Consider the following 57,671-nt stretch of genomic DNA (forward strand, 5'->3'; position numbering starts at 1 on the left):
ACATTGTACCATACAGAGGTTGGAGTCCTCAATTTTCATTTAAGTTTACAAAACGAACTTTATATAAAGGAGCTAAAATTATGAACTTGGTCTATAAAGGAAAAACTAAAGATGTTTATGAATTAGAAAATGGAAACTATTTATTAAAATTTAAGGATGATGTGACAGGAACAGATGGAGTATTTGATCCAGGAGCTAATACTGTAGGATTAAGTATAGAAGGAGCAGGTAAAGCAGGGCTTAGATTAACTAAATTCTTCTTCGAGAAATTAAATAATATGGGCATACCAACTCATTACGTAGATGCAGATATAGAAAATGCTACTATGACAGTATTACCTGCAAAGATGTTTGGTAAAGGAGTGGAAGTAATCTGTAGATATAGAGCAGTAGGTAGCTTTATGAGAAGATATGGAATGTACGCAACAGAGGGACAGCCACTGGACGCCTATGTAGAGGTTACTTTAAAGGATGATGATAGAAATGACCCTTTAATAACTGACGAGGGATTAGATATGTTAGGTATAATGACTAAAGAGGAGTATAAAATCTTAGCTGATTTAACTAAGAAGATTAGTCAGGTAGTCAAAGATGAGTTGGCTAAAAAGAACATGGAGTTATATGATATCAAATTTGAATTTGGTAGAGTTGGAGATGATAATCATATAGCCCTAATAGATGAAATATCTGGTGGAAATATGAGGGCTTATAAAGATGGAGAGTATATTGAACCATTAAAGCTAGAAGAATTAATGTTAAAATAATAAAATCCCTAGACAATTTTAATTGTCTAGGGATTTTATTATAGTTCATAGAAAAGTTCTCATAAATCATTCTTTTCAAATACGATTTAGACCTTCAAAAAAACTACCTTAATAATATTTTGATAGACTATTTTAAATCTAAAAACTATTATAATACGGTAAAGTGATATCGTTAACATAAAATTAAAAAATTTAGCATTATTACATATGATGTCTTAAAAGTAGTGTAAAACAAAAATAAAATTAGGGAAATATGTAAATTCGTCCGTATTAAAAAAAATAATTCTAGAATAATATTAGAGGAAGAGGTCGAATGCCATTTTTTGTTACTTTAAGATATATTATATTAGTTCATTTTAAGTTCATATATCTGATTTAATATTGATATATAAAATACCATGGAGGTGTGATATTAGAATGAAACAAAAAAACAAAGGAATTAAGTGGGTTTTAGGAATTGCAGTAATCGCAGCAATTGCAATACTTGTCTTATCAAAGATAAGAGCACCTAAACAGATTGCAGGAGATGAAGTAGAAGTAAAAGCAGGAGATATAAGGACATACTATAGCTTCTCAGGCAGCATAGAAGCGAAAAATAGACAAACCATATTTTCAGATCAAGCTATGCGGATAAAGGAGTTTAAAGTTAAAAAAGGAGATATAGTCAAAAAAGATGATGTGCTATATAGGACTAGTAACGGAGTAAATATAAAATCTGAGATAGATGGGGAAGTTCTTGATATTTTTGTTGAAGAAGATGAACAGCTGATGCCAGGAACTAAGATTGCTGAAATTGTGGACTACAAAGACTTACAGCTAAAAGTAAAGGTAGATGAGTATGACTTAAATGCTATAAAAAAAGACACAAAAGCAAATATAACTATTCATGCTCTAAATAAAGATTTCGAAGGAACTGTTACAGATGTGGCTAAGGAAGGCGTGTATATGAATGGAGTTACTTTCTTTAATACAACTATTTCAATTAAAAATGATGGAGATATTCGAGTAGGTATGAGTGCAGAAGCTAAAGTATTAAATGAAAGTGTAAATAATGCAGCTATACTTCCTATGACTGCAATAAGATTTAGAGATGATAATAGCTCATATGTAAGTATGAAAAAAGATGAAACTATGGAGAATGTAGATATTCAGCTAGGAATCACTGATGGAGTCAATGTAGAGGTCAAATCAGGTATAAATATTGGAGATAAAGTATTTATAGCTAAGAAAGTAACAAATGAATTTGGACCTCCGGGGGGAATTAGAGCAATGCGCTCAGGGGGCGATAATTAATGAATGAAATATTAAAAATAACAGATTTAGATAAGGCCTATTATTTAGGTGATGAGAAATTTTTAGCTCTTAACAAAGTAAGTTTCACGATAAAGAAAGGTGAATTTGTATCTGTTCTTGGTCCATCGGGATCTGGAAAATCAACGCTAATGAATATAATAGGCTGCTTAGATACACCTACTTCTGGCAGCTATATTTTAGCTGGACAGAAAGTCGCAAATTTAAGTGAAAAAGAATTAGCAAGGGTTAGAAATAAAGAAATAGGATTTATATTTCAGTCTTTTCAATTGCTTCCAAGATTGTCTACTCTCCAAAATGTAGAATTGCCTCTAATCTATGCTGGTGTTCCATCTGATGAGAGACGAAAAAGAGCAAAGAAAATCTTAGAAAGGGTAGGGCTGGGGGATAAGTTACCAAATCTGCCAACTCAACTTTCAGGAGGACAGCAACAGAGAGTTGCAATAGCTAGATCAGTTGTAACAGAGCCATCAATATTATTAGCTGATGAGCCTACTGGAGCATTAGATCAAAAAACAGGAGCACAGATAATGGAACTATTCAAAGAATTAAATGAAGAGGGAAGGACAATTGTAATGATTACTCATGATAAGCATATCGCCAGCTATGGCAATAGAATATTAAACATTATCGATGGAAGAATATCTGAAGGTGGTGAAAACAATGCTTAAAGACAGCATAAAGATGTCCTGGAGCAACATCATAAATAACAAAATGCGTTCCTTTTTAACTATTCTTGGGATAATAATTGGGGTTGCTTCCATCATAGCATTGATAACCATAGTTCAAGGAGCTACAAATGAGGTGACTAAACAAGTATCATCTTTAGTGCTGATAAAATAACTATACAAGCTATGGGGACACCTTTAAAGCAAGGACTTAATGAAAGAGATCTAGAATCATTAACAAAAATAGAAAATATTAAAGGGCTATCCCCTACAATAACAGGGAAAACTTCTATTGCAGGAAATGGTATTACAAAAACAGATATTACCGTGGAAGGAAAAAATGAGGTTCATTTCAAAACGAATAAAAAGCTTGTGAAAAATGGTAGAGAATTAAATATATTAGACATAGAGAATAGCAGCCAAGTTGCTATAATAGGAAGTGACATAAATAAGGAACTATTCCTAGGAAAAGAGCCAATAGGTGAAAGTATACTTATAAATGGTTTAACTTTTACTATAGTTGGAGTATTAGATACAGGTAGTGAGTTTGCTTTTTCTTCAACTAATGATGCGATTATCATTCCTTATACTACAGCTATGAAAACATTAGGTAATAGAAATATAACTAATGTAGACGTATATATGGCTGATAGTAATAAATCTGATATTATTATGAAGGATTTAAAACAAGTTTTAAATCAATCATTTAATTATAAAGATAACTCTTACTTTATATTCAATATGGAGGATATAATATCTACTATAGGAGATATTACTGGCATGATGTCACTTCTTCTTGCGGGCATTGCTTCAATATCTTTAGTTGTAGGAGGCATTGGAATAATGAATATGATGTTAGTATCTGTTACGGAGCGTACCTCCGAAATAGGTTTAAGAAAGGCTTTAGGTGCAGAGCCTAATAGTATCCAACTACAATTCATTATTGAAGCAATTTTCCTATCAGTTTTTGGTGGAATAATTGGTCTTATAGTGGGAATGTCTATAGCATATATTGCTTCTATTTATATAGGGTTTAGTTTAACAATTACGATGTCGACAGTAATACTAGCAGTGGGTTTCTCGGCAATAGTAGGTATAATATTTGGATTTATGCCGGCTAAACGTGCAAGTAAATTGAATCCTATAGATGCTTTAAGGAGCTTATAGATTATAAGGTGGTGTAACTATGACTAATATTCTTTTAGTCGACGATAATGAAAAGATAAGAAAACTAATAGAAATATATCTAAAGAAAGAAGGATTTCAAGTTTTCCATGGAGAGAATGGTGAAGAAGCTTTAGATATTCTTGATAATGTAAAAATAGATTTAATCATAGCTGATATAATGATGCCCAAAATGGACGGATATGAGTTAGTGAAAGAACTTAGGGAAGCTGAGTATGATCTGCCAATACTAATGGTAACTGCAAAGGATACTTATCCAGATAAAAAGATGGGATTTGAGTTAGGGGCAGATGATTATATGACAAAGCCAATAAATATGGATGAATTGGTATTAAGAGTCAAAGCTCTACTTCGTCGATCAAAAATTTCTGCAGATAAATATATAAGCATAGGAGATATTGTAATTGACTATGAAAGTCTAGAGGTAAGGACTCCAACAAAAACTATGATTCTACCAAAGAAGGAATTCTATCTGTTATATAAATTATTATCATATCCAAAGAAAATATTTACACGGCAAGAATTAATGGATGATATATGGGGATTTGATAGTGAAGCAGATGAAAGGACCGTAGATGTCCATATAAAAAGAATTAGAGAAAGGTTTAAGGATATTGAAGAATTTGAGATAGTAACCATTAGAGGATTAGGATACAAAGGGGTCCATAAATAATGAAAAAATCAATATATGTTCAATTGGTACTAATCTTTATAGGTGTTTTTATTATAAGCAATATAGTGTCCTCAATATTTATATCTCTAAGTATGGAACAGAATCTGAAGGCACAAGTAGAATCACAGCTTGTTCATACTGTGGAAAAAATAAAGGAAGTATATGAAAATGAAAAAATCTCGATTGAAGATTTAGAAAAACTTTTTCATGACATATATATTAATATAAAATTCATTGATGATGTAGAAAGATATGATTTGAATGAAGAAATGAAATCTGAATTAGAAAAGGAAAAGATCTTAGTATTTAATGGATATGGGCATAAAAAATTCTCTTTTTCTTTGCCAGTAGTCATAGCTAAAGCAGGGGACCATTATATAGTGGCTAAACCTAAGTTAAAAGATATAGGTTTTAATGCGAGAAGTTTCATAATGACTACAAATATAGTCTCTATTGCTATAGGGAGTATTATATTTTTATTTGTAGGAAAGATGATAGTAAAGCCCATTAGAAGATTGACTAAGGCAACAGAAAAGGTTGCAGCAGGTGATTTTAATATAAGCCTTGAGAGCCACAGAAAGGATGAAATAGACACCCTTATATCTAGCTTTAACACTATGGCAAAGAAGTTGAAATCCATAGAAATCCTTAGAAGTGATTTTATATCAAATATTTCTCACGAATTTAAGACCCCTTTAACATCTATACAGGGCTACACAAAACTTCTAAAGGATTGCAATGAGGTAGATAAAAACGAATATATAGATATAATCATTGAAGAAACTAAGAGGCTTTCTATGTTGGCTACAAATATATTGATGTTAAATAAGATTGAAGGTGAGAATGTATCTATTTACATGGAACAATTTTCAATGGACGAGCAAATAAGAAAGGCAATTCTTTTATTAGAGAATAAATGGTCTGATAAAGATATTCAGTTAGAAATAGATTTAGAGAGCGTTGAATATAAGGGAAATCAAAATTTAATGTATCAAGTTTGGATAAATTTAATTGATAATGCTATTAAATTTTCTCCCAATGGTGAAAACATTGAAATTAAATTATATAAGAAACATGGAAAAATTATATTTTCTATCATGGATAATGGAACAGGAATATCTAAAGAAGACCAGGATAGAGTTTTTGAAAAATTTTACAAGGCTGATAAATCAAGGAATACAGAAGGGAATGGTCTTGGTCTTTCTATTGTTAAAAGAATACTCGATATTCATCAAGGAGAAATATCACTAGATAATAGCTTGAAAAAGGGAACAAAGATAATAGTAAAGTTATAGATATAGAGAAGAATAGAGGTAGAAGATTAAGAACTGAGTTATTAATAACTCAGTTTTCAATTGTATTTCGAGTGCCTAAATATTATAATAGAATAAAGACTAATTGGGGAGTGACAATAGAGATGAATATAAGTTATTTAGGAAAGTATATAAAAAAATATAAAAAGCAATTTCTAATAGCTCTTACATTTATAATCCTTGAAACCACAGGAGACTTAATTCAACCTACTATTATGTCAAAGATAATCGATAATGGCGTAAAAAGAGGAGATATGAACTATGTTTTTAAATTAGGAGGATTGATGTTTTTCATGACTGCCTTAGGAGCTACTTTTGCGGTCATTAGAAATATTGTTTCCTCCAAGGTAAGTCAAAGTTTCGGAGCCGATCTTCGAGAGGACTTATATATTAAAATACAAGGATTTTCCTTTGATAATATAGATGGTTTTCAAGATGCTTCTTTAATTACTAGACTTACTAATGATGTAAATCAGATACAAAACTTTTCCCATGGTATGATGAGAATATTCGTAAAGGCTCCAGTTCTTGGAATAGGTTCTGTGATAATGGCATTTTTATTGAATCCTAAAATGGCTCTTATATTATTGGGAGTTGTTCCAATTGTTGTTACTATTATTTCATTAAATTTAAAGGTATCCTACCCAATATTTACCAAAATCCAAAAATCCTTGGATAGAGTCAATGGAGTGATGAGAGAATATCTAGCTGGGATTAGAGTCGTGAAGGCATTTAATAGATTTGAATATGAAAAAATTCGTTTTAGAAAGGTAAATGATGATTTGAAAGATATTACTCTCAAAGGTATGAGAGTAGTTGCAGTATTTAATCCTGTTGTGACTTTAGTGGTTAATATAGGAATTGTTCTAGTTCTATGGTTTGGAGGTCTGAGGGTAAATAGTGGACAAATGGAAGTTGGAAAGATAATGGCCTTTGTAAATTATATGACTCAAGTCCTATTTTCCCTTATAATGATGACAAGGATATTGAATATATTTATCAGGGCTAGAGCTTCTGCTGAGAGAATAGGAGAGGTATTTGAAGCAGAGAATACTATAACTGTTAAAGAAAATCCCATTATATTTAATAATGTAAAGGGAAGATTGGAATTTGAAAATGTATATTTTAAATATTATAGCTCTAGTAGATATGTATTAGAGGACATAAACTTTTTTATAAATCCAGGAGAAACTTTGGCAATTATTGGTTCAACTGGTTCAGGTAAATCTACTTTAATTAACTTGATACCAAGATTTTATGATGTAGATAAAGGAAAGATAAAAATTGATGGTATGGACGTAAAGGATATAGATATCTCCGATTTACGAGAGAAAGTTGGCATAGTTCCCCAAAAAGTTCTATTATTTACAGGTACCATAAAAGATAATATTAGATGGGGAGATGAAAATGCAACAATTGAAGATATAGAAAAGGTTGCAAAAATAGCTAATGCTCATGATTTTATTCTCTCCTTCAATGAAGGATATAATACTTACTTAGGGCAAGGTGGAGTAAATCTATCAGGAGGACAAAAGCAGAGAATATCAATAGCCAGAGCTCTTATAAAAAAGCCAAGTATATTGATTTTAGATGATAGTACATCAGCAGTAGATTTAATTACTGAGAGGAAGATAAGGCAAGGATTGAAGGAGTATCTAAAGGATACTACTACCATATTAATTGCTCAGAGAATAACATCTGTAATGGATGCAGATAAAATTCTTGTACTGGATAGAGGAAAGATAGTTGGTCAAGGAGCACATCAAGAACTTATGAGAAATTGTGAAGTATATAAAGATATTTATTATTCTCAATTAGGAAAGGGGGCAGAAGATTTTGGATCCTAGACAGAGAAGAACAGGCCCCGCAGGCATTGCAGGCCCTGCTAGAGTGTCTGCAGAAAAGGCAAAAGATATAAGTCATACCTTGAGTAGATTATGGAGTTTTTTCAAAGTGGAAAAGAAGGAGCTTTTTATAACTTTTTTATTAATACTTGCTTCTGGACTATTAGGTATATCTGTTCCTTTCTTAATAGGGAAGGCTATAGATGCTATATTTCCGGGAAAGTCCTTAGTAGAATTTGAAAACTTAAGATTTATTATATTGATATTATTATCTGTATATATACTGGATAATGTCCTTACATTCTTGCAAGAATATATTGTTGCAGGGATAGCCCAAAGAATTGTATATAATTTAAGGGAAAAATTATTTGAAAAGCTTCAGTCCTTGCCCATTATGTTCTTCGATATCCATACTCATGGGGAGATTATGAGCAGATTAACTAATGATATTGACAATGTAAGTACTACTATATCTCAAACAACGGTGCAGCTTATGGTATCAGTAGTGAATATAATAGGTTCTTTAGTCATGATGATCTATTTAAGTCCCCTTATGACTATGGCTAGCTTAATAACTGTACCCATGGTATATTTTATGACTAAAGTGATTGCTAGTAAAACAAAGCTATTATTTAGAGAGCAACAAAAAACATTGGGTAGATTAAATGGGCATATTGAAGAATCAATAGCAGGGATTCACGTAGTAAAAGCCTTCAACAATGAAGAGAAAGTAATAGATGAATTTAAAGAACAAAATGATATTTTAAGAGATGTAGGAGTAAAGGCACAGATTTGGTCGGGATATATTATGCCCCTTATGAATGTAATAAATAATTTTGGATTTGGAGTTATAGCTATATTTGGAGGAGCATTAGCTGTAAAAGGAACTATTTCTGTAGGGGTTATAGCTAGTTTTATTTCTTATTCAAAGCAATTTACAAGACCATTAAATGAATTAGCAAATACATTTAATACATTACAATCAGGTATAGCAGGAGCTGAAAGAGTTTTTGAAATACTAGATGAAGAGGAAGAAAGGGAAGATTCTCCTAATGCAATAGTGGGAAAAGAAATAAGAGGAGAAGTAGAATTTAAAAATGTTACATTTGAATATGAAAAGAACGAACCAGTTTTAAAAAATATATCTTTCCAAGTAGAGCCTGGAACCAATATCGCATTAGTGGGACCTACCGGTGCAGGAAAGACTACCATAGTCAATCTTTTAACTGGATTTTACGATATAGATAAAGGTGAGATATTAATAGATGGAGTGAATATTAAAGATTATCAAAAGGATACTTTAAGAAGAATATTCGGTATGGTGCTGCAAGATACTTATCTATTCTCGGGAACTATAAAGGAAAATATAAAATACGGGAAATTAGATGCTACAGATGAGGAGATAGAAAAGGCAGCGATACTCGCAAGAATTGATGATTTTATAAATAAACTGCCAAGTGGATATGAGACATATCTAAATGAAGGAGGAACCAATTTAAGCCAAGGACAAAGACAGCTATTGGCTATATCAAGGGCAATATTATCTAATCCTTCTATACTGATACTGGACGAAGCAACATCCTCTGTAGATACTAGAACAGAATTAAAAATTCAAGAGGCAATGGTAAAACTAATGGAGAATAGAACAACTTTTATTATTGCTCATAGACTTTCTACAATTAAAGATGCAGATATAATTATGGTAATAGACCATGGAGAGATAGTTGAAAAAGGTAGTCATGAAGAACTGCTAGAAAGAAAAGGATATTACTATAATTTATATCAAAGCCAATTTGCCAACGAGAGTATTTAATAAAACAATCTTATAAAGTTGTAAGAAGGAGTATGTTATTTAACATACTCCTTTATTTTACATTATTATGGATATTCATAAGTAATAGGCTAAATGCAACGAAAAATGATATTAAATCAATAAGAAATATAGTTGGTGTATCTTTCATAGAGATAATGAGTGCTGCAAAGATGGATATAAAAATCGAAAGAATAGAGATTTATATACTTGGATCACAAGTGTAATTCACAGATAAACTTTATGTCACATAGAAAAATAATTTAACATATATTGTTATTAAGATTGTAACAAATTGATTTTGTTTAGCTTTCAATCTCAATATAATCTTATGTCATGATAAAATAAGAGAGAGGGAGTATCTAATTATGTATTTTGAAGAAAATACGACTTTAAACAATCAATCGTCCTGCCATGAAAATATGGATATAGAATCAAGTTCCTATGTTATACCAAGGTCTTATAATAATTATCGTTCGAATCGTTCCAATATATATAGAAAACCTTGTCCGTGTAATAATTGGTTTTGGGCATGTTTACCGTGTACTTGTTGCCATTCAGGACCAACAGGTCCACAAGGGTCACAAGGGCCAGAAGGACCGCAGGGGCCACAAGGGTCACAAGGGCCAGAAGGACCGCAAGGACCAGCAGGACCACAAGGGCCAGTAGGACCACAGGGACCGCAGGGGGCACAAGGGCCAGCAGGACCACAGGGACCAGAAGGACCACAGGGGTCAGTAGGACCACAGGGACCAGTAGGACCACAAGGGCCAGAAGGGACACAGGGGCCAGTAGGACCACAGGGACCAGTGGGTCCACAGGGACCAATAGGGCCGCAGGGACCAACAGGACCAGCAGGATTGTCAGGAGGAATAATGGAGGCCTTAGTGAGCAGTTCAACAAGTCCTCAAATAATAATATCAGATGGAGACCCAATATTATTTAATTTTGAGTATTATTCAAATAATATTTCGTATAATTCTGCAACAGGTGAATTCACACTTTCTCCTAATAGAACATATTTAATAAACTGGTCCATTGCAATTGATGGAGTAGATGGAATCCAAACCCCTGTTTTTGCCCTTGAGATAGATGGATCGGAATATGGAGCTTTTGTAAGTCCAATAGTAACTGGAATTATTTCATCTTCGGCAATAATTGAAGTAGGTGCTGCTCCTTCTACCCTAAGGATTGTTAATTTCACTGGTGCCAGTGTCGGACTCTCAATAACAGGACCTCAGGCCAATATTACAATTACTGCATTTGATAATCCAATGCCGTAGATTTTACTCAATATAAGAAGCCTTCACTAACTTAATAGTGGAGGTTTTTTAAATTATGCCTGACATAAGAGTAAACTAGCAGTGATAGGATTCTAAGAGGTCCAATTTTAAATTAAAGTCCAAGACTATTTGAATTCATATTATTTCGAAAAACGCTTGATACAAGGTATATAATAATCAAGAATTAAAACTTTCTGCCCATTATTTTTATGGACTCCAAAACCTTCGTCAATATAGACCTCACATAAAAAATAATTTTTCTAATCAATAATATATCCATTTTCATTAATTCCTTTTTTCTATTTTTTATTTTAGAATTTGACTTAATTGAGTTTTAAGCAGATTGCCGAAATCTCTAATTTCGTGCAAGTTGCTTATACAGTGGCTAAAAAAGGATTCTTTAGAAGCATTTTTTATATAAACTTTATAAATTCTTTATAATTGGATGGTAGATTATATATAGAATTTATAAGGAGGAATTAAAATGACTTTAGAAAAAACTAAAAAAGGACTTACAGGATTTGAAATTAAATTTTTAGCTCTTATATTTATGTTACTTGATCATATTCATTATTTTTTTGAATTTACAGGTAAAGTTCCAGTTATATTTTCGTGGATTGGGAGATTGGCAGCAGGATTGTTTTTGTTTACAATGGTGGAAGGTTATACTCATACGTCGAATAAGAAAAAATACTTTACAAGAATATATTTAATGTCTGTCTTTATGGGAATTGTAAAATATTTAATTCAGATTTTTCCTCAGCTGCAAAGAGGGGATGGATTCTATCCTGCTAATGGTATATTTTCAACCTTTGTAATTTTAATTATTATGTTTATAGGAATAGACTGCATAAGAGAGAAAAAGTTGTTCAAAGGTATTGGCTTAATCTTATTACCATTTATAATAAGCTATAGTTTTTATTTCTTGCCAAAAGCAATGATGCCATATGCTTATTTACTAGTATCTACTCTTATTCCTTCTCCATTATTAGTTGAAGGAGGATTACATTTAATTATAGCGGGCATTATACTATATATATTTAGAGAAAACAGAAAACTGCAAGGTATATCTTATGGAATATTTGTATTAGCTTGGATGTTAGGTTTACCTCTAGCTTATATTAGACCCATTAGCTTAAAGCTTATGTTTACTGATTATTATGAGTGGATGAGTGCTTTTGCATTAATTTTTATATTTTTATATAATGGAGAAAAAGGCAAATCTATGAAGCATTTATTTTATATATTTTATCCTGCACATATATATATATTGTATACTCTGTCTTTCTTATTATATAAATTTATATATTAAAATTGGAGGCAATCATGGAAACAATTCTTATTATCGATGACGAACCAGATATTGTTATGGTAATAAAAGACGTATTGGAAAGTAATGGCTATAATGTATTAACTGCATATAATGGATTTGATGGAATTGAATTATCTAAAAAGAAGCCCGATTTAATAATCCTAGATATTATGATGCCTGATATAGATGGCTTTAACGTATGTAATGCAATTCGTGACAATGTGATTTGTCCCATTTTATTTTTATCCGCAAAAGATTCAGAAGCTGACAAAATAAAGGGTTTAGCTATCGGTGGAGATGATTATATAACAAAGCCTTTTAGTCTAAAAGAGCTGGTTATAAGAGTTAAGGCTCACCTAAGACGAGAAAAAAGATATGTGAATAAAGGACTTGAAAATTGTTTACAATTTAAAAACTTAAAGATAGATATAAAGGGAATGACTGTAAAAATTAATGATGAAGACTTAAATCTTACTAAAAAAGAGTTTGAAATAGTAGAACTCCTAGCTCTTTATCCAGGACAAGTTTTTTCAAAAGAACAAATATATGAAAGAGTCTGGGGATTTGATGGCATGGGATGCACCTCTACTGTTACAGAACATATCAAAAAGATTAGATCTAAAATCTCGGCTATTGAAGAAGATAATCAATATATAGCTACCGTTTGGGGTATTGGCTATAAATGGGATGTAAAATCATGAAAGATAAGAGTTTGAAATATCAATTTATAGTAGCTTTTATAAAGATAATTGTTTTAAGTCTTATCCTATCTATAATAAGCTTTATAATATGGTTTAAAACCTTTGATTATATTCAATACCCAGCTAATTATTACGAAAATCAATTGTCTAGGATTATTTATGAGATTAACGAAAAATATGAAGCTGTTTTAGATAAAAAATTTGAGGGCGAAATGAATAGAATCGTACCAAGTGAAGGAATATTATATCAAGTTTTAGATAATGAGGGGAATTTAATATATGGAAGTATTAAAAATTCTTTAGTCAAAAATAAAAGAAAACTATATGAAAATTTAAATTCTGTTTTAAGATTGGGAAATAATAACTTTGCTAAAGTTGTACCTATTTTTAATAAGGATAATGATATTAAAGGTGCAATTATATTAAAATACCAGCTTAGGAGCACTCCAAAGATAAATAATTATTTACTATATAAATTGAATAATTTGATGATATTTATTCCCTTTTTATATATAGTGGTTTTTACAATATTTTACTCCAAAAAATTGGCTAAAAATCTAGTAAAACCTATTAATCTATTGATGGAAGGATCAGAAAAAATTAAGAATAAGGACTTAGATTTCTCTATAGATTATAAAGAAAATAATGAACTTGGAAGACTTTGTGATGCTTTTGAAGATATGAGGATTAATCTTAAAGATTCTTTAATAAAACAATGGGATTTAGAGGAGAAGAGACAAGAGAGTATAGCAAATATTGCTCATGATTTAAAAACTCCCCTTACTATTATAAATACCTATTCAGAAGCATTAATAGATGGTGCCATTGAGGGAGATAAGTTTAAGGATTATATAGAAGTAATTAAAAGAAATAATGAAAGGGCTTTAGCCTTATTAGAGGATATGAATAAAATATCTAATATTGAAAATCCCAATTTTACTTTACAACCTATAGAGATTAATATTATAGAATTTTTAGAGTTAAAGGAAAAGGATTACAACCTATTATGCCAAGAAAAAGGAGTTTACTTTAAAGTAGATATTATAGATCTAAGAGAAAAAAGATTTATAGATAAATTTGATATTAAATCAATAGAGCAAGTATTAGATAATATTATGTCCAATAGCATTAGATATACAGAGAAGGGTGAGTCTATAAAGCTAAATATCTTATGTAAAGATGATAAAATAAAATTTTCCATCATGGATACTGGAAAAGGTTTTAGTAATGAAGATTTAAAAAATATTTTCAATAAATTTTATAGGGGAGATAAATCTCGTTCATTTACAACGGGACATTCTGGCTTAGGTATGTATATAGCCAAGACTATAGTAGAAAAACATGGTGGAAATATTAAAGCTGAGAATAATAACCCAAAGGGAGGAATTATTGAATTTGATATAAAGCCAATGCAATAATTACACCTATATCCTTATGAGGATATAGGTGTAATTATGATAATAGATCATGGGAGAATAGTGAAAAAAGGCAGTCGTGAGAAATTATTGAATAGAAAAGTATATATTGCTTATATGATAATTTTAGTCTACAAATTCAAATAACTTTTCTACAGTAACTCCAAATATCTTTGCAATATCCATAGCAAGTTTTAAGGAAGGGTTATATTTTCCGTTTTCTAAATGCACGATTGTTTCACGGCGAACACCAACTAATTCTGCAAGTTCACTTTGTTTCATATTTTTATTTTCTCTGTATTCTTTTAAATTGGTTTTTAAAGTGGGCATCTTAGAACCCCTTCCTGTCAAAATGGTGAAATAAAACTGGTTTTAGACTGGTGATTATAAATAATAAAATTAACATAAATAATCCAATCATATCCCTAGAAAGATTTACTTCTTTGTACATCGGAGCTCCTACGAGAATCATCAATATTACTAGTCCTGAAATAGCAACATTTAAGCATATTTGATTTACTTTGCCTAATATCCTTTCAGCCGATTCGTCAACTTTTTCATCTTTTCTTATTAATCCAATAAGACCATAAAATATTAATCCTATATAATAGAATTTTGAGATAATAGGTTCGTATTGTTTGAAACCAAAATTTTCCCTGCTTGCAACATATAAAGTCAATATCCCAAGTATTAGCAATGCTTTTAATCCGTATTGTGTCACTAAATTAATTTTTTTCTTTTCCACAATTATCTCCTCCGTGTTATATATTTATAACCTCTATGTTATAAATATATAACACGGAGGGAAATTAGTCAAGGTTTTTATGTTAAATATTTATAACATTTATAGATCTCCTTACAATAATAGAAAAGACTGTTAGAGTATACTCAAGGCTAAAGTCGTCTATTATTAACTGTTCTCTATTAATAACCTTATAAACTCCATTACCATCTGATATCAAGGAAGATAAGTTCATAGATTGTTTTATCCTAAAATATAAGAGAATGGTTTAAGACCCTTCTCTGTGAAACTATAAAAGTAAATAATATAATGCCACTAATTATAAATACCTTATCTATTTTTATGAACATGATTATATGTTTTACCACTTTCCAATGTCTTACCTCTAGCTTCATATAATTCGCTAACTGTGACTAACTGGAATCCTCTATCTATTAATTCAGGGACAACTTTTTCTACTGCATTTGCAGTGCTTTCATAAAGATCATGCATTAGTATTATATCCCCATCAGTTACATTATCTAAGATACTTTTCACAACTCTATTTGTATCCCGGTACTTCCAGTCTAAGGTGTCTATTGACCAGAGGATCATTGGCATATCCAAAGTTGATTTCAGAGTGTCATCATAAGCTCCATAGGTTGGTCTCATTACTTTTGGTGTGATGGAAATAGTATCAAATATTATATCCTGTGTAGATTTTATTTGCCATTCCACATCTTTTATTGATAGACTTGTTAATTTTTTATGGTTATAGGTATGATTACCAACTTCACTTCCTTCTGCAATCATTCTTTCTAAAATCTCTTTATTATGGGATACTCTATTTCCTAATACAAAGAATGTTCCCACTGAATTATATTTTTCTAAGGTATCCAATATAGGTATAGTAGTTTTCCCATTTGGTCCATCATCAAATGTAAGGGCTACCATTGGCTTCTCTGGATCAATTATCCTAGTTTCTTCCTCTATAATTTCTTTAGGCTTCTCAATGTCATTTTCCTCTACAATTGGATTTAATGGTTCCTCAACTAAATCTTCAAGTTCTTTTTTTAAAAAACCTCTTAAATCCCTATATGAGATCTCTACTTCTTGTTCCCCAAATGACCCTGCAAACAGCTCATATTTCTCGAAAAATAGGATTATGCTATTTTCTTGTACAACAAACTTATCTAAGTTGTCTTTAGCAGAAGCTAGTTTTTCTTTAAAGAGATCTGTTTCTATATACTCCTTATACTCTTCATCATCACTGAAATGATTAATAATTATTTCAGATAACATTGATAAATATTCACCTTTAAATATGTCATCTAATGAAACAAACTCTTCTTTTCCTAAATTGATTACAAAGGTTTGAATTGAATTATTAGGATGAGCATTGTAGCTCATACTCTCCATAATTGAAAACTTTAAGCTTACTATATCATCCTGTGTAATATACATGTCAAAATCTATATTTAACTCGGATTTCAACTTCCTATTGGAGATGTTATTCTCAACTTCTCTATAGAAATTGTCAATATAACCTTGTACCATATCTTTAATGGTACTATCGATTGAGTCTATACCAAATATAGGATAATGTGCAGCAAGTGAAGAATAGTCACCATATTCAATTATAGTTTCAACCTCACCTAAATCTTTTCTTTTTGTTCTTGTTATACTGGTTTGCAATGGAGTATCCATTTCTTCCTCTAGGATTAAATTATCCGAATAGATAGGAGCAGTATCTTTTTTAATATAGTTAATTAGGCTAATTGTAATAAATAGTAAAAGAATGAAACTTAATATTTTCTTCATTATGTCAACCCCCTCTATGTAGTAATATTATAGGGGAAATTGTCGAAGAGCGGTTTACAATTCAGTAACAAAATAGTTTACAATTCAGTAACATTTCAACTTATCTATATTGACAATTATAGGTTACAGGCGTAAACTATAATAAAGGTTACAAATGTAAACTGGAGGGATGAAGATGATATCAAGAATAACTGATTCTGAAGCTGTAGTAATGCGTGTATTGTGGGAGGCAGGTCGTGAGCTTAGTATCACTGATATAAGAAAATCTCTTGAAGAAACCACTGATTGGGAAAGCTCTACAATAAAAACTTTACTTCGTAGGCTCGTAAAAAAAGATGTAGTTCAAGCAACAAAAAGGGAAGTATTTTATTATAAGCCGTTAGTCACAGAGGAAGAATATAATGAATATACGACTCAAGATTTAATTGATAAATTATATAATGGTAGCGCAAAGAACTTAGTAGCATCTCTATTAGATAATAAAAAACTTAATAAAAAGGATATTGAAGAGTTACAGAAGATGTTTAAAGTAGGTGAAAATGATGAATGATGTACTTAGACTAATTCTATCTCTTTCTTTATCAGGAAGTATTTTAGCATTGATATTATTTGCAATTAAACCTTTTATAAAGAATAGGCTATCTAAGTCTATCCAATATTATGTTTGGATTGTAGTGGTATTTAGACTAATCTTACCATTTTCCCTTGAAGAAAGTATTATGAATAGGGTCTTCTACAATAAGAGTATACAAACACAATTACCTTCTAAAAAAGAAATACAATCAATTAGTAACGAAAGCTTTAAACAAAATAATTTCTTTGAGACTCCCAATGTAAAAGAGAATGTAAAAAGTGGAGTTTATAATTTTGATGCCGATCATAATAGAGACTTTAAGGACATGTTTCAGAGACTTAGTTATCATATATTTTACATATATCTATTAGGAGCAATAATTACTTTAACTATTAATACAATAGGTTATCTAAGATTTTTAAATCATCTAAAGCCAAAAAACAAAGATGCTACAGATGAAGAAAATCTACTATTAAATTCTTTAATTAATGGAAAAAATAAAATTCGTTTATTACGAAATCCATTAGTGAGTACTCCCATGCTTATCGGAATATTCAAACCAAGGATTATAATTCCAGATAGAGAATATAATGAAAAGCAGCTAAAGAATATATTGCTCCATGAACTTATCCATCTAAGACGTTTTGATATAATGATAAAATGGGTTATCATGATAGCTAAATCTATTCATTGGTTCAATCCAATGGTACACTTCATTGGAAAGGAAATTAATCATATATGTGAATTATCCTGTGATGAGGCTGTGATCAAGAATTTAAGCAATAAGGAAAAGCAAGAATATGGAGATACTCTGATTTCCATAGTATCTGAGATCCAAAGTTCCTCAGGAAGGCTACAAGCGACAATGAGTGAGGATAAAAACATGTTAAAGGATAGACTTATAGCCATTATGAACTATAATAAAAAGTCTAAAATGGTTATATTTATCTCAGGGATTTTACTTTTAGCTGTTATACTTGGAGGATTATATTTAGGTTCAGGAGTTAGAAAAGATAATTATAATCCTACTAGTAAAATAGAAGAAGAAACTATAACGACTAGTATCCCTACAAAACCGCCATCAATTATAATCACTAACGAAACAGACCTTGAAGCAATAGAAGTGTATACAATACTCAAGACGAAATGGAATGGTATGATTTATGATAGAGCTTCTTTCTATCAAGCAGCTTGGAGTAGTGAGCCAAGTATATTAACAGGTCTCCATAGATTAGTGCCAGAAGAAGAAATTACAGTTGATTTTGGAGATTCCAAACCTGATAATGTAGTAGTAAAGATGGCTTATTTAACAGAAAGTTATATAGAATCTCTATTGCCAATTGTGGATGTTTCTGTAAATCATCATACTAATGGGATTTATAAATTTAAAAATCCCCCTGCATCAGATAGTGATATAGGGACAACGGGTAGAGTATTTAGCATAGAAGCTACTTGGGGAGATAACATTTGTGAGTATGTATTTGCCTCAGATGGAAAGTTTGATAACAATCCAGCAGAAGTAAAATGGATACCAGTTAAACTTGACATGGAAAAATTAGAGGAATTACAAAAAGCTATAGATGATGGAGGGGAAAACAGTTATTTATCTATATCCTTAGAGTTTATAGATTCAATAGGGCATTCCAGTGAGGACGCTAATAGAATTAAAATAGAACATAATATTGATAACAAAGTTATAAGATATGAGTTTGAAGGTCATAATAAGTTCATAGAACTAAGGCTTGTGCAGCCAATTAAAAAAGGAATTGACGGAATATGGGCTGTTGAACTATATAAATTAGAACAAGTATCGGATTAAAAAAACCTCCTGTTTATGCGGGAGGTTTTGGTCATTGAGCTGATTTTAATTCATCACAAAAAATTGTATGAGATTAAGAATCTAATTAGTCGGCTAATATTAAAAAGATATATTTAATATGACAAAATACATATTGACAATTAAGGATTATAGTAGTATTATGAATAATATGCTTAGCCGACTAACTAAAATGGAGGTAGAGAAATGGAGAATATAGATAAAGATTCCTTATATTTTGCTTTCTTGGAAGTGTTGAGATTCCACCATATTCGTACTCACATGCTACTTGATGAAATAGGAATATATCCAGGGCAACCCCCTATGCTTTTTATATTAAGTAAAGAAGGCGGACAGAGCCAAAAAGAATTAGCAGATAAATTAAAAGTAGCTCCTGCTACCATAACGGTAATGCTGAAGAGGATGGAGAAGGCAAATTTAGTGGAGCGTAGACAAGATACAGATGATCAAAGAATATCTAGAGTTTATATTACCGAAAAAGGAAAAAAGATTTGTAAAAAAGCCAAAGATGTGATGTGGAACTTAGAAAAAGAATGTTTTGGAAGTTTTACAGTAGAGGAGAAAGTAATTCTAAGAAGATTATTATTGCAAGTTAGAGATAATCTTCAGGTAAGTAGTGAGAAATAATAAATTGGACTTAGGAGGGAAATATGTTAAAGTTATTTAAAGAATTTAAGCCATTTACTATATCCATAGTAATTATTATAGTGTTGCTTTTATTTCAAGCCAGTACTGAATTAGCTCTTCCTGACTATATGTCAAGTATAGTAAATGTAGGAATACAGCAAAGTGGAATAAAAGATGTAGCACCTGAAGTAATTAGGGCTTCAGAAATGGAAAAGATTAAAATATTTTTAAGTAATAATGAAAAAGTTTTTGTAGATAGTAGCTACAGACTTATAAACAAAGAAAATTTATCAGAAAAAGAATATAAGGATTATTTAGAGAAATATCCTGCTTTAGAAAAACAAGATTTATATATTTTAAATACGAAATCTAAGGAAGACATAGAGGAGATGAATTCCTTTTTAGGTAAATCAATGCTTATTATATGGGGAATTGAAAATGAAGCTCCTCAAGGAATCGCTGCAGAAAATAAAGAGAAGAATCCTTTTGCCAATCTTCCAGAGGGAACAGATCCTTTTATGGTATTAAAGAATTTACCAGAGGAACAGTTTGATGCTATGAAAAGTGATATTGAAGAACAATTTAAAAACCTACCAGAAACTATGATAAACCAATCCGCTATTAACTATGTTAAATCAGAGTATGAGGTTATAGGATTAAATATGAATAAGTTTCAATCTAATTATATTCTATATATAGGCGGAATAATGCTACTAATTGCACTTTTAAGCATGGTAGCATCCATAGGTGTTGGATTTATATCTGCTAGGGTATCTGCTAGTCTAGGCAGAAATTTACGGGATAAGGTATTTAGACAAGTAACTGCATTCTCCAATGGAGAATTTGATGATTTTTCAACTGCTTCATTGATAACCAGAAGTACAAATGATATACAGCAGGTACAAATGTTTAGTATGATGATGCTTAGGATAGTATTTTATGCTCCTATTCTAGGAGTAGGTGGAATTATAAGAGCTCTTAGAACAAATACCTCAATGGCTTGGATAATTGCAGTAGGAGTTATAGCTATCCTTACACTAGTTATAGTTCTCTTTACCATAGCTATGCCAAGATTTAAGAAGCTACAGAAGCTTGTAGATAAGGTTAATCTTGTAATGAGAGAATCACTCAATGGATTGATGGTAATTAGAGCTTTTAATACTCAAAGATTTGAAGAAAAGAAATTTGACAATGCAAATAATGATTTAACAAGGACTAATCTTTTTGTATCAAGGGTAATGACTATGATGATGCCTACTATGATGCTTATTATGAATGTCATTATGCTATTAATCATATGGGTAGGAGCACATGAAATAGATAATGGTGTAATACAAGTTGGAGATATGATGGCATTTATGCAATATACAATGCAGATAATCATGTCCTTCCTTATGATATCAATGATCTCAATAATACTTCCAAGAGCTTCCGTATCAGCACAGAGGATTTCAGAAGTATTGGATAAGGAGCTTACAATTAAAGATCCTATAAATTCTAAAGAATTGAATAAAGATATAAAGGGATTATTGGAGTTTAAGAATGTAAGTTTTAAATACCCTGGAGCAGAAGAATATGTTCTTAAAGATATATCTTTTGCGGCAAAACCTGGAGAAACTACAGCCTTTATTGGAAGTACAGGAAGTGGAAAGTCAACTCTTATAAATTTAATACCAAGATTTTATGATGTTACAGAGGGAGAGATTCTTCTTGATGGTATAGACATAAGAAATATAAAACTCCATGATTTAAGAGAAAGAATAGGATATGTTCCTCAAAAGGGTATTTTATTCACAGGAACTATAGAAAGTAATTTAAAATATGGTAGGAATGCTGGTGTTGATGATGAAAATGTCTTAAAGGCTATAGAAATATCACAGGCCAAAGAATTTATAGATGAAAAGGAGAATAAAATTTACTCTGAAATATCTCAAGGAGGAACTAATGTCTCTGGAGGTCAAAGACAAAGACTTTCAATTGCTAGAGCATTAGTTAAAAAACCAGAAATATTTATCTTTGATGATAGTTTTTCAGCTCTAGATTTTAAAACAGATGCTGCTTTAAGAAAGGCAATGGGTGAAGAAATTCAAGATAGAACTATACTAATAGTTGCACAGAGAATTAACACTATAATGAATGCTGAAAATATTGTAGTCTTAGATGAAGGAAGAATAGTTGGTATAGGAACTCACAGTGAACTTTTAAAGAATTGTGATGTTTATAGACAAATTGCCTTGTCCCAGCTATCAGAGGAGGAATTAGCAATATGAGTGAAAGAAATGTAAAAAATCAGAGGCGAGGAGGACCAATGGGTCATGGCCCAATGGGGGGAATGGGAGGTAGATTTGAAAAACCTAAGGATTTCAAAGGGACTTTCTCAAAGCTTCTTAACTATTTAAGACCCTATAAATTAAAACTAATTATAGTTATGATATTTGCTATTGGAAGTACTGCTTTTTCCATAGTAGGACCTAAAATACTTGGTAAGGCTACAACTGAAATATTTGAAGGAATTATATCAAAGATATCCGGAGTAGAAGGCGGAGGAATAGACTTTCAGTATATATTGAATATAATTCTACTTTTAATAGGGCTATATATAATATCTGCATTGTTTTCCTTTATACAAGGACTTATTGTTACAGGCGTAGCACAGAAGGTAAGTTATAATTTAAGGAAGGAAATATCTGAAAAGGTTAATAGACTCCCTCTTAAATATTTTGATGGTGTATCCCATGGTGATGTATTATCAAGGGTCACAAATGATGTAGATACAGTGAGCCAATCATTAAACCAAAGTATGAGTAATATAATAACTTCAGCTACTACTTTAGTTGGTATTCTTATTATGATGCTCTCTATATCTTGGCAAATGACTATTGCAGCTGTACTGATATTGCCTATTTCTATGATTTTGGTCATGACAGTAGTTAAGAAATCTCAAAAATACTTTAGAGCACAGCAAAAGTCTCTTGGTCAAGTTAATGGTCATATAGAAGAAGTTTATGGTGGTCATAATATAATGAAAGCTTTCAATGCAGAAGACGAAGTAATTGAAGAATTTAGTAAGATTAATGGAGAACTTTATAATTCTGCTTGGAAAGCACAATTTCTTTCTGGAATGATGATGCCAATTATGACTTTTATTGGGAATATAGGCTATGTAGCAGTTTCAATTCTAGGTGGATGGTATGCTATTAGAAAGACCATAGAAGTAGGAGATATACTTTCATTTATTCAGTATATAAGAAGTTTTACTCAGCCTATAGCACAGGTTGCACAAATATCCAATGTACTGCAATCTACAGTTGCTGCAGCAGAAAGAGTATTTGAGTTCTTAGGAGAAGATGAAGAAATTAAGGAATCAGAAGTACCTGTTAAACTAGAAGAAGTTGAGGGAAGCGTAACATTTGAGAATGTTAAGTTTGGATATAATGAAGACAAGATAATAATCAATAATTTCTCAGCAGATATAAAACCAGGACAGAAGGTTGCTATAGTAGGACCTACAGGAGCAGGTAAGACTACTATAGTTAAACTTCTAATGAGATTTTATGATTTAAATGAAGGTAGAATACTCATAGATGGTTATGATATAAATGATTTTACGAGAGAAGATCTAAGAGATAATTTTGGCATGGTTCTTCAAGATACATGGTTATTTAGCGGAAGCATAATGGATAATATAAGATATGGTAGATTAGATGCTACAGAGGATGAAGTAATAAGAGCTTCCAAATCTGCATATGCCCATAGATTTATACAGACTTTGCCAGATGGATATAATATGGTAATAAATGAAGAAGCTAATAATATATCTCAAGGACAAAAGCAACTTTTAACCATAGCAAGGGCAATCCTTTCAGATCCTAAGATTCTTATTTTAGATGAAGCAACTTCTTCTGTAGATACTAGGACAGAAGTATTGATACAGAAAGCTATGGAGAATCTTATGAAAGGAAGAACTAGCTTTATAATTGCCCATAGGCTTTCAACTATAAGAGATGCAGATTTGATACTTGTTATGAAAGATGGAGATATTGTAGAGCAAGGTAGCCATGAGGAGCTTTTACAAAAAAGTGGATTCTATGCAGAGCTTTATAATAGTCAGTTTGCAGCTTAAGAAATATTAAATAATAATCACTCTTTAAGGGTATAAATAATACTCTAAGAGTGATTATTTATTTTTAAGGAGTGATTATTATGTTAAAAGTAATAGGTCATATAGCATTTATAATCCTATTTTTATTTATATCATTCTTTGGAATAGGTCCTGTAATATTTGCAGATGGAACTATGAATGAGAGGATAATGAACTTATTAATTATAATATTAGCTTATGGCATATTGATATGGCTATATAGAATTTTTATTAGAAAGATGAGAAAAAAGTAATTATTGGATATTATTTATATTTTTCCAATAAAAAAATATTGCTAAAACCATCTTTTCGGAGTAAAATATTTTTGTCAAATATTAGAGAGGATGGTCTAATGAAATTAATCACATTTAACCCTTTTAGAACGATAGGCATTTCCAAAGTTACTTATATTAAACCTGAAAATATGTTCAAGGAAATAGAGAAGATAAAAGAAGCAGATTATATATTATTTCCTGAATACTGGCAAGTGAATACATTGGTCTATGGACTGAAAAAAAAGATATTTCCAAATATCAGCACATACCAACTTGGGCATAATAAGATTGAGACAACTAGGGCTTTACAAGCTATATTCCCTAAAAATGTACCTTATACACAAATATTAGGTAAGGACAATATAAATATAGAAACAATAGAGGAAGAATTTAGTTATCCATTAGTTGCTAAGGAAATAAAGAATTCTATGGGAAGAGGAGTTTTTCTTGTAGAAGATAGGAAACAACTTAGATATTATATAGATAATAATGAAATTTTATATATTCAGGAAAGACTTCCTATAGACAGAGATATTAGAATAGTCTATGTAGGAAATCAAGTAATAGGTTCCTATTGGAGAATTGCAGGAGAAGGCCAATTTCATAACAATATTGCAAAGGGTGCATCTTATGATTATGATAATGTGCCAGAAGAAGCAATTAAGTTAGTGGAGGATATAGCAAGGGAGTTAAACATAAACCATGCAGGGTTTGATGTAGCAGTAGTTGATGATAGATTATATGTATTGGAATACAATGTAATGTTTGGTAATGAAGGTCTAAGAAATATAGGTGTAGAGGTAGAAAAATATATTCAAGAATATATAAACAATGACCCGGATTTTACACCAAGCAATCCAACATTCCCAAGAGCTTCTTAAAATAGAAATCATTTTAAGGACTTTTTAGAAGGATGTATATTATAGATGCTTTAGATTAAAATATTCAATAATTCATTTAAAGCCTGATAGGGAAATACTCTATCAGATTTTTTGTGCTTTTATTTAAGGTTTTAATAATATATACTGAAGATATAAACTCTGTTTTATATAACTATATTTTAAAATATATTTGTATTAGAAAGGATAATTGAATTGATTGGAATAAATTCTTTAGGAACAGAAAAAATACTTTTAGTAGATGATGAGAAGGATATATTAGATTTGTTAGAGACAACATTGATTAAAGAGGGATTTAAAGAGATATACAAATCTTTATCTGGATATGAGGGCATTGAACTGTGTAAAAAAATAAATCCAGATATAATCGTTCTAGATATAATGCTTCCAGATATTGATGGATTTCAAGTATGCCAATCTTTAAGAGAGATCACTTTATGCCCAATATTATTTTTATCCGCAAAAAATGATGATATAGATAAATTATTGGGTTTAAGTTTGGGTGGAGATGATTATATTACTAAACCATTTAGCCCTAAAGAAGTAGCCTATAGAATAAAGGCACAACTTAGACGGAAAGCATATTTAAATACTATAGAAAATAATATAATTGAATTTGGGCAAATATCCATAAATGAAGGAAAAAAAGAAGTATCAAAAAATGGGCAGGTTTTGTCCTTAACAGCAAAAGAATATCAACTTTTATTATATTTGGCAAAATATCCAAACCATATATTAAGTAAAAAGACTTTATATGAAGCCATATGGGAAGAACCCTACTTCGGTGATGACAATACTATTATGGTCCATATAAGAAAAATAAGAGAAAAAGTTGAAGATATTCCCAGCTCTCCTAAGTATTTATTAACTATAAAAGGACTTGGATACAAATTAAATACTAAGGAGGTATAGGTGGATGAACTGGAAAATAACCTTACGCTTTATCATAACCATAACTATTGTCAATATGATGGTTCTCTTGCTAGTTTTCTCCTCCTTAAATTATTTTTTATATGGACAATATACGCTTTCTAGAAATGCTAGGGATACCAATGAAATCTACTCAACTCCCATGGGAGCAGAAGAATTTGCTTCAGATTTCTTACAATTCATAGAATTTAAAGATGATAATCCTAATGTATCAGAAGAAGGAATTGAAATATTAAAAAAGAATAATGGATGGGTGCAAATACTGGATAACAATGGATATGAAGTATACAGTGATCTTAAACCTGATAATGCTCCTACACACTATTCTCCTGTGGAGATTGTACATGCTTATAAATATAATGGTGTTATAGGAGATTCCAGTATTTTTATAGGCATGATTAAGAATAATGATTTAAAATATAGTTATATAATAGGGCTGCCATATGATTTAGTAGCAAGATATATAATCTATTTTAATTTTTCTAAGATATTTAAATCATATAAACAAGCAATATTTGTAACATTATTTAGTACTTTATTCATAACTATTTTAATAAGTTATTTATTTGGTCGAAAGCTTACAAATCCTTTATTTAAAATAATTAATGGCATTAAAATTTTAGCTAGTGGGGATTATAATGTTTACTATCCTGAAAAAGGCATATATAAGGATATTTGTTCTAGCATAAATAATCTCAGTCTCAAACTAAAAGAAAATAAAATGGAAAAAGAAAATCTAAATAAGATACGAGAAAACTGGATAGAAAATTTTTGTCATGATGTAAAGACTCCTCTTTCATCTATTAAGGGTTATGGAGAAATATTATTAGATGATAATTATATGTCTTCTAATGAGGAAAAGGATAATTATTTGAAAATAATATTAGAGAAAACAGATTATATAGAGAATTTATTAAATGATTTAAAACTAACCTATAAACTGCAAAATAGTTTAATTCCTTTAAAAAGGCAAAAAGTTAATTTAAATGATTTTATGGTAGAAATTATTGTTAATATTTTAAACCATCCATTATATGAGAATAGGAAAGTAAATTTTTCTTATAAAGAAAATCCTGTTTTCATCGACTTAGATACCCATCTTTTTTCTAGGGCAATAAATAATCTAGTATATAATGCACTAATACACAATACTAAAGATACTATTATTGATATATCGACTTCTAATGATAATGGAGTTTGCATTTTAATTGAGGATAATGGTATGGGTATACCTAAAGAAAAACTTGATCATCTATTTGATAGAAATTATAATGATAAACTTTTAAAAGAAAATAAAAAAGGTTCTGGACGAGGCATGATTATATCCAAAGAGATTATTGAAGCTCATGGAGGTACTATTCAAGTTACTAGCCAGCTAGGGCAAGGAACCAAAATAACTATAGTCTTATAAAATAAGTCTTATAAATTAAATAAGGCTTATTTTTTTATACAGATTTAAGGATTAATTAAGGAAGACTAAAAATATACTTAAGGTCCGAATGATAGAGTTGAATTAACAAAAAAATAAAAAGGGGTTTTAAGTATGAATGAATATGTTATAGAAACGAAAAATTTAACGAAACAATTTAGTAATTTTACCGCCGTTAATAAAATTAATTTGAAAGTAGAAAAAGGGCAGATTTATGGATTTTTAGGACCTAACGGTGCTGGAAAATCTACTACAATAAGAATGCTTCTAGGACTTATAAAGCCCACTGAAGGAAAATCCTATTTATTTGGTAAACCTATGGAGAGTCATTCTATAAATCTATTAAGAAAAGTGGGATCTATGGTAGAATCTCCATCTTACTATGGCAATTTAACTGCTAAAGAAAATCTAGAAATAACTAGAAAAATATTAGATGCAGATAAAAAAGAGATAGATAAGGTACTAAAAATTGTAGATTTAACGAAATGGAAAAATGAAAGAGTCAAGAAGTTCTCTTTAGGAATGAAACAAAGACTTGGAATAGCTCAAGCACTGTTGGGAAATAAGGAATTATTGATATTAGATGAGCCTACCAATGGGCTAGATCCTTCTGGAATACATGAGATAAGAGATTTAATAATTAGTCTTCCGGAAATGCTGGGGGTAACTGTACTAATATCCAGTCATATTTTAAGTGAAGTAGAGTTAATGGCTACACAAGTAGGAATTATTAATAAAGGAGAACTCCTTTTTGAAGGACCTCTTAGAGAACTTAAAAATAAAAATCAGTCTGAAATATGTATAGGAGTTTCTCCTATATCAGAGGCAGAAAGGTATCTATTAGATAAAAATTATGAAGTAGATAAAAAGAATGATAGATTATTCTTGAAAAAAGAAGACTTAAATCCTGGGCTGATCAATAAAGAATTAGTTTTTCAAGGCTTTGAAGTTTCACATATTAGTGAAGAAAATAAAAGTTTAGAGAATATTTTCTTAGAGTTAACAGGAGGAATAAAATAATGAAAGTTTTTCTATCCAGTATTAAAAATGAATTTCTCAAGCAGAAAAGAGGATTTACATGGAGCATAGCTGTATTGCTTTCTTTGGGTACTAGTTTTTTGGCTTTTGTAGATGTTTATTTAAGATATGACTATCTTATAAAAAAACAGGTTCTTTTAGACACATGGGAAATCTTATTATTAGAAAATCATTTATCAGCTCTTTGGTTTATTACTTTTCCATTGGCCATTACAACAATATGCTCACTATTATATTATGTAGACTATAAAGATGGAGGTCTAAAATATACTTTAACTTTGCCTATTGGCAAGAATAAATTATATTTTTCTAAATGGATTACTGTAGTAATCTTTAGTATCCTTATGATTATATTAAATATTTTAGGGCTAATACTTGTGGGAAAAATATTAAATTTTCCTGACTCCTTAGATATATATTTATTTTTTAAATATGGCATATATCAATTTGTTGCTCTTCTAGGAGTAATCAGTTTACAACTTTGGTTAAGCTCTCGAACTAACAATATTATAGCTTCACTAGCTCAAGGTTTCGTGGGGATTATTGTATCTTTATTTTTAGCTCAATCTCAACTTATTGCAAGATTTATTCCCTATGCCCACATGCTTTACTCTATACCACTGAAAGGAGAAAATAATTCTATAGCAATACAAGGCGGTATAATTTTTGGGCTGCTATTTCTTTTTATTGGTGTGGTTAATTTTAAAAGAAAAGATATTTTGGAATAAAGGAGAAGATATAATGTTAAAAATGTTACAAATAGAAATATTAAAATTAAAACATTCAAAAGTTTTATGGATTGCCGCTTTGGCTCCTGCATTTGTAGTCTTTCAAGGGGCTTCTAACTTTTTAAGATATTATGACCTATTTACAGAAAAAGGCCAAAATATATGGAGCCAAATATATACACAAAGTGTTATTTTCTATTCCTTCCTATTACTGCCTATATTGATTACTTTGATTATGTCTATTATGGGAAAAGTAGAAAATGATAATGGGGGATGGAAATATGCTTTAACCCTTCCTGTTAAACGAAAGGATATGTATATAAGCAAGTTTATCTTAGGTAGCGGTATAGTTTTCATAAATATACTTGTTTTCATAGTAAGTGTATTAATAGCAGGAAAGATGGTGAAAGCCCCAGGGCCTATTCCCTATGATATGATTATTGGACAGCCTCTTTTATCCTATATAGTATCTTTTCCTATTATGATAATAATTTATATTATAAGTATAAGCTTCTCTCATGTAGGAGTACCATTAGGATTAGGAATAGGTCTTACTCTTCCTGCACTCCTTGTGGCTAATACTAAGTATTGGATATTTTACCCTTGGACCTATCCTGCAATGGCTACTTCTGGAGGAGGATTATTTGAATCAAGTATGCTTATTTATCCCTTCAGTATAGTATTATTTGTTATAGCTTTTGTAATAGGTTTATATAAATTTAAAACTAAGGATATACTTTCATAGATAATACAGTTCTCTTGTTCTAGAATTTTTAGACAAGAGAACTGTATTATTATGTTATACTTAGTGTAATACTATGTATTTTATGAGATAAAGTAATGTGAAGAAGATGAGTAAAGGTTATATAGTATAATATTGAAAAGATTAAAAATATTAGATATAATGAGACGAAAAAGATTATACCAATAGGAGGATATAAAATGATATATGTAATAAATAATAGCAATGATCCTTTTTTTAACCATGCTGCAGAAGAATATCTAATGAATAATTTTAATGAAGAGGTATTTATGTTATGGATAAATAAACCCTCCATATTGATTGGTAGAAATCAAAATACTCTATCTGAGATAAACCTAGACTATGTTAAAGAAAATGATATTATAATAGTTAGAAGATTATCAGGAGGAGGAGCGGTTTATAATGATTTAGGTAATATGAATTTTTCTTTTATTACTTATAGAAATTCTTCAGATGGCCAAGTAAAAAATGGATTTGAAAAGTTTGCAATGCCAGTAATAAATGCTCTTCAATCATTAGGAGTCAATGCTGTATTTACGGGTAGAAATGATATAACAATAGATGGGAAGAAGTTTTCTGGAAATGCCCAATATTTTCAGAAGGACAAGCTTCTTCACCATGGAACTCTTCTATATGATTGTGATATGTCAAAATTATCCCTAGCCCTAAAATCCAAGGCTATAAAATTTGTTGATAAATCAGTAAAATCAGTAGGGGCAAGAGTTACGAATATCGCCGATCATATGAAAGAGAGCATGACACTACTAGAGTTTAGAGAATACCTGAAAAACTATGTAATAAAAACCCATGGTATAGAAACAATATATGAATTTAATGAAAAAGATCTAGAAGAAATTAATAAAATAGTTAGAGAGAGATTTGAAACCTGGGAATGGAATTATGGGAAAAGCCCAAATTATAGATATAAAAATTCTGTTAAATATCCAAGCGGAGTAATTGAATACTATCTAGAGGTTGAAGATGGTAAAATTGAGAATATCTCTATTTATGGGGATTTTTTTGGAGAGAAGAATATACAAGAGTTAGAGGAAAGATTAATAGGGATAAAGCATAGTATAAAAGATTTAGAAAATGTTTTAAATCAAATAAACATAGATGATTACATTAGAGGTTTATCAGTTAAAGAGTTTATTGAAGGGTTACTGGATATAGAATCAAATATGGAGGGATATGTATGCGTTTAAGAAAACCAGAGTGGATTAGAGTAAAGATGCAAGGAGGAACTGTATCAAACAAGGTAAATTCTTTGATATCGGATCTTTCTTTGAATACAGTATGTAATGAGGCAAATTGCCCTAATAGGATGGAATGTTATGAGAGAGGAACTGCTACATTTATGATACTGGGCAGAAATTGTACTAGGAATTGTACTTTCTGTAATGTAACTAGAGAAATGCCAGATAAAGTAAATCCAGATGAGCCTGAAAATGTAGCTAAGGCTGTAGCTAAACTTGGTTTAAGACATGCAGTTATCACATCAGTTACTAGAGATGATTTAGAGGATCAGGGAGCTAACCAATTTGCAAGAGTTGTAGAGGAGATAAGAAAAACTACTCCAAAGGTAACAGTTGAACTACTTATACCAGATATGCAGGGAAATAAAGAATTAATAGATATTATTTTAGATTCAGAGCCAAATATATTGAATCATAATGTAGAAACAGTACCAGAGTTATATGATGAGGTTCGGCCTATGGCAATATTTGAGAGGTCAATAGAATTACTTGATTATGTAAAAAGAACAAGACCAGAGATGAAAACTAAATCAGGTATGATGCTAGGTTTAGGTGAAACTAAGGAACAGGTAATAGATGTATTTAAAAGATTAAGAGAAGTTGATTGTGATATGTTGACATTGGGGCAATATCTACAGCCTACTACAGCTCATATTCCAGTAGTAGAATATATTACCCCAGGGCAGTTTGATGAATATAAAGAGATTGCATTATCTATGGGATTTAAGAGGGTAGCTTCATCACCACTTGTTAGAAGCTCATACTATGCAGAAGACTTCTAGAATATTAGATAAGGTTTAAGGACATTAGGGAGTAAAAGAAATAAAATTATATATTTCTTTTACTCTTTTTAGTTTCCTTATTTTAATCATTTATCTACAGTTTATAAAAGAAATAATCTAAGGTTGAATATAATATATATGTTTTGGAATTTTTATTTAAAAATGAACTAATATTAAGTTAAGGCGTAATACATATATAAAGGAGGATGAAGGCTTGAGAGAAGATATAGATTTGATAATCAATAAGAATAAAACAAAATTATATACTTTTTGCTTTCATCTGTCTAGAAATAAACAAGAGGCTGACGATTTATTTCAAGATACTTGGATAAAAGTATTTTCTAATCTAGATTCCTTTGATGAAAGTAAAAGTTTTGAGGGCTGGCTGTATACTATCGCACTTAATTCCTACAGAGATAAGTATAGAAAAGCAAAACGGTGGTTAAATAGGATAGTGGATTTTACTGATTCTGATGAGAAAAACCGTATATTAGACAATGCCAATTCAATATTAGGACTACCAGAAGAAGAATATCACAAAGAAGAAGAAAGAAAAAGGGTACAAGAAGCAATAAGTAAGTTGAAAGACAAACATAAACTACCTCTAATTCTATATTATTACAGATCACTATCATATAAAGAAATCGCAGAGATATTAGGAGTACCCGAAGGGACAATTAAATCTAGAATAAATACTGCAAAGACAAAGCTAAAAGATATCTTAGAGGAGGATGGATATGGACGATAAAGAATTAGAACAAATATTATTAGAAATAGGCAGGAAGGAAATTCATCCTTCAGAGAATTTAGTAGATGATACAATTGCATTTATAAAAAATAAGAATATTTATTATTTAATATTACTATCAATTATATCGTATATAATAGCCATTTTAGGAATTACTGTTGTAGGGAGTAAATATATTGGACTCGAAGCTACAGTTTCATTGTTATGTATAATACACTTGATAGGTTGCATATCGTCACTTGGAGTAATCATTGTGTTGAGAAACAATAAGGAAGGAGAGATTAATTATGAAAAGTAAAAATTTATTCTGGTTTATTACAGCACTGTGGATAGGTTTTGGAATATTTCCCCTAACTTTAATTGTCTTGAAATTAGGTCATTCACAGGAAATACATGCTAGAGTTCTCTCTTTATTTTTATTAATTCTTGTAGTTCTAGCAATTGTAATCATAGCTATATGTAGATATGTATATAAAGATGCCAAATCTAGGGGAATGGATCCTTATTTATGGATGGCAACAGCAGCATACGTGCCTAATTTTGTAGGATTAATAGTATATCTAGTTATGAGAAAACAATTTAGTATGGGAATTCTAAAATGTACAAATTGTAGTATGGAAATAAAAAGAGATTGGAAATATTGTCCTAATTGCTCACATAGATTGCAAGAAAGAAATTAAAATACTGCCACTGGCAGTATTTTAATTTCTTACACTTTCCCCAAGCTATCTAATATAGTATAATTAATCTACTATTATGAGAGGGACGGTGATGGAGTGATAAAGGAATTAACAGATAAGTATCTTTCTATATGGTGGGAAACAAAGCCTGAACTACATATGCCGACTGAAAAGATCTCCTTTGCTGAAAAAATTAAGAATGAGAAAAAAATAGAATTGTTTAGAAAAGAACTGTTTAGAACATTAAAGAAAATACCGAAGAATGAGAATGAAGAGGAAGATTTAAGAAAAGAAGTATTTGAACTGATAAAGGAAATGGAGATACAGATATCAAATTATGAAGAAAGCATTATAGATTTTTTTATTGATAATGGGTATGGAAATATTACTAGAGAATTTATAGACGAGGTAAAGAAATTTGATTCTCAAATGGAGGTTTATGATATATTTCAAGCTATTAGAAATGTTTGGATTATGAATAGTATACAAATATTATATAATATGGAAGTAAAGCTAACACCTTCCATATTCGCTTATAGCATGTTATATCCATATAGCGATAATTATTTAGATGATGCTAATATTTCAGTTGGAGAAAAGGTAGAGTTTAATAAAAGGTTTAGAGATTGGTTATTAGGAAAAGATAGTGCTCCTTTAAATAATATGGAACAACATATTTACAATCTTGTAAAAAAGATAGAATATGAGTTTCAAAGGAATACTTATTCTGAAGTCTTTGAAAGCCTTCTAGGTATTCATACAGCCCAAGAACAAAGTCTCATACAGCAAAGGGAAAAAACATTACCTTTTGAAAAGAATATAATAGGGATTACCTTTGAAAAGGGAGGTACATCTGTATTAGCTGATGGGTATTTAGTTAGAGGAATATTAGATAGAGTTGAAGCAGAGTTTATGTTTGGTTATGGAGTATTTCTTCAGATAATAGATGATCTACAGGATATAAGGGAAGATTATAATAATAAACATATGACCATATTCTCTCAAATAGCGGATAAGTATAAATTAGATAGACTGATAAATAAGCTGCTAAATTTTATTGATACTTTCTTTAATAATGAAACTACTTTTACCTCTGAAAAAGCAAAGAAATTAAAAAGAGTAATTCAGGATTGTTCTCACATTATGATATTTGAAGCTATATCTAAGAATAAAAGTAGATTCAGTAAAGAATATATAAAGAGAATAGAATCCCATTCTATTGTTAGATTTTCTTATTTCAAAAAAGTTAAGAAAAAGTTTCAAAAAACATTTTCACAAGAAGATATTATTAGAATTTGTAATATGTTGAGTAAGAATGAATTTATAATAAATATATAAATCTAATGATATTGGGCTATTATATTTATATTATAATTTTCAGGATATTTAGGATAAGTAAATAGGGTATAAATAGGTTGTAAACATATATAAGAAATGATATAATAAAAAATAGGTCATGGGGTTGACCTTAACTGCTATATGCTAATAACTCCTACAGATATGGGATATCTGTAGGTTTTTTTATGTCTAATTTTAGGAGGATTGATAACATGGCAACGAGTTTAGGAATCATAATAATATTAGGACTTCTAGCAAATGCAGTGTTCACGAGGATAAAATTGCCAGGACTATTAGGTATGATTATTGCAGGTGTTATTATAGGACCATATGGGCTTAATTGGCTTAGTGAAGACATTATAAAAGTTTCAGCTGATTTTAGAAAGCTTGCGTTAATTATAATACTACTTAGAGGGGGATTTGGAATTAGCAAGGAAGATTTAAAAAAGGTTGGTGCTCCTGCCATAAGGTTAAGTTGTATACCGGGATTATTTGAAGGTTTAGCAATAGCTTATGCAGCTATGAAGATATTTCAATTCAATTTCGTACAAGGAGGCATGCTTGGATTTATAATTGCAGCAGTATCTCCAGCAGTCATCGTGCCTGCAATGCTTAATTTCATGGAAAGAGGACTTGGAGGAGAAAAAGGGATACCCACTCTAATACTGGCTGGAGCTTCAATTGATGATGTTTTTGCTATTACAATTTTTTCTACATTTTTAGGAATATATAGTGGTTCAAAGATTAATATAGGTATGCGGATTTTAAGTATTCCAATATCTATTATTTTAGGAATATTGGCTGGGGTAGTTATAGGAATATTTTTAGTTAAGATATTTAAAAGATATTCTATCAGAGATACGAAAAAGGTATTATATATTATTGGTGCGGGAATTCTTCTTACAGCTTTTGAGGATTTAGTTAAGTCTAAGATAGAAATTGCAGGGCTATTAGGTGTTATGACAATTGGATTTATTATATTTGAATCTATGCCTCATATAGGAAAAAGAATTGCTGTTAAGCTTAATAAAATCTGGGTTTTTGCAGAGATATTATTATTTGTATTGGTAGGTGCCCAGGTAAATATTTGGTTAGCACTTGATACAGGTTTTAAAGGTATGTTATTAATTGTTATAGGATTATTTGCTAGAAGCATAGGAGTAGTATTATCGCTATTAAAAACTAATCTAAATATGAAGGAAAAGATATTTTGTATTATAGCATATATACCAAAGGCAACAGTTCAAGCAGCCATAGGAGCTATTCCATTGTCTCTAGGAGTAGAGTCAGGAGATTTGATTTTATCCATAGCAGTTTTAGCCATTGTTCTCACAGCACCTCTTGGAGCAATAGGTGTTAGCTTAAGCGGAGAGAAATTATTATCATGAAAAAACATTGCCCCTTGATTTTATTAAGGGGTATTTTTCAATTAATAAAAATAAATATAAGCAGCTTACATTCTCAAGACTAGATCATCTACTTTAACGCCTAAAACTTCTGCCAATAAAACTACTTTGTTAAAAGCGGGATTTTTCTTTGTTCCTCGCTCTAATTCTTCAATATAAGATTTAGAGATATGAGTAAATTTTGCTATATCCAATGTAGTATATCCTTTGCTGTTTCTTAGTTCTCTTACCTTTGAACCATTTAGCATAAAAAATCCTCCTCTAAAATATTATATTTAATTATACTTAATATAATCTAAAATTATTATGCAATTCTAAAATCATTAAGTTGTTTTTCTGCACGGTTTTCTATTATGTCCTCTATTTCAAACCAATTTGTTACACGTGTGATATTCGATGGCAAGGGTCCTTTGTTGTAGTTGCAGTCCATAAGGAGCACTTCAAATCCAGAATCAGCCAACTGCATAGCATTTTCATATCGATCTTCTATAAAGATATCACAACTTAAATCCTTTGCAGTGCCAACTTTATTGTGGGAACCTAATAGAGTTAGTGAATCCATTGATATTTTATGATGGGAAAACCATAAATAAGTCACATTTTTCATTCTTTCTTCTCTTGCAGTAACGAAATGAATTTGATGCTGTCTATACAAATTGCTAAGAACTTTTTTGGCACCCTTTCTAATTCTAGCTTCTTGATGTAATGCTTCGCCGTATAAAGCATAAAATAACTCATAAGCTGCCCTATCTACTCCTAAAACCCGATGTATTTCGTATACTGTTACATCCTTAGGTTTGATGTTAGTATTGAAATAGTCATTTACCCTAGGAATCCAATCGTAAGCCTCGGTAATAGTCCCATCAATATCAATACATAAATTTAATCCTTTCATTATTTCGCCTCCTATATTTATATTGTGCTTTAATTATACAATAGAAATATAAAGTCTCTTTTAACATTAAGTTAAGTTTAGGTAAAGAATTGGGGGAATAAATAAAAGTAAATAGACATCTTAAGGCAAAATGATTAGAATATAGATAATAATTTAAAAGAAAAGGAATTATAATACTATGGATTTAATGTACTGGAAGGGATGATCATTTAAATGGGAGTAAGTTTAAGGGAAATATTGGCATCGGATTTTTTCTCAGAAGCTAGAGTATTGGCAGGAAAAGAAGGGCTTGATAGAATAGTTCAAGGTATTTCATCTCAGGATGCGCCTACTGGTGGACAATGGGCTAGGGGAAAAGAGCTGATGCTCTCTACAGGATATTTATTTAAGGGTAATATAGAGTATTTCAAAGAAGTAATAATTGAGGCAAATGAGGCTAATGCAGCAGGTTTAGGCATAAAGGTCGGCAGATATTTAGATGAGATTCCTAAAGAAATTGTAGAGCTATGCGATGAGTTAAAGTTTCCTCTTATTGACTTACCTAAAGATTCTGCATGGATAGAAATAGGAAATGCCATTAATGAAATAGCTATAGATAGATATATAGAAAAATTAACTAGTTTTATTCAGGTATATGGGAATAAAGATCATGATAGAAAAATAAAGGAGATAATAGAAGGATTATATAATAATATAGGAAAGCCAGTGGAAGTATATGATTTTTGCAAAAACAAGATATATTCAACATTTAATAAAAGTATTAAAAATACTAAATTAAGTGATTATGAATTCATATGGAATCCAGATTGCAAACATGAAAAGGAAAGCTTATCTGAAAAATTTCATATGTTTAGAATAGAAAATCTTGAGAATAAGGAAGATAGCTTACGGATAGTTCTCCCAATAGAAATAGATAATATAGTTCTTGCCTATCTTGTAGTTTGGGAAAATCAAGAGAAAAGTGATTACTATGACCTATATACAATAAGGTTGAGCTTTGTCCTTCTACTACATGAATATGGAAGTATATATTTTGAAAATTCTTTTAAGGATAAATTTCAAGATGAATTGATTCGACAAATAATAGAGAGTAACTTTCAGAATGAAACTCAGATAATAAGAAAGGTTCTAGATACTGAGGGGCTATATTTGTGTATAAGCATAAAGCAGTTTAGCCATGAAATAAGTTTATATGATCATAGAGAAAAAATATCTAGATGCATATATAATATTTTTCAAAGAGATGAAATAATCTTTGGATTAGCAGGTAAAGATGAAATAGTTATGCTCTATAAGAAAGATAAGGATATACATAAAACAAATGAATTTATAAAAATAAGTATAAGTCAACTTATTAAATGCTTTGAAAATGAAGTAATAAAAGGAAAGTTTGTAGCAGGAGTTTCTAGAGGCTTTGTAGATATAAAGAATGTGAAAAATAGTTATACTGAGAGTTCCAAGACTATTGATATATCAAGATATATTTACCCTGAATCTAAAGTGGTTCTTTATGATAATCTAGGACCTTTCAAATTTATTAACATAGAAGAATTCAAAAAGGAAAATATGAGTATATATAACGAATATATAAAACCTTTAACATTAGAGGAAGATGGTCAAGAACTGATAATTACTTTGAAAAGCTTTTTAGAATGTAATCAGAACTACTCTTTAACGGCTGAAAAGCTCTTTGTTCATAATAATACAGTAAGATATAGAATAAATAAAATTAAGAATCTAATAGATATGGATAGTGAAGACTCTGTTGAAAGGTTAAAGATAGAGATAGTTTTGAAATTCTTAAAATTGTTTAATTAAATATTTATTTAGAGAAAGCACAGATTCTAAACTGTGCTTTTATTTATTATATAAATCTATAATCATTTAGAAAAATTCACAAAAATTAAAAGAATTTTGGAAATATTAACAAAAAATCTGTTTGCTTTATATATTATAATAAAAAATGTGATAAATATCACAATGACTTATATTGATTATAAAATTTAAAAAATGGAGGAAGAAGACGTGAGAGAGTATTTAGAAGTAGCTAATGATCCAATTTTGTGGGTTATGTGTCTGCCTGTTGTTTTAATAGTAGGTGTACAGGCAATTATATTTACCAAGAAAGCCTTTGAAGCAGGGAAAACAATTAACTTGAAGCGTGAAGATGGTGTTAAAGCATTTAGGATTGGAGCTATTGCAGCAATAGGACCTTCATTAGCTGTGCTTGTAGTAATGCTTGGAATGATGGCGGTAGTTGGAGCACCTATTACTTGGCTGAGGCTATCAATCATAGGATCAGCGCCAGCAGAGCTTGCAGGAGCTGCAATGGGTGCACAGGCAATGGGAGTTGAATTTGGGTCTAGTCAATATGATTTGACAGCATTTGCGTCATCTGTTTGGACTATGACATTAAATGGTATAGGATGGTTATTAGTTGTAGCTTTGTTTGCAGATAAGTTAGATATTGTAAAAGAGAAGGTAACAGGTGGAGATGCTAAGCTTGTAGGTCAAATAGGGACAGGTGCTATTATAGGGGCTTCATCTTTTATTGTTTCAGGGCAAATTATAAGTAAAGGTAATCTTGTGTCTACAAACCTTATAGCGGTATTAGTAGCTACTATAGTTATGATGGTGATGGTGAAACTTTCAGAGAAAGTGAAAGCCTTAAAAGAATGGAATCTAGGAATAGCCATGTTTGTTGCCATGTTCGTTGCAGCATTATTTAAATAATACTAAGGAGTGAAATCTATGGAAAATCGTTCATATGAAGAAACGTTTACTAAAAAGATAATTTCAACTGGAAGATGGACAATATTAACTGCTGTGGTTTTATGTTTTTTACCAGCAATATATCTATGGATAAGATATGGAGCAATACCTTCTGTAAAAACTATTTTAACAGGATGGTTCTTAATCGCCTCAATGTATGGAGCCTTCTATATAGTTGAGCCAATTTCCTATTTTCCTATATTAGGATTATCTGGTACTTATATGTCATTCTTATCTGGAAATATAGCGAATGTGAGAGTTCCTGCATCAGCAGTTGCCCAGGACGCTCTAGGGGTTGATGCTGGAAGCCAAGAAGCTGAATTAGTTTCAACTATAAGTATAGCAGGATCAATAATAACAAACTTGATTATAGTTACCATAGGTGCTTTTGCAGGTAATGCTATAATTGGAGCGTTACCTGAATATGTAATAACAGCTTTTGGATTTGTTTTCCCTGCTATTATGGGGGCTTTATTAACGATGTTTGCTCTTAAATTTTACAAATGTGCCATTGTTGGACTAGCAGTTGGGATAATTATCAACATGACACAGCTAGTTCCAGCATGGCTTGCAGTACCACTATGTGTTTTTGTGACTGCATTTGTTGCTATAATTGATTATAAAAAACAGAGATTAAATCAATAGATTATTGTAAGCATAGAAATTAAAATAAATAATTCTGAAATATGAGAAGTAACCATCATATAAGGGACAAAACTGTGAAGTTTTTATATTATTTATTGGTTTGATAATATTATCAGAGGAGGAATATGCTGTGAATTTTAAAGAATGTGCAAAAGAAATTGAGAAAGATATAATTAAATGGAGAAGAGACTTGCATCAAATACCTGAAATTGGACTAGATTTACCTCAAACATCAGACTATGTTCAGATGAGACTTAAAGAGATGGGAATAGAGTATAAAACACTTGTTAATGGTTCAGCTATAGTAGCGTTGATTGGAGAGAAGAATCAAGGAAAGACAATAGCATTAAGAGCTGATATGGATGCACTTCCAATAAAAGAAGAGACCAGTGTGCCTTATTCGTCGAAGAATGGGAATATGCATGCCTGTGGCCATGATTCCCATACAGCAATGTTATTAGGTGCAGCTAAGATATTAAAGGATAATGAACATTTATTAAAAGGAACTGTAAAACTATTATTTCAGCCGGGTGAAGAAGGATTTGCTGGAGCCAAACATATGATAGAAGAAGGTGCTTTAGAAAGTCCTAAGGTAGACAATATAGTAGGCCTTCATATAGGAGCACCTTCCAAAGGTGTTCCAGACGGAAAAGTAATAGTTAATTATGGTAAAACCATGACTTGTTTAGATAAATTCTATTTAAAAATAAAGGGAATAGGGGCTCATGGTGCATATCCAGAGCTAGGAGTTGACCCCGTGACTATATCAGCACAAGTTATAGGAGCCTTACAATGTATTGTAAGTAGAGAAAAAAGTGGCCCAGAGCCTGCAATAATCACTGTTGGAAAGATAAACGGAGGGACGGCTTTTAATATAATACCTGAATTTATAGAAATGGAGGGGACCGCCAGATTTGTAGATCAAGAATTAAGGGAACAAGCAGCAAAGAGGATTGGAGAAATATCTACAGGTATTGCTAAGGCAATGAGGGGTGACTGCGAATATGAATATGAATTTGGATATCCACCACTTATAAACTCAAAAGAAATTACAGAAAAGTTTATAAAATCTGCTCAGAAAATAGTTGGAAGTGAAAACATAATAGAAATGGAAAGACCTATTATGGGTGGAGAAGACATGGCATTTTTCTTACAAGAAGTTCCTGGCACTTTCTTCTTCTTAGCTTCAAGCGAATATGACTCAGAGGGGAACTTTATCTCATCCCATAATCCAAAATTTAATATAGCAGAAGATGTTTTGCATATTGGAACTGCCTTATTTGTTCAAACAGTATTTGATTTTCTGAATATATAATCATTATGATTTAATTTTAATAAGATTAATAGAAGTCACCTATAGAGTATTCCTTAATAGATACTTTAAGGTGACTTTTTTATAAGGAATAGGAAAGTTCTACTTTTGGTCTTTTTTATTTTAAGAAAATACAAAAATAAAAGCAAATAGACATATGATGATAAAATGTTTAGAATATAGATAATGAGATTTTGGAAGAAAAGAGATGGAAACTGCCATGAAAGATATTAAAGTAAAACCAATTAAGAATCCAAATAAGATAATTAGCTATTGGAAAAATGAAAAGTTTACTGTAGCATTGATTGTGTTTTTTGGACTAGTTTTCAATGGAGGAACTGTTCTAGGGCCTATTTATCAAGGAAAATTAATAGACTCTATTTTAAGAGGGGATAGCCTATCTACTTTAATAGTTCTAGGAATTAAGTTTATTGCTATTATTGTTACAATTCAATTAATGCGCTATTTCAAACGTCTCTACATCAGACGCTTTGCTAATAATACCAGTGCTACAATGCGTTTTATGATATACAATAATATTATGAATAAAAGCATTATCCAGCTAGATGATGAAAGTGCTGGAAACTTAATGACACGAGCTATTTCAGATGTAGAATTATGTGTAGAAGGTATGCGTAAATTTACTACAGAGGTATTTGACACAGGTGTACTTATGCTATCCTATTTTATTTCAATGCTCGTATACGATGTAAAAATAACGATTTTAGCATCTATTTTTATTCCAGTTGCTATGATTTTAGCCGAAAAACTTAAAGTAATTATCTATAAATATTCCATTGCATTTCGAACCAAAAGTAGTGAGGTTGCTGATCTTACCTATGGTACTATTGAAAACGCTATTCTTTATCGTGTGAATGGTATTGAAAAGCGAAATCGGGAGAAATACAATATTGAACTGGAGGATTTGCAGAATAAGGCAATTAAAGCTCATATTTTAGAGAATTCTATGCAGCCAATTTATAATGTTATTGCCATGCTAGGGATTATTCTTGTAATCTATCTAGGTGGTACTAAAACAATTGAAGGTAATTGGACTGTAGGAATCTTTTCCGCCTATATATCTATTTTTACTGCAATGGCAGTTAAGGCAAGTAAGGCAGCAAAGCTATTTAATTCTGTACAGAAATCACAGGTATCATGGAAAAGAATTAAACTCTATCTTTCTGAATACCAGACAAAAGATACTACTACCAACATTAAAGAGGACAAAACAAGTCTTATTGTTGATAGCCTTAGTTTTACCTATTCTATTGGAAAAGATAATATTATCGAAGATATCAACTTTGAAGCTAAAGAAGGAGAAATTATCGGTGTAACAGGGCCTATAGCATGTGGTAAAACTACATTGGGAATAGCGCTATTGGGACAATATCCTTATCTTGGAAGTATAAAAGTAGATGGGAAAGAACTTAAATCTTATTCTGAATATGAACGTAGTCAGATGATTTCTTACTTAGGACATAAACCTCAATTGCTTTCAGATACTATTTACAATAATATTACTCTTGGGGAAGATTTAAAAATTAACTCTGTTTTAAGAGATATTTGCTTCGAAGATGATTTAAAAGCTATGCCAGAGGGAGAATCTACTATAGTTGGTAACAATGGAATTCGACTAAGTGGCGGACAACAATCAAGAATAGCCCTTGCTAGAACTTTGGTAAGGAAAAATAAAATAATTATCTTAGATGACCCTTTTTCTGCAGTAGACATGAAAACTGAAGAGAAGATAATTGAAAATTTAAGAAAGAACTATAAAGAGAGTATAATCATTTTGATTTCCCACAGATTGAGTATTTTTGATAAAATAAATAAAATTTTATTGATTAATGATGATAAAAGTGTGAACTATGGTACACATAATGAGTTGATGGAAAGTTCTACATTATATAAATCTATATATGATTTACAAAGCAGTGGAGGTGGTATTGATGAAAAATAATTTAGTAAAGAAATCTATTAAGCATGTAATCAAAGAAAATGTTATATCCGTTGCATTACTTGTAGTTATAATCGTAGGAATAGTTATTACATCATTACTTCCTCCACAGATTTTAAGAAAGATAATTGACCAAAACCTTGTGCCTAGAAATATTGCAGGGCTACTATCTTTAGCTGTTTGGTATCTTGGTATTCTAATGTTTATTGGGATATTTGATTTTGTGAAAGAAGCCATTTTAACTATTCTAGGTCAAAAAATCACCAAGGAAATTCGTATGGAGATGATGGGAAAACTTGAGAAAATAAATGCTATATTTTTTTCTTATAATGGATCTGGTACTGTAGTTTCCCGTTTTACTAATGACGTTGATGCAATTAGTTCTCTATTTACATCTGGCATAGTTAGTATGATAGTTGACTCATTTAAAATTATTGGTATCTTAGGGTCTATCTGGTTCTTTAGCGTGAGGCTTGGGATAATTACTTTGATTTTGTTACCTATTATATTTATTATCATAAGAATATTTCAAAAACGTATGTTAGAGGCACAGATAAAAAATCGTGTGTTGGTAGGAAAGGTAAATAATCATATTTCTGAAAGCTTAAAAAATATAGAGATGATAAAATCCTTTAGCAAGGAAAGTTATATGGAAGAAAATTATAAAACCTATCTGATAGATAACTATAAGACAATGGAAAAGGTTAATTTCTATGACTCAATATTTTCACCAATTATTATGATTATTCGTGCCATAATAATTGCTGTTGTTGTGATATTATCATCTAAAGAATTGGGGTATTTAGGTATATCTTTAGGTATGGTTGCTGCTTCCATTGAATTGATTTCCAATCTCTTTAGTCCTATTCAAGATTTAGGTATGGAGCTTCAAAGTATTCAAGGGGCTATATCAGGAATATATAGGGTTAATGAATTTTATAATGAGCCAGAAGATGATTATAAGGACAGTGAACTTTCTGCCGAATCAATTATATCAAATAGGGAAGAAGTAAGAATATCCTTTAATGATCTTAGCTTTTACTATGAAGAAGAAAGAGACATTTTACAAAATATAAACCTTGAATTTCAGCCACAGGAAAAGGTGACTTTTGTAGGCAGGACAGGGGTCGGGAAATCCACATTATTTAAACTAATACTAGGACTTCTTAAACCGACTGATGGGAGCATAACTATAAATCAAGTTGATGTATATAGCATTCCAAATACTGAAAAAAGGAAAATATTTGGGTATGTGGATCAAAGTTTTCATGCTATAAAAGGTACAGTAGCAGATCAAGTTAGTTTACAGGATGAAAGTATTGCAAGAGAACAGATTGAAGATGCTATAGATTTTGTAGGACTAAGTGATTATGTATTATCCCTAGAAAATGGATATGATACAAATATGGATAACAATCTTTTTTCACAAGGACAGAAACAATTACTGGCTATTGCAAGAGCTATAGTCACTAATCCGCCTATATTACTCCTTGATGAAATAACTGCAAATCTAGATGCAATTACTGAAGAAAAAATAATATCTATATTACAAAAGGTTAGTGATACACGTACTATTTTATCAATATCTCATCGATTACTTTCTATGATTTCTTGTGATACCGTAGTTATTTTAGAAAATGGAAGAGTTAAAAACTCAGGTTCACCAGAATTACTTTTAGAAAATGATGAGTGGTATCGTAGTCATATTGAATTAGAAAAACTAACTTGGAGATGATGAAGAGTTTAAATTGTTAACCTAATTGATTCTTGCAATTATAATGAAAAAACTGCCTGTAGGAGGCAGTTTTTTCATGTACAGCTATATCCTTTTACTGGAGCAGAGTGTCGAAATTTGTTATAATAAATCCATAGATTATTATAACTATTATTGAATTGAGTATAAATTAACTTTATATAAAGGTGGATACCCTAGTGAGAGACAGATTAATTAGTATTGCCTCATTATTAATAATACTATTATTTATTAGTTCAAATTCATACTGTATTGATATTGATAAGATTATAACAATTGGAGGGGAGAAGAATTATCCTCCTTTTGAATATTTAGATAGCGATGGTGAATATAGAGGATTTAATGTAGACTTAATGAAGGCTTTAGCACTGGAAATGGGAGTGGAAATAAAACTAGTTCCAATGGACTGGGTGGATGCTCATATTTCACTACAGAATGGAAGTATAGATGCAATACAGGGCATGAATTATAATGATACTAGACTAGCTATGTATGATTTTTCTAATGAGTATTTGAAAAACTCTCTGGTTTGTTTTGTTAGAAAGGATGAATCTCAAATATTAGGAATAGATAGCCTAAAGGAACGCAGGGTTGCTGTGCAGAGAAGTGACTTTGCTGCATATGCATTAGCAGATCGAGGAGAAATAGAAGTAGTCTTTTTTTCAGATTTAGATATTGCCTTTGAAAAGCTTATTAAAAATGAAGTTGATGCTGTTGTAGGAAATAAGCTTACAGGATTATATATACTTCAGAAAAATAGAAGTATTGATTCAATAAAAATTGTAGGAAATGACATAAGTTTTACATCTTATGGGATGGCATTTAAAAAAGGCAATAAAGAAGTAATGAACGATTTCAATCAAGGATTAGAAAACTTAAAAAAGAAAGGTACATACTATAATATATATGAAAAATGGTTTGGGAAAGAAATAAAACCAGCTTGGAAGGACTTATTGAACATACTTTATGCATTATCACTTATTATTTTTATAGCAATTTTAATAAATCTTTTCTTTATTAGAATTAATAGTATTTTAAAGAAAGAAGTGGAAATGAGGACTGTTGACCTTAAAATAGTAAATGATGAATTAAAGCAAAATCAGCAGATTATAAAAGAGAGTGACAAATATAAAGAACAGATTTTAAATGGTATTGGAAATGGTCTTATAACCTTTGATAAGAATGGAGTCATTACAACTCTAAACAAAAGCTGTGAAAATTTGTTGAATATTAACAGTGAAGAATTTATTGGTATGAGGTATGATGAAGTTGGATTAGAAAATTATATTAATGTCGATCATTTAAGGGAGTGTCTAAAATTTGAAAAACAATTTAGCTTTCAGGAAAAGAGATATTATAAGGATAATAAGGAAAATATATTATCCTATATACTAAAACCATTATTTGATTTAAACAATGAAAATATTGGAGCTGTAATTACATTTAATGATATAACGGAAATCAGCATGCTAAGAAAAAGACTTGCTGAAAATGATAAAATGAATTCTTTGGGCACTCTAATATCAAGAATGTCTCATGAGATAAGAAATCCACTTACATCTATAAAAGCATATATTGATTTATTGCCTATAAAATATGATAATGTAGAGTTTAGAAAAAAGATTACGACTGAGATCCCAACTGAAATTGAACGATTAAATGGATTGCTGACTGACTTAATAGATTATTCTAAACCAAAAAAATTAAAAAAAGAAAATTTTGATATAGTACAGCTGGTTAACCAAATCATCGATATTTTTGCATCTGAAATAGAGAGCAAAGGGATAGACATTAATTATTTGGATAAATCACAAAAATTTTTATATGCTGATATGCAACAAATCAAGCAAATAATAATAAACATTCTTCGCAATAGTATTGATGCTATTAAAGGTGATGGTGTAATCAGAATCGATATGGAGGATAGACAAGAAGAAATAATTTTAAGTATATTGGATAATGGCAGGGGTATTGCCGATGATGATTTTAATAACATATTCGATCCTTTTTTTACTACAAAAGATAATGGTACTGGACTAGGATTAGCAATATGTTATCAATATGCAAAAGAGAATAATGCAAATATTAATATTGACAGTAAATATGGAGAGTGGACAAAGGTAGAATTGATTTTCATGAAATCATAATAATAGGAGAATTAATATGGAAAAAATATTGATTGCTGATGATGAAAAAAATATTTGTGATTCTTTGAAATTTGCACTTGAGGACAGTTATGAAGTATTTACTACTCAAGATGCTAACCAAGTTATGGAAATATTATATAGCGAAAATATAGATGTAGTTTTATTGGATTTAAAAATAGGTAAGATAGATGGAATAACAGTTTTAAAAGATATAAAGAGTAAGCTAAGAAATGTTCAAGTTATTGTGGTGACAGCTTACGGCAGTATTAAATCTTCCATTAATGCCATGAAGGAAGGAGCCTTTCATTATATTACAAAACCTATAGACATGGAAGAACTATATTTATATGTGGAAAAAGCTATAGAGTACAAAAACTTAAATTACTCGCTAACGAATCTTAAAAAGATATTGCATGAAAGATATAGCTTCAAAGAAATTGTAGGAAATTCTGATAAGTTAAGGTTATTTCTTAACAGAGTTGAGAAAGTGATAGATATTGATTCCACAGTATTGATAACTGGTGAAAGTGGTACTGGAAAGGACTTAATTGCTAAAGCATTACATTTTCAAGGAAATAGGAAGGATGAAAATTTTATAGTGGTAAATTGTGCCGCTATTCCAGAGAACCTTCTTGAAAGTGAATTATTTGGATATGAAAAAGGAACTTTTACGGGAGCTGATAAGAAAAAAATAGGTAAAATTCAGCTAGCTAATAATGGAACTTTATTTCTAGATGAAATAGCGGAAATGGATTTACAGCTTCAAGCAAAGATATTGAGAATTGTTGAGGATATGGAGGTCACACCCCTAGGCAGCAATAGACCAGTTAAAATTGATGTAAGAATTGTTGCTGCCACTAATAAGGATTTAGAAGCAGAGGTTAAAAGCGGTAAATTTAGAGAAGATTTATTTTATAGATTGAATGTCATTAATTTAGAAGTGCCACCTTTGAGAGAGCGTAAAGGAGATATCCCTGTTTTACTCAATTATTTTTTAAATAAGTATAATAACAAATTACATAAAGAAGTTGTGGGATTTAGTAAAGATGTTATAGAAACTCTAGAGAAATATAAATTCCCTGGAAATGTAAGAGAACTTGAGAATTTAGTTGAAATGTTAGTAGCATTATCTGATAATAAAATCATTTCAAAAGAGAGCTTGCCTGAGCGATATTATGCTAATACTGACAAAGATTATGATAATAATGACATAAGAATTAGGATAGGAACCAATTTAAAAGAAATTGAAAGAATTGTAATATTAAAGACCTTAGACTATTTTCAAGGGAACAGGCGTATGACAGCAGAGAGCTTGCAGATAAGTGAAAGAAATCTTCAGTATAAAATCAAAGAATATAATATTGTGAAATAAAAGACTTCTGCAACATTTGCACTTTAGTGCAATAATTGCAGAAGTCTTTTTAAAAGATGTAGTTAACGGATGTGATTATTTCAGTGTATTTATATATTATAGCATGGCATGAATGTTGCAATTATACATGTTTAGGTAATTGATTTATTAATTGACTAAGTCAAGAGATTAAAATTAGGAGGATGGTAAAATGTTCAAGTCTAGAAATTTTGTAATTCTTTTAGTTATGGTATTAATACTTAGTTTAGCTATTAGTGGCTGCAAAAGTAAGGATGCATCAAAGGGTTTAGATGACAATGGGGCCGAAGAAGTAATTGAGATTGGATATGGACATGGATTTATGCCTGAAACACCTCATCATAAGGCAGCTATTAAGTTTAAAGAGGAAGTTGAACAAGCAACCAATGGAAAGGTAAAGGTTAACTTGTTCCCATCAGGACAATTAGGAAGTGCAAGGGAGATGTTTGAGGGGTTGCAGATGGGAACTCAAGAGATCGCTTTAGTACCGACAGCTAGAATAAGTGGATTTGCACCTGAACTACAATTATTTGATTTGCCTTTCTTGTTTCCTAATAGGGAAATCGGATATAAGATTATGGATGGAGAAGTTGGTACAGCATTGCTTGATAGCCTGAAAAGTCAAAAAATTAAAGGTGTTGCTTTTTACGAGGATGGATATAAGCATTTTACAGCTAATAAGCCAATATCCGAGCTAGAAGATTTTAAAGGTTTGAAATTTAGAACAATGGAAAGTCCTATTATAATTAATCAGTTTAAAGCTTTAGGAGCTAATCCGACTCCTATTGATTTTGGGGAGTTATATAGTTCATTACAGTTAGGCGTTGTTGACGGACAAGAGAATCCGTTGGTTACAATAGTAAGTTCCAAGTTTTATGAAGTACAAACTAATCTAACTCTTAGTGAGCATGCTTATTTAGGCCATGTACTGATATTTAGTGATGATTGGTACAATAAATTACCTAAAGATATACAAGAAATACTCTATGAAAAGGGTAGAGAGATAGCTAAATGGCAGAGGCAAGCAGTCCAAGAAGAAGAGAAAAATTATTTGCAAACAATTAAAGATGCTGGCGTTAATGTAGTTGAATTATCCCCAGAAGAAAAAGAAAAAATGAAAGAAATAACTTTATCTGTTCATCAAGAATATGTTAAATTATTTGGAAATGAAATTTTAGATAAGACATATGAAGAAATTGAAAAATATAAATAGACAGTTAAATAATTTGAAGGTAGGAGGTCGAAAATGAAATCATTTAATAATATCCTATCAAAGATAGAACAATACTTCATTGGGATACTGCTATTAGTTATAGCTTTCATACTTTTTATTAATGTAGTACTTAGATTTTTTGGTTCTTCTTTGGTGTGGTCAGAAGAAGTGGCACGATATGCTATAGTATGGCTGACATTTGTTGGCTCTAGTGTTTGTGTTTATAAAGGTGCACATATAGGAGTAGATGCTATAATGAATGTTTTAAGTGAGAAGGGTAAGAAAGTTTTACTCCTTATAACAATCCTAATGTCAATTGCATTTACTTTGCTATTTACTTATTTTTCATTTATAATTACAAAAAATGTATTCATTACAAATCAAGTTAGTTCAACTATAAAAGTTCCGATGGTATATGTTTATGGTTCAATGCCTATAGGTGGAATACTTATGTTATTGAGATATACTCAAGAATTCTTTATAAAACTAAAGGGTGGTGAAAGTAAATGACAGTAGCATTATTCGTACTTCTATTTGTCTTTTTATTTACTGGAGCACCAGTATATATTGCAATGTCTTTAGCAAGTGTTCTAGCATTATCTTTTTTCACTCCTATACCTATGGAGGTTGTAGCTCAAAGGATGTTTTCTGGTATTGATAAGTTTTCATTAATGGCTGTCCCATTTTTTATTCTTGCAGCTAATGTAATGAAAGGTGGAGGGATTTCAAAAAGAATACTTAATTTAGCAAGTAAATTAGTAGGACATTTAACGGGTGGACTTGCTATTGCAGTTGTAATATCATGTATGTTCTTTGGAGCAGTTTCGGGTTCAAGCCCTGCAACAGTTGTTGCAATAGGAGGGCTTATGTTACCTGAATTACTTAAAGGAGGATATGGTGAGAAATTTTCACTTGGATTGATCACATCGAGTCCAGCAGTCGCAGTAATTATACCTCCAAGTATAGGTATGATTGTATATGGAACTGTTACAGGAGTATCAGTTGGGGATTTGTTTATAGGAGGTATCGGTCCTGGAATCGTATGGGGATTAGTTGTTATCGCATATTGTTACTTTATTGCAAAGAAGGATAAAGTACCTGTACAGGAGAAAGCATCTTTGAAGGAAATATTAATAGCTTTTAAAGAGGCTGCATGGGCACTAGGAGTTCCTTTTATTATAATAGGAGGTATCTATGGTGGAATATTTACACCAACAGAATCTGCTGTTGTTGCTTCAGTCTATGCTATTTTTGTCGCTATATTTATTTATAAGCAGTTAGATTTTAAGGGGCTATTAGATGAATCCATTGATGCCGCCGTAGGTACAGCACAAGTTATGATATTATTAGCTGCTGCTTCGATATTCTCTTGGATATTGACTAGGCAGCAGATTCCACAGGCCCTCGCAGAGGGTTTGATAGCAATAACTAATTCTAAGGTAACGATATTGTTAATGATGAATATCATACTTTTAGTTGCGGGAATGTTTATAGATCCAGCTTCGGCAACTACTATATTAGCACCATTATTTTTACCTCTAGCAATAAATTATGGTATAGATCCCATACATTTAGGAATAATTATGGTTGTAAATGGTGCCATAGGAATGTTTACACCACCATTTGGATTAAATTTATTTGTAGCAACAGGAGTCTCTAAAGAACCTGTCAGCAAGATTATTTCAGGTATAGTACCATTTGTAATATTATCTTTAATTACCATGGCTATTGTGACATATGTACCACAAGTAACAATGTTTTTTGTTAATACCATGAAATAAATATATAATAATACTAGTTAATAATTTACGACCCTTAGATTAAGACTTTAGTGATTGGACTTTAAAAACGGTTTTGGATTTAGATTTGATCCCAAACCGTTTTTTTATAACGAATATGGGAACCCTCCTTCAAAGACTTCTTTGGAAACCTTTTTTATATGCAATTAATTACTTTTCTTGTATAAAAAATTGATTCAATATATAATTAATCTAAATGAGAAAAAGAGATGACATTGGAGGTAAACAAATGATGAATAATCTGGACAATTATAATAATATATCTTTCGCAAGAGCTGAAACTTCTGTGATAATGGAGGTGTTTCATAGCAATATTTATGGAAATGTCCACGGTGGAGAGCTGATGAAACTTGTAGATATTGCAGCAGGTATGGCAGCAACAAAGCATTGTAAAGGTCAGGTAGTTACTGCTAGAGTGGATGAAGTAGTATTTCATCGTCCGGTGCATGTAGGAAATATAGTTAAATGTATTGGACAGTTAGCTTATGTAGGTAAATCTTCTATGCAAATTATAGTAAATATCTTAGCAAGTAGTATAGAGAATTATAGTGAATGGGAAACAGCATTAACTGCATTTGTTACTATGGTTCATATGGTAGATAATAAATCAGCTAAGGTACCAGAACTGATTGTAACTACGAAAGAAGAGGAAGAAATCTATAAACTGGGAGAGAAAAAGCATAAGGAAATAAAGGAAAAATATATTAAATCAGAAATTATTTGATGTAGATTGCTGGTTAAATCACTTCTTAGGGTATCAATTGATTAACTAGGAGGTGATTTTTTGAGAGATATTAATTATAAGGATTTAAATAGAACTGATAAGATAGAAAGACAAAAAGAAATAGTAAAAGTTTTTTTAAAGTTAGGAAGTCTAGCTTTCGGAGGTCCTGCTGCTCATATTGCGATGATGGAGGAAGAAATAATAGATAAGAGAAAATGGATAACTAGGGAAAAATTTATGGACTTAATTGGAGCAACAAATCTTATACCTGGACCAAATTCAACGGAACTTGCAATTCATCTTGGATATGAAAGAGGAGGATTATTAGGATTATTGTTAGCAGGGACATTTTTTATTTTTCCTGCAATGGTTATAGTTCTATTGTTTGCAATAACCTATGTGAAATATGGTAGTATTCCTCAAGTAGGATCTATACTTTATGGAATGAAGCCTGTTATTATGGCCATTATCTTACAAGCCTTATATAGATTGGGAAAATCAGTAATAAAAAATAAAATTTCTTTAGTCCTTGGATTATTTACGATAGCCGTATATTTATTGGGAATAAAAGAGATACCTTTATTATTTATTTCTGGAATTATTATGATGATTATGCAAAACAAGGAGAAACTCAAAAATAGGATGTTTGGAATAGGAATATTGCCTTTGTATTTAGTATTTTTTATCTTTTTAAAGATAGGCTCAGTTTTATATGGAAGTGGGTATGTACTTTTGGCATTTTTAGAAGCAGAGTTTGTAGAAAAATTAGGACTGCTTACAAATCAGCAATTACTTGATGCAGTTGCAGTAGGTCAATTTACACCGGGGCCAGTATTTACTACAGCTACATTTACAGGATATTTGTTAAGGGGCATACCAGGAGCTATATTGGGCACTATAGGAATATTTCTTCCGTCATTTATACTGGTTTGGGCATTAAATCCTTTAATACCAAAATTAAGAAGTTCTTCTTGGATATCTGGAATGCTGGATGGTATCAATATAGCCTCCTTAGCATTGATGGCTACCGTAAGTTTTAAATTAGGTATATCCTCCTTGACTGATGGATTAGCTATTATAATATTTATAGTATCATTATTTTCTTTGATTAAATTTAAAATAAACTCAGCATGGATTATCGTTGCAGGAGGATTAGTAGGTTGGATAAGTAGTTTGATTTAATGTACAGGAGGTCTAAAAGTGAAAAAGGTATATGAATTTGAAGCTGAAATAAAGAAAGTTCCTGATATTGATGGTGCATATATAGAGATACCCTTTGATGTAAAGGTTGAGTTTGGAAAGGGTCGTGTACCTGTTACTGCTACATTCGATGGAGAACCATATGAGGGCAGTCTTGTGAGGATGAAGACTCCATATCATATAATCGGTATCAGAAAGGATATCCGAGCAAAAATAGGCAAACAACCAGGAGATACGATAAAGGTTACTTTAGTAGAAAGAGATGTAAATAAGAAATAAAATAAATGTAAAACACATATATAAATCAGTGGAGAGGACTCCACTGATTTATATATGCATTCTTTTACTCATCTCTATTTTTATATTCTTTCCCTGAAAAATAAATACAGCTGATAAGGATATAATGCTTAAGGATACACATATTATTGTTGGATATATAATCTTTATCCAACCAAATATCATAAATAAAGCGGGAATTATGCCGAATAATCCATCTATTAAAGCATAAGTAATATAATCTCTTACGCTTAGTTTCATGATCTTTGCTGTTACATACATAACTATCATAGCAGCCACACAAGCAATAGGGATTACGTAGTTTAAGGACCAGCCTCTCCAGCCTGTTTCCCAGTCCCAGAAAATGGCTAACAACGATATAATTGCAACTTGACGTACAATTTTTTTAGGTATATGATATCTTTTTTGTATAATAGAAATTAATCCTAGCCACATACTAAGCAGCCCAAATACTAATAATAGTGGCCAATTTATATCAGAGGGAAAGAGTATATTGATTGCAAAGCTAATTACTACGGCTGCAATAGAAATAAAAATCATTATTTTAATGGCTAGATGACTTTCATAATAAGGAGGTATTCTAGGAAAAATATCCTCATCTTTATGAGTGATATTAGTATGTGGTAAGATATTACCACATAAGGTGCATTTTTCTCGATTTTCCCGTATATAGAGTCGGCAGTGAGTACAATATTGCATGGTATTTTCCTTCTTTCTAAAGATTTGATGTGATTTCAATTTCAACTCCCTTTTGTGAAAGAAACTGAAAAAATGTTTTTTGTATATCGGTTTCTTCAAAGGGTGATGTAAAGCTAATGACAATTCTGTCTTCATAGGTACATAAGGTTATCAGAGGTCTTCTAGCACTGACGCAAATACTAAATTGTCGTATGTAGTTATTAAACTCTGAAGGCATGATGATCTTCCCAATATTTGAAATAGATGATGTTATCTTCCTATCATTTAGCCTATTGGCTATACGAAGAACATAATCCTTAATGGGTAGGGGAATCACCCTTGTAAGTAGATTTTTTTCTAAGGACATAAAGTGATTCAGCTGTTTATCTAACTGCTCCTTGGTCAATCCTTTCTTAAAACTTTCACTTACACTCTGAATTATTTCTTCAAAATCAGGACTGCTATTATTAAATTGATAACTAATATTCATAGTACTAAAGAAATTTCTAGCTGTGGCTGATTCATAGTATTGCCTTAAATTAATCGGAACAGATAAAACCACAGGTCTTTTTTTCTTATTAGCAGGCATTTCCTTATAAATAGAATAAAGGAGTAGGGATGTCATAAATATTGTTAAAGTAGTATTATATTCATGAGCTATATCTAAAACAGCCTTTACGGACATAGACCCTTCAATTAGTTTCATTCTGTTTTCTGCTATTCTATTTCCTTTAATATGATAAGCAGGTCGAGATTTTTCTTTTTTCTCTTTTTTGTTTTTGAGTTTTTGACTAGGATTATCTTCTTTATTATAATTCTTGCCAAAACTATCATCCATCTTTTGACTTATTGATGCTTTGAAGTTTAGTTCAGGTATCCTATCTCCAAATATATCTCCATATCTAATAGTCATATAATGATATATAAGTGTCTCCATAAACCAAATAACACCTGCACCGTCAGTAAGAGAATGAAAAATTTCCACATTTATTCTTTTCCTATAGTAAAATACTCGAATTAATAAGTTTCTTTGATTTTTTATATAAAGAGGAGCACAAAGTGAATTAGACTCTAATTCCACTTTAGGATTAGTATCTGTGGATTCGAAATAGTACCAAAAGGCTCCTCTTCTTAAGACAGATTTATATAGTGGAAAGCTCTCAATAGTTAAATCTAAAGACTTTTGCAAAATCTTTGGATCAACATCTTCATATAATTCACAGGCAAGTCTAAAAACCTTAGTATCCTTATTATTGGCAACTGCAGGAAAAAGTTTTGATGCATTATCAAGTTTAGTCCAATTTACTTCTTTTTGCTGTTTCATAGTACTTCCTCACTTCAATAATTTTTATCATTTAAAAATAAGTTTATAATCTCATAACATTTATCAGTATCATCTGAGCTTAGGGGATTTGAAATAAAGCCATGAAGAGCGTCTTTCATTCTATATATCTTCACATCATTGCCAAACTGTTGCAGCTTTATTCCGTAAGCTTCTCCTTCATCTCTAAGTGGGTCAAATTCTGCTGTAACAATTAATGTCTTAGGCTGATTTGAGAGTTCTTTAGCTAATATTGGTGCTACATATGGATTTAATCTATCCTCCTCATTTTTGACATATAAATCCATATAGTCCTGTATTCGCTTTGAAGTCATTATATAATCTGTTCCATTTTCTTTTACAGACGGATAAGGAGAACTTTCGCTATGATCATAATTTGTAGCAGGATATATTAAAATCTGTTTCTTAGGTAAGAATTCTCCACGATCTCTTGCCATAAGTGAAACTACTGCCGCCAAATTACCTCCAGCACTATCACCGATTAATATAATATCCTCTTGACTGCAACCAAGTATTTCAGGTTGGGAGAAGATCTCCCTAGCAGCATAATAACAATCCTCTACCCCCGCAGGAAAAGGATTTTCTGGAGCTAAACGATAATCTACTGAAATAACAATATGGTTAGTTTTATTAGCCATATTTGCACATACATTGGTATAGGAATCAATATTTCCAGTAACCCATCCACCGCCATGAAAGAAAATCAGAACCTTAGAAAGCGGATTGGCTTTAGGTATAAAAACACGCACTGGAATTTCTCTATCGTCTACCATGATTTTGTGATCCAGCATTTTGTAAATTGGTTCCGATGGCGGATTCAATACATTTAGTATTTTACGATATTGCTTATAATATTTCTTTAAACTTATATGCGGAGCAGATATAATTTTTAGAGCCCATTTTTTTAGATTATTCATATAGTTAAATTCTCCTTATCTAGTACAGATAACTGATATTTACTTATTATATATTATAATACCCATAGTGGGTCAATACTTTTCTTTTATAAAATAAAAAGGTGATCTTATTGACCACCTTCTATAAAAAATATTTTATATAGCATTATTTATGGCTTCTATTAATATCTTTTCTACCTCCCTAGCTACATCTCCGAGATCATCATAGCCTGCCATACCCATTAATATCTCTGGTCTTGCAGTTCCTATTCTTACAGTTCCATCCTTTTCGTATACTACCATTTTACATGGCAGGAAATAACCCATTTCAATATGCTTAGTAAGTACTTCATTAGCCTTATGGGGATTGCAAACT

At 30.8% G+C, this 57,671-nt stretch carries 56 protein-coding genes and 1 riboswitch (1 of these 57 running past the window's edge); of the genes, 47 read left to right on the top strand and 9 right to left on the bottom strand.

The features are described from left to right. The 14 genes from RDK80_RS13000 to RDK80_RS13065 all read left to right on the top strand — a co-directional run. Positions 1–764, top strand: a 764-nt coding sequence (locus RDK80_RS13000; RefSeq protein ID WP_374041672.1) for a phosphoribosylaminoimidazolesuccinocarboxamide synthase, incomplete at its 5' end; no start/stop codon positions are given. Positions 765–1,181: 417 nt separating this feature from the next. After that, positions 1,182–2,057, top strand: a complete 876-nt coding sequence (locus tag RDK80_RS13005) for an HlyD family efflux transporter periplasmic adaptor subunit (RefSeq protein ID WP_308524508.1) — start codon at positions 1,182–1,184, stop codon at positions 2,055–2,057. After that, the gene (locus RDK80_RS13010) at positions 2,057–2,746 is read left to right on the top strand and encodes an ABC transporter ATP-binding protein (protein ID WP_094901777.1); all 690 of its coding nucleotides are present in this window, start codon (positions 2,057–2,059) and stop codon (positions 2,744–2,746) included. Before RDK80_RS13005 ends, RDK80_RS13010 begins: the two co-directional genes overlap by 1 nt. Further along, positions 2,739–2,918, top strand: coding sequence for an ABC transporter permease (locus tag RDK80_RS13015; RefSeq protein WP_308524509.1), 180 nt, complete (start codon positions 2,739–2,741; stop codon positions 2,916–2,918). The genes RDK80_RS13010 and RDK80_RS13015 overlap by 8 nt, the downstream gene beginning before the upstream one ends. Positions 2,919–2,929: 11 nt before the next feature. Then, positions 2,930–3,910, top strand: a complete 981-nt coding sequence (locus tag RDK80_RS13020) for an ABC transporter permease (protein ID WP_308524510.1) — start codon at positions 2,930–2,932, stop codon at positions 3,908–3,910. Between the two features lie 19 nt (positions 3,911–3,929). Beyond that, on the top strand, positions 3,930–4,601 hold the full coding sequence (locus tag RDK80_RS13025; RefSeq protein ID WP_308524511.1) for a response regulator transcription factor: 672 nt from the start codon (positions 3,930–3,932) through the stop codon (positions 4,599–4,601). Continuing rightward, a complete protein-coding gene (locus tag RDK80_RS13030) occupies positions 4,601–5,896 on the top strand; it encodes a HAMP domain-containing sensor histidine kinase (RefSeq protein WP_308524512.1) in 1,296 nt (431 codons plus the stop codon). The genes RDK80_RS13025 and RDK80_RS13030 overlap by 1 nt, the downstream gene beginning before the upstream one ends. Positions 5,897–6,018: 122 nt before the next feature. Beyond that, positions 6,019–7,761: an ABC transporter ATP-binding protein gene (locus tag RDK80_RS13035; RefSeq protein WP_308524513.1), complete on the top strand. Its 1,743-nt coding sequence runs from the start codon at positions 6,019–6,021 to the stop codon at positions 7,759–7,761. Next, positions 7,751–9,571 carry an ABC transporter ATP-binding protein gene (locus RDK80_RS13040; protein WP_308524514.1) on the top strand — a complete coding sequence of 607 codons (1,821 nt, stop codon included), beginning with the start codon at positions 7,751–7,753 and terminating at the stop codon, positions 9,569–9,571. The genes RDK80_RS13035 and RDK80_RS13040 overlap by 11 nt, the downstream gene beginning before the upstream one ends. A 32-nt stretch (positions 9,572–9,603) precedes the next feature. Beyond that, positions 9,604–9,795: a hypothetical protein gene (locus tag RDK80_RS13045; protein ID WP_216556341.1), complete on the top strand. Its 192-nt coding sequence runs from the start codon at positions 9,604–9,606 to the stop codon at positions 9,793–9,795. Between the two features lie 141 nt (positions 9,796–9,936). Then, a complete protein-coding gene (locus RDK80_RS13050; RefSeq protein WP_216556339.1) occupies positions 9,937–10,851 on the top strand; it encodes a hypothetical protein in 915 nt (304 codons plus the stop codon). Between the two features lie 484 nt (positions 10,852–11,335). Then, positions 11,336–12,163, top strand: a complete 828-nt coding sequence (locus tag RDK80_RS13055) for a TraX family protein (protein ID WP_216556337.1) — start codon at positions 11,336–11,338, stop codon at positions 12,161–12,163. Between the two features lie 14 nt (positions 12,164–12,177). Then, positions 12,178–12,864 carry a response regulator transcription factor gene (locus tag RDK80_RS13060; protein ID WP_216556335.1) on the top strand — a complete coding sequence of 229 codons (687 nt, stop codon included), beginning with the start codon at positions 12,178–12,180 and terminating at the stop codon, positions 12,862–12,864. Beyond that, positions 12,861–14,282, top strand: coding sequence for a HAMP domain-containing sensor histidine kinase (locus RDK80_RS13065; protein WP_308524515.1), 1,422 nt, complete (start codon positions 12,861–12,863; stop codon positions 14,280–14,282). Before RDK80_RS13060 ends, RDK80_RS13065 begins: the two co-directional genes overlap by 4 nt. A 123-nt stretch (positions 14,283–14,405) precedes the next feature. Here the strand turns inward: RDK80_RS13065 and RDK80_RS13070 are convergent, their stop codons facing one another. The 3 genes from RDK80_RS13070 to RDK80_RS13080 form a co-directional block, all read right to left on the bottom strand. Beyond that, positions 14,406–14,609 (bottom strand): helix-turn-helix transcriptional regulator, encoded by a 204-nt coding sequence (locus RDK80_RS13070; protein ID WP_216556329.1) that lies wholly within the window; start codon positions 14,607–14,609, stop codon positions 14,406–14,408. A 1-nt stretch (position 14,610) separates the two neighbouring features. Further along, complete coding sequence (locus RDK80_RS13075) at positions 14,611–15,024, bottom strand: hypothetical protein (RefSeq protein ID WP_308524516.1); 414 nt, start codon at positions 15,022–15,024, stop codon at positions 14,611–14,613. Positions 15,025–15,351: 327 nt separating this feature from the next. Next, positions 15,352–16,821, bottom strand: coding sequence for a polysaccharide deacetylase family protein (locus tag RDK80_RS13080; RefSeq protein WP_308524517.1), 1,470 nt, complete (start codon positions 16,819–16,821; stop codon positions 15,352–15,354). Positions 16,822–16,996: 175 nt separating this feature from the next. On the opposite strand from RDK80_RS13080, the gene RDK80_RS13085 reads away from it, so the two are divergent. The 19 genes from RDK80_RS13085 (at position 16,997) to RDK80_RS13175 (ending at position 36,254) form a co-directional block, all read left to right on the top strand. Then, positions 16,997–17,371: a BlaI/MecI/CopY family transcriptional regulator gene (locus RDK80_RS13085; protein WP_308524518.1), complete on the top strand. Its 375-nt coding sequence runs from the start codon at positions 16,997–16,999 to the stop codon at positions 17,369–17,371. Beyond that, positions 17,364–19,214 carry a M56 family metallopeptidase gene (locus RDK80_RS13090; RefSeq protein WP_308524519.1) on the top strand — a complete coding sequence of 617 codons (1,851 nt, stop codon included), beginning with the start codon at positions 17,364–17,366 and terminating at the stop codon, positions 19,212–19,214. The genes RDK80_RS13085 and RDK80_RS13090 overlap by 8 nt, the downstream gene beginning before the upstream one ends. A 204-nt stretch (positions 19,215–19,418) precedes the next feature. Continuing rightward, a complete protein-coding gene (locus tag RDK80_RS13095; RefSeq protein WP_216556314.1) occupies positions 19,419–19,859 on the top strand; it encodes a MarR family winged helix-turn-helix transcriptional regulator in 441 nt (146 codons plus the stop codon). Between the two features lie 23 nt (positions 19,860–19,882). Further along, positions 19,883–22,129: an ABC transporter ATP-binding protein gene (locus tag RDK80_RS13100; protein WP_216556311.1), complete on the top strand. Its 2,247-nt coding sequence runs from the start codon at positions 19,883–19,885 to the stop codon at positions 22,127–22,129. Further along, complete coding sequence (locus RDK80_RS13105; protein ID WP_216556308.1) at positions 22,126–23,982, top strand: ABC transporter ATP-binding protein; 1,857 nt, start codon at positions 22,126–22,128, stop codon at positions 23,980–23,982. The genes RDK80_RS13100 and RDK80_RS13105 overlap by 4 nt, the downstream gene beginning before the upstream one ends. A gap of 80 nt (positions 23,983–24,062) precedes the next feature. Then, on the top strand, positions 24,063–24,254 hold the full coding sequence (locus tag RDK80_RS13110) for a hypothetical protein (protein ID WP_216556305.1): 192 nt from the start codon (positions 24,063–24,065) through the stop codon (positions 24,252–24,254). A 71-nt stretch (positions 24,255–24,325) separates the two neighbouring features. Beyond that, entirely contained in the window at positions 24,326–25,156 is an 831-nt protein-coding gene (locus tag RDK80_RS13115) for a RimK family alpha-L-glutamate ligase (RefSeq protein WP_216556302.1), read from the top strand. A gap of 213 nt (positions 25,157–25,369) precedes the next feature. Continuing rightward, positions 25,370–26,086, top strand: coding sequence for a response regulator transcription factor (locus RDK80_RS13120; protein WP_246565581.1), 717 nt, complete (start codon positions 25,370–25,372; stop codon positions 26,084–26,086). Between the two features lie 4 nt (positions 26,087–26,090). Beyond that, on the top strand, positions 26,091–27,515 hold the full coding sequence (locus RDK80_RS13125; protein ID WP_216556300.1) for a HAMP domain-containing sensor histidine kinase: 1,425 nt from the start codon (positions 26,091–26,093) through the stop codon (positions 27,513–27,515). Between the two features lie 132 nt (positions 27,516–27,647). Beyond that, positions 27,648–28,553, top strand: coding sequence for an ABC transporter ATP-binding protein (locus RDK80_RS13130; protein WP_094901814.1), 906 nt, complete (start codon positions 27,648–27,650; stop codon positions 28,551–28,553). Continuing rightward, complete coding sequence (locus RDK80_RS13135) at positions 28,553–29,299, top strand: ABC transporter permease (protein ID WP_216556297.1); 747 nt, start codon at positions 28,553–28,555, stop codon at positions 29,297–29,299. The genes RDK80_RS13130 and RDK80_RS13135 overlap by 1 nt, the downstream gene beginning before the upstream one ends. 13 nt (positions 29,300–29,312) lie before the next feature. Next, positions 29,313–30,044: an ABC transporter permease gene (locus RDK80_RS13140; protein ID WP_216556294.1), complete on the top strand. Its 732-nt coding sequence runs from the start codon at positions 29,313–29,315 to the stop codon at positions 30,042–30,044. 197 nt (positions 30,045–30,241) lie between these two features. After that, positions 30,242–31,267 carry a lipoate--protein ligase gene (locus RDK80_RS13145; RefSeq protein ID WP_216554485.1) on the top strand — a complete coding sequence of 342 codons (1,026 nt, stop codon included), beginning with the start codon at positions 30,242–30,244 and terminating at the stop codon, positions 31,265–31,267. Further along, entirely contained in the window at positions 31,258–32,100 is an 843-nt protein-coding gene (lipA, locus tag RDK80_RS13150; RefSeq protein ID WP_308524520.1) for a lipoyl synthase, read from the top strand. Before RDK80_RS13145 ends, lipA begins: the two co-directional genes overlap by 10 nt. A 214-nt stretch (positions 32,101–32,314) precedes the next feature. Continuing rightward, entirely contained in the window at positions 32,315–32,848 is a 534-nt protein-coding gene (locus RDK80_RS13155; RefSeq protein ID WP_216559463.1) for a sigma-70 family RNA polymerase sigma factor, read from the top strand. Further along, entirely contained in the window at positions 32,838–33,146 is a 309-nt protein-coding gene (locus tag RDK80_RS13160) for a hypothetical protein (RefSeq protein ID WP_216559461.1), read from the top strand. The genes RDK80_RS13155 and RDK80_RS13160 overlap by 11 nt, the downstream gene beginning before the upstream one ends. Continuing rightward, a complete protein-coding gene (locus RDK80_RS13165; RefSeq protein WP_216559459.1) occupies positions 33,136–33,528 on the top strand; it encodes a zinc ribbon domain-containing protein in 393 nt (130 codons plus the stop codon). The genes RDK80_RS13160 and RDK80_RS13165 overlap by 11 nt, the downstream gene beginning before the upstream one ends. Before the next feature lie 96 nt (positions 33,529–33,624). Continuing rightward, positions 33,625–34,866, top strand: a complete 1,242-nt coding sequence (locus tag RDK80_RS13170) for a hypothetical protein (RefSeq protein ID WP_216559457.1) — start codon at positions 33,625–33,627, stop codon at positions 34,864–34,866. A gap of 105 nt (positions 34,867–34,971) precedes the next feature. Then, a riboswitch (Fluoride riboswitch) is annotated at positions 34,972–35,030 on the top strand. 48 nt (positions 35,031–35,078) lie between these two features. Beyond that, on the top strand, positions 35,079–36,254 hold the full coding sequence (locus tag RDK80_RS13175; RefSeq protein ID WP_216559455.1) for a sodium:proton antiporter: 1,176 nt from the start codon (positions 35,079–35,081) through the stop codon (positions 36,252–36,254). Positions 36,255–36,319: 65 nt separating this feature from the next. Here the strand turns inward: RDK80_RS13175 and RDK80_RS13180 are convergent, their stop codons facing one another. Together RDK80_RS13180 and RDK80_RS13185 are read right to left on the bottom strand one after the other, a co-directional pair. Continuing rightward, the gene (locus RDK80_RS13180) at positions 36,320–36,520 is read right to left on the bottom strand and encodes a helix-turn-helix domain-containing protein (RefSeq protein WP_094901830.1); all 201 of its coding nucleotides are present in this window, start codon (positions 36,518–36,520) and stop codon (positions 36,320–36,322) included. A gap of 56 nt (positions 36,521–36,576) precedes the next feature. Next, a complete protein-coding gene (locus RDK80_RS13185) occupies positions 36,577–37,167 on the bottom strand; it encodes a hypothetical protein (protein ID WP_216559453.1) in 591 nt (196 codons plus the stop codon). A 213-nt stretch (positions 37,168–37,380) separates the two neighbouring features. Between RDK80_RS13185 and RDK80_RS13190 the strand changes: the two genes are divergently transcribed. The 14 genes from RDK80_RS13190 to RDK80_RS13255 all read left to right on the top strand — a co-directional run bounded on the left by RDK80_RS13190 (position 37,381) and on the right by RDK80_RS13255 (position 54,361). Continuing rightward, positions 37,381–38,985, top strand: a complete 1,605-nt coding sequence (locus tag RDK80_RS13190) for a PucR family transcriptional regulator (protein WP_216559451.1) — start codon at positions 37,381–37,383, stop codon at positions 38,983–38,985. A 207-nt stretch (positions 38,986–39,192) separates the two neighbouring features. Continuing rightward, positions 39,193–39,900 carry a DUF5058 family protein gene (locus tag RDK80_RS13195; RefSeq protein ID WP_216559449.1) on the top strand — a complete coding sequence of 236 codons (708 nt, stop codon included), beginning with the start codon at positions 39,193–39,195 and terminating at the stop codon, positions 39,898–39,900. An 18-nt stretch (positions 39,901–39,918) separates the two neighbouring features. Beyond that, positions 39,919–40,584, top strand: a complete 666-nt coding sequence (locus RDK80_RS13200; protein WP_308524521.1) for a hypothetical protein — start codon at positions 39,919–39,921, stop codon at positions 40,582–40,584. 130 nt (positions 40,585–40,714) lie between these two features. Next, on the top strand, positions 40,715–41,899 hold the full coding sequence (locus RDK80_RS13205; protein WP_308524522.1) for a M20 family metallopeptidase: 1,185 nt from the start codon (positions 40,715–40,717) through the stop codon (positions 41,897–41,899). A gap of 205 nt (positions 41,900–42,104) precedes the next feature. After that, a complete protein-coding gene (locus RDK80_RS13210; protein ID WP_308524523.1) occupies positions 42,105–43,859 on the top strand; it encodes an ABC transporter ATP-binding protein in 1,755 nt (584 codons plus the stop codon). Then, the gene (locus tag RDK80_RS13215; RefSeq protein ID WP_308524524.1) at positions 43,849–45,591 is read left to right on the top strand and encodes an ABC transporter ATP-binding protein; all 1,743 of its coding nucleotides are present in this window, start codon (positions 43,849–43,851) and stop codon (positions 45,589–45,591) included. Before RDK80_RS13210 ends, RDK80_RS13215 begins: the two co-directional genes overlap by 11 nt. A gap of 197 nt (positions 45,592–45,788) precedes the next feature. After that, positions 45,789–47,756 (top strand): transporter substrate-binding domain-containing protein, encoded by a 1,968-nt coding sequence (locus RDK80_RS13220; RefSeq protein WP_308524525.1) that lies wholly within the window; start codon positions 45,789–45,791, stop codon positions 47,754–47,756. Positions 47,757–47,772: 16 nt separating this feature from the next. After that, complete coding sequence (locus RDK80_RS13225; RefSeq protein WP_308524526.1) at positions 47,773–49,128, top strand: sigma-54 dependent transcriptional regulator; 1,356 nt, start codon at positions 47,773–47,775, stop codon at positions 49,126–49,128. Between the two features lie 190 nt (positions 49,129–49,318). Beyond that, the gene (locus tag RDK80_RS13230; RefSeq protein WP_308524527.1) at positions 49,319–50,359 is read left to right on the top strand and encodes a TRAP transporter substrate-binding protein; all 1,041 of its coding nucleotides are present in this window, start codon (positions 49,319–49,321) and stop codon (positions 50,357–50,359) included. Positions 50,360–50,392: 33 nt separating this feature from the next. After that, positions 50,393–50,869: a TRAP transporter small permease gene (locus RDK80_RS13235; RefSeq protein WP_308524528.1), complete on the top strand. Its 477-nt coding sequence runs from the start codon at positions 50,393–50,395 to the stop codon at positions 50,867–50,869. Further along, entirely contained in the window at positions 50,866–52,140 is a 1,275-nt protein-coding gene (locus RDK80_RS13240) for a TRAP transporter large permease (protein ID WP_216559431.1), read from the top strand. Before RDK80_RS13235 ends, RDK80_RS13240 begins: the two co-directional genes overlap by 4 nt. Positions 52,141–52,387: 247 nt before the next feature. Further along, a complete protein-coding gene (locus RDK80_RS13245) occupies positions 52,388–52,882 on the top strand; it encodes a hotdog domain-containing protein (protein WP_308524529.1) in 495 nt (164 codons plus the stop codon). A gap of 60 nt (positions 52,883–52,942) precedes the next feature. Further along, entirely contained in the window at positions 52,943–54,064 is a 1,122-nt protein-coding gene (locus tag RDK80_RS13250) for a chromate transporter (protein WP_308524530.1), read from the top strand. Between the two features lie 18 nt (positions 54,065–54,082). Beyond that, positions 54,083–54,361 (top strand): DUF1905 domain-containing protein, encoded by a 279-nt coding sequence (locus RDK80_RS13255; RefSeq protein WP_216559425.1) that lies wholly within the window; start codon positions 54,083–54,085, stop codon positions 54,359–54,361. 48 nt (positions 54,362–54,409) lie between these two features. Here RDK80_RS13255 and RDK80_RS13260 read toward each other — a convergent pair whose 3' ends face one another. The 4 genes from RDK80_RS13260 to RDK80_RS13275 all read right to left on the bottom strand — a co-directional run. Further along, positions 54,410–55,117 carry a DUF6320 domain-containing protein gene (locus RDK80_RS13260; protein ID WP_201259871.1) on the bottom strand — a complete coding sequence of 236 codons (708 nt, stop codon included), beginning with the start codon at positions 55,115–55,117 and terminating at the stop codon, positions 54,410–54,412. Further along, positions 55,095–56,381, bottom strand: coding sequence for a hypothetical protein (locus RDK80_RS13265; RefSeq protein WP_308524531.1), 1,287 nt, complete (start codon positions 56,379–56,381; stop codon positions 55,095–55,097). Before RDK80_RS13265 ends, RDK80_RS13260 begins: the two co-directional genes overlap by 23 nt. Before the next feature lie 14 nt (positions 56,382–56,395). Continuing rightward, positions 56,396–57,316, bottom strand: a complete 921-nt coding sequence (locus RDK80_RS13270) for an alpha/beta hydrolase (RefSeq protein WP_308524532.1) — start codon at positions 57,314–57,316, stop codon at positions 56,396–56,398. Between the two features lie 135 nt (positions 57,317–57,451). Next, positions 57,452–57,671: the 3' portion of a DUF302 domain-containing protein gene (locus tag RDK80_RS13275; RefSeq protein WP_256313028.1), read on the bottom strand. The gene runs 167 nt beyond the window's last position; only the last 220 of its 387 coding nucleotides appear in the window; the start codon falls outside the window, past its right edge; its stop codon occupies positions 57,452–57,454.

It is taken from the genome of uncultured Tissierella sp. (genome assembly GCF_902479755.1).
Classification (GTDB): domain Bacteria; phylum Bacillota; class Clostridia; order Tissierellales; family Tissierellaceae; genus Tissierella; species Tissierella carlieri.

What these genes read in the sequence shown, in the direction of transcription:
- RDK80_RS13080 (WP_308524517.1), bottom strand. Translation starts at nt 16,821, where the DNA reads ATGAAGAAAATATTAAGTTTCATTCTTTTACTATTTATTACAATTAGC.
- RDK80_RS13020 (WP_308524510.1), top strand. Translation starts at nt 2,930, where the DNA reads ATGGGGACACCTTTAAAGCAAGGACTTAATGAAAGAGATCTAGAATCA.
- RDK80_RS13070 (WP_216556329.1), bottom strand. Translation starts at nt 14,609, where the DNA reads ATGCCCACTTTAAAAACCAATTTAAAAGAATACAGAGAAAATAAAAAT.
- RDK80_RS13265 (WP_308524531.1), bottom strand. Translation starts at nt 56,381, where the DNA reads ATGAAACAGCAAAAAGAAGTAAATTGGACTAAACTTGATAATGCATCA.
- RDK80_RS13090 (WP_308524519.1), top strand. Translation starts at nt 17,364, where the DNA reads ATGAATGATGTACTTAGACTAATTCTATCTCTTTCTTTATCAGGAAGT.
- RDK80_RS13190 (WP_216559451.1), top strand. Translation starts at nt 37,381, where the DNA reads ATGGGAGTAAGTTTAAGGGAAATATTGGCATCGGATTTTTTCTCAGAA.
- RDK80_RS13015 (WP_308524509.1), top strand. Translation starts at nt 2,739, where the DNA reads ATGCTTAAAGACAGCATAAAGATGTCCTGGAGCAACATCATAAATAAC.
- RDK80_RS13130 (WP_094901814.1), top strand. Translation starts at nt 27,648, where the DNA reads ATGAATGAATATGTTATAGAAACGAAAAATTTAACGAAACAATTTAGT.
- RDK80_RS13140 (WP_216556294.1), top strand. Translation starts at nt 29,313, where the DNA reads ATGTTAAAAATGTTACAAATAGAAATATTAAAATTAAAACATTCAAAA.
- RDK80_RS13165 (WP_216559459.1), top strand. Translation starts at nt 33,136, where the DNA reads ATGAAAAGTAAAAATTTATTCTGGTTTATTACAGCACTGTGGATAGGT.
- RDK80_RS13160 (WP_216559461.1), top strand. Translation starts at nt 32,838, where the DNA reads ATGGACGATAAAGAATTAGAACAAATATTATTAGAAATAGGCAGGAAG.
- RDK80_RS13095 (WP_216556314.1), top strand. Translation starts at nt 19,419, where the DNA reads ATGGAGAATATAGATAAAGATTCCTTATATTTTGCTTTCTTGGAAGTG.
- RDK80_RS13210 (WP_308524523.1), top strand. Translation starts at nt 42,105, where the DNA reads ATGGAAACTGCCATGAAAGATATTAAAGTAAAACCAATTAAGAATCCA.
- RDK80_RS13135 (WP_216556297.1), top strand. Translation starts at nt 28,553, where the DNA reads ATGAAAGTTTTTCTATCCAGTATTAAAAATGAATTTCTCAAGCAGAAA.
- RDK80_RS13025 (WP_308524511.1), top strand. Translation starts at nt 3,930, where the DNA reads ATGACTAATATTCTTTTAGTCGACGATAATGAAAAGATAAGAAAACTA.
- RDK80_RS13230 (WP_308524527.1), top strand. Translation starts at nt 49,319, where the DNA reads ATGTTCAAGTCTAGAAATTTTGTAATTCTTTTAGTTATGGTATTAATA.
- RDK80_RS13175 (WP_216559455.1), top strand. Translation starts at nt 35,079, where the DNA reads ATGGCAACGAGTTTAGGAATCATAATAATATTAGGACTTCTAGCAAAT.
- RDK80_RS13005 (WP_308524508.1), top strand. Translation starts at nt 1,182, where the DNA reads ATGAAACAAAAAAACAAAGGAATTAAGTGGGTTTTAGGAATTGCAGTA.
- RDK80_RS13060 (WP_216556335.1), top strand. Translation starts at nt 12,178, where the DNA reads ATGGAAACAATTCTTATTATCGATGACGAACCAGATATTGTTATGGTA.
- RDK80_RS13065 (WP_308524515.1), top strand. Translation starts at nt 12,861, where the DNA reads ATGAAAGATAAGAGTTTGAAATATCAATTTATAGTAGCTTTTATAAAG.
- RDK80_RS13050 (WP_216556339.1), top strand. Translation starts at nt 9,937, where the DNA reads ATGTATTTTGAAGAAAATACGACTTTAAACAATCAATCGTCCTGCCAT.
- RDK80_RS13125 (WP_216556300.1), top strand. Translation starts at nt 26,091, where the DNA reads ATGAACTGGAAAATAACCTTACGCTTTATCATAACCATAACTATTGTC.
- RDK80_RS13240 (WP_216559431.1), top strand. Translation starts at nt 50,866, where the DNA reads ATGACAGTAGCATTATTCGTACTTCTATTTGTCTTTTTATTTACTGGA.
- RDK80_RS13045 (WP_216556341.1), top strand. Translation starts at nt 9,604, where the DNA reads ATGTTATTTAACATACTCCTTTATTTTACATTATTATGGATATTCATA.
- RDK80_RS13010 (WP_094901777.1), top strand. Translation starts at nt 2,057, where the DNA reads ATGAATGAAATATTAAAAATAACAGATTTAGATAAGGCCTATTATTTA.
- RDK80_RS13085 (WP_308524518.1), top strand. Translation starts at nt 16,997, where the DNA reads ATGATATCAAGAATAACTGATTCTGAAGCTGTAGTAATGCGTGTATTG.
- RDK80_RS13225 (WP_308524526.1), top strand. Translation starts at nt 47,773, where the DNA reads ATGGAAAAAATATTGATTGCTGATGATGAAAAAAATATTTGTGATTCT.
- RDK80_RS13145 (WP_216554485.1), top strand. Translation starts at nt 30,242, where the DNA reads ATGATATATGTAATAAATAATAGCAATGATCCTTTTTTTAACCATGCT.
- RDK80_RS13235 (WP_308524528.1), top strand. Translation starts at nt 50,393, where the DNA reads ATGAAATCATTTAATAATATCCTATCAAAGATAGAACAATACTTCATT.
- RDK80_RS13185 (WP_216559453.1), bottom strand. Translation starts at nt 37,167, where the DNA reads ATGAAAGGATTAAATTTATGTATTGATATTGATGGGACTATTACCGAG.
- RDK80_RS13105 (WP_216556308.1), top strand. Translation starts at nt 22,126, where the DNA reads ATGAGTGAAAGAAATGTAAAAAATCAGAGGCGAGGAGGACCAATGGGT.
- RDK80_RS13270 (WP_308524532.1), bottom strand. Translation starts at nt 57,316, where the DNA reads ATGAATAATCTAAAAAAATGGGCTCTAAAAATTATATCTGCTCCGCAT.
- RDK80_RS13030 (WP_308524512.1), top strand. Translation starts at nt 4,601, where the DNA reads ATGAAAAAATCAATATATGTTCAATTGGTACTAATCTTTATAGGTGTT.
- RDK80_RS13200 (WP_308524521.1), top strand. Translation starts at nt 39,919, where the DNA reads ATGGAAAATCGTTCATATGAAGAAACGTTTACTAAAAAGATAATTTCA.
- RDK80_RS13035 (WP_308524513.1), top strand. Translation starts at nt 6,019, where the DNA reads ATGAATATAAGTTATTTAGGAAAGTATATAAAAAAATATAAAAAGCAA.
- RDK80_RS13180 (WP_094901830.1), bottom strand. Translation starts at nt 36,520, where the DNA reads ATGCTAAATGGTTCAAAGGTAAGAGAACTAAGAAACAGCAAAGGATAT.
- RDK80_RS13215 (WP_308524524.1), top strand. Translation starts at nt 43,849, where the DNA reads ATGAAAAATAATTTAGTAAAGAAATCTATTAAGCATGTAATCAAAGAA.
- lipA (WP_308524520.1), top strand. Translation starts at nt 31,258, where the DNA reads ATGCGTTTAAGAAAACCAGAGTGGATTAGAGTAAAGATGCAAGGAGGA.
- RDK80_RS13100 (WP_216556311.1), top strand. Translation starts at nt 19,883, where the DNA reads ATGTTAAAGTTATTTAAAGAATTTAAGCCATTTACTATATCCATAGTA.
- RDK80_RS13110 (WP_216556305.1), top strand. Translation starts at nt 24,063, where the DNA reads ATGTTAAAAGTAATAGGTCATATAGCATTTATAATCCTATTTTTATTT.
- RDK80_RS13055 (WP_216556337.1), top strand. Translation starts at nt 11,336, where the DNA reads ATGACTTTAGAAAAAACTAAAAAAGGACTTACAGGATTTGAAATTAAA.
- RDK80_RS13245 (WP_308524529.1), top strand. Translation starts at nt 52,388, where the DNA reads ATGATGAATAATCTGGACAATTATAATAATATATCTTTCGCAAGAGCT.